This window comes from Cellulomonas phragmiteti, assembly GCF_016862775.1.
Lineage (GTDB): Bacteria > Actinomycetota > Actinomycetes > Actinomycetales > Cellulomonadaceae > Cellulomonas > Cellulomonas phragmiteti.
Genome location: NZ_BONP01000007.1, coordinates 1 through 56,519 on the forward strand (window position 1 = coordinate 1; position 56,519 = coordinate 56,519).

General features: G+C 75.6%; 51 protein-coding genes and 3 tRNA genes (1 of these 54 running past the window's edge). 21 read left to right on the forward strand and 33 right to left on the reverse strand.

Features of this window, described 5'->3' with window-relative positions:
- Positions 1-144: 144 nt before the first annotated feature.
- From Cph01nite_RS07460 to Cph01nite_RS07485, 6 genes are all read right to left on the reverse strand, one after another.
- Positions 145-1,065, reverse strand: a complete 921-nt coding sequence (locus tag Cph01nite_RS07460) for a type IV toxin-antitoxin system AbiEi family antitoxin (RefSeq protein WP_203672825.1) — start codon at positions 1,063-1,065, stop codon at positions 145-147.
- 383 nt (positions 1,066-1,448) lie between these two features.
- Positions 1,449-3,566: a 3-hydroxyacyl-CoA dehydrogenase NAD-binding domain-containing protein gene (locus tag Cph01nite_RS07465; RefSeq protein WP_203672833.1), complete on the reverse strand. Its 2,118-nt coding sequence runs from the start codon at positions 3,564-3,566 to the stop codon at positions 1,449-1,451.
- Entirely contained in the window at positions 3,563-4,801 is a 1,239-nt protein-coding gene (locus tag Cph01nite_RS07470) for a thiolase family protein (RefSeq protein WP_203672835.1), read from the reverse strand. The genes Cph01nite_RS07465 and Cph01nite_RS07470 overlap by 4 nt, the downstream gene beginning before the upstream one ends.
- Before the next feature lie 141 nt (positions 4,802-4,942).
- A complete protein-coding gene (locus tag Cph01nite_RS07475; protein WP_203672837.1) occupies positions 4,943-6,202 on the reverse strand; it encodes an HRDC domain-containing protein in 1,260 nt (419 codons plus the stop codon).
- Positions 6,203-6,326: 124 nt separating this feature from the next.
- The gene (locus Cph01nite_RS07480; protein ID WP_239069118.1) at positions 6,327-6,857 is read right to left on the reverse strand and encodes a response regulator transcription factor; all 531 of its coding nucleotides are present in this window, start codon (positions 6,855-6,857) and stop codon (positions 6,327-6,329) included.
- Between the two features lie 54 nt (positions 6,858-6,911).
- Positions 6,912-7,493, reverse strand: coding sequence for a DUF3000 domain-containing protein (locus Cph01nite_RS07485; protein ID WP_203672839.1), 582 nt, complete (start codon positions 7,491-7,493; stop codon positions 6,912-6,914).
- A 180-nt stretch (positions 7,494-7,673) separates the two neighbouring features.
- On the opposite strand from Cph01nite_RS07485, the gene gnd reads away from it, so the two are divergent.
- The 3 genes from gnd to cuyB are packed head-to-tail and all read left to right on the forward strand — an operon-like array spanning position 7,674 to position 11,100.
- On the forward strand, positions 7,674-9,128 hold the full coding sequence (gene gnd, locus Cph01nite_RS07490) for an NADP-dependent phosphogluconate dehydrogenase (RefSeq protein ID WP_203672841.1): 1,455 nt from the start codon (positions 7,674-7,676) through the stop codon (positions 9,126-9,128).
- On the forward strand, positions 9,125-10,381 hold the full coding sequence (locus Cph01nite_RS07495; RefSeq protein WP_203672843.1) for a carboxylate--amine ligase: 1,257 nt from the start codon (positions 9,125-9,127) through the stop codon (positions 10,379-10,381). The genes gnd and Cph01nite_RS07495 overlap by 4 nt, the downstream gene beginning before the upstream one ends.
- The gene (gene cuyB / locus Cph01nite_RS07500; protein ID WP_203672845.1) at positions 10,378-11,100 is read left to right on the forward strand and encodes a cysteate racemase; all 723 of its coding nucleotides are present in this window, start codon (positions 10,378-10,380) and stop codon (positions 11,098-11,100) included. The genes Cph01nite_RS07495 and cuyB overlap by 4 nt, the downstream gene beginning before the upstream one ends.
- 19 nt (positions 11,101-11,119) lie before the next feature.
- On the opposite strand, the gene Cph01nite_RS07505 is transcribed toward cuyB, so the two are convergent.
- From Cph01nite_RS07505 to Cph01nite_RS07540, 8 genes are read right to left on the reverse strand one after another with little or no spacing between them, the layout of a single operon-like run.
- The gene (locus tag Cph01nite_RS07505) at positions 11,120-11,605 is read right to left on the reverse strand and encodes a hypothetical protein (protein WP_203672847.1); all 486 of its coding nucleotides are present in this window, start codon (positions 11,603-11,605) and stop codon (positions 11,120-11,122) included.
- A complete protein-coding gene (locus tag Cph01nite_RS07510; RefSeq protein WP_239069119.1) occupies positions 11,602-12,399 on the reverse strand; it encodes a dihydrofolate reductase family protein in 798 nt (265 codons plus the stop codon). Before Cph01nite_RS07510 ends, Cph01nite_RS07505 begins: the two co-directional genes overlap by 4 nt.
- 58 nt (positions 12,400-12,457) lie before the next feature.
- Positions 12,458-13,672 (reverse strand): uroporphyrinogen-III C-methyltransferase, encoded by a 1,215-nt coding sequence (gene cobA, locus Cph01nite_RS07515; protein WP_203672855.1) that lies wholly within the window; start codon positions 13,670-13,672, stop codon positions 12,458-12,460.
- Positions 13,669-15,132, reverse strand: coding sequence for a sulfate adenylyltransferase subunit 1 (locus tag Cph01nite_RS07520; protein ID WP_239069120.1), 1,464 nt, complete (start codon positions 15,130-15,132; stop codon positions 13,669-13,671). Before Cph01nite_RS07520 ends, cobA (Cph01nite_RS07515) begins: the two co-directional genes overlap by 4 nt.
- Positions 15,132-16,073: a sulfate adenylyltransferase subunit CysD gene (gene cysD / locus Cph01nite_RS07525; RefSeq protein WP_203672862.1), complete on the reverse strand. Its 942-nt coding sequence runs from the start codon at positions 16,071-16,073 to the stop codon at positions 15,132-15,134. Before cysD ends, Cph01nite_RS07520 begins: the two co-directional genes overlap by 1 nt.
- Positions 16,070-16,789, reverse strand: a complete 720-nt coding sequence (locus tag Cph01nite_RS07530; RefSeq protein WP_203672865.1) for a phosphoadenylyl-sulfate reductase — start codon at positions 16,787-16,789, stop codon at positions 16,070-16,072. The genes cysD and Cph01nite_RS07530 overlap by 4 nt, the downstream gene beginning before the upstream one ends.
- Positions 16,786-16,944, reverse strand: a complete 159-nt coding sequence (locus tag Cph01nite_RS07535) for a hypothetical protein (RefSeq protein ID WP_203672866.1) — start codon at positions 16,942-16,944, stop codon at positions 16,786-16,788. The genes Cph01nite_RS07530 and Cph01nite_RS07535 overlap by 4 nt, the downstream gene beginning before the upstream one ends.
- Positions 16,941-18,611: a nitrite/sulfite reductase gene (locus Cph01nite_RS07540; protein ID WP_203672867.1), complete on the reverse strand. Its 1,671-nt coding sequence runs from the start codon at positions 18,609-18,611 to the stop codon at positions 16,941-16,943. The genes Cph01nite_RS07535 and Cph01nite_RS07540 overlap by 4 nt, the downstream gene beginning before the upstream one ends.
- Before the next feature lie 351 nt (positions 18,612-18,962).
- Here Cph01nite_RS07540 and zapE point away from each other — a divergent pair, with 351 nt between their 5' ends.
- Entirely contained in the window at positions 18,963-20,048 is a 1,086-nt protein-coding gene (gene zapE / locus Cph01nite_RS07545) for a cell division protein ZapE (protein ID WP_203672870.1), read from the forward strand.
- Between the two features lie 13 nt (positions 20,049-20,061).
- Here the strand turns inward: zapE and treZ are convergent, their stop codons facing one another.
- The 4 genes from treZ to Cph01nite_RS07565 all read right to left on the reverse strand — a co-directional run bounded on the left by treZ (position 20,062) and on the right by Cph01nite_RS07565 (position 27,448).
- Positions 20,062-21,858 (reverse strand): malto-oligosyltrehalose trehalohydrolase, encoded by a 1,797-nt coding sequence (gene treZ, locus Cph01nite_RS07550; RefSeq protein WP_203672874.1) that lies wholly within the window; start codon positions 21,856-21,858, stop codon positions 20,062-20,064.
- A gap of 1 nt (position 21,859) precedes the next feature.
- Positions 21,860-24,379: a malto-oligosyltrehalose synthase gene (gene treY / locus Cph01nite_RS07555; RefSeq protein WP_203672885.1), complete on the reverse strand. Its 2,520-nt coding sequence runs from the start codon at positions 24,377-24,379 to the stop codon at positions 21,860-21,862.
- Complete coding sequence (glgX, locus tag Cph01nite_RS07560) at positions 24,376-26,568, reverse strand: glycogen debranching protein GlgX (protein ID WP_203672889.1); 2,193 nt, start codon at positions 26,566-26,568, stop codon at positions 24,376-24,378. The genes treY and glgX overlap by 4 nt, the downstream gene beginning before the upstream one ends.
- An 88-nt stretch (positions 26,569-26,656) precedes the next feature.
- A complete protein-coding gene (locus tag Cph01nite_RS07565) occupies positions 26,657-27,448 on the reverse strand; it encodes a transglutaminase-like domain-containing protein (protein ID WP_203672890.1) in 792 nt (263 codons plus the stop codon).
- A 173-nt stretch (positions 27,449-27,621) separates the two neighbouring features.
- Here Cph01nite_RS07565 and Cph01nite_RS07570 point away from each other — a divergent pair, with 173 nt between their 5' ends.
- The 3 genes from Cph01nite_RS07570 to Cph01nite_RS07580 all read left to right on the forward strand — a co-directional run bounded on the left by Cph01nite_RS07570 (position 27,622) and on the right by Cph01nite_RS07580 (position 29,708).
- Positions 27,622-28,797, forward strand: coding sequence for a glycosyltransferase (locus Cph01nite_RS07570; protein WP_203672892.1), 1,176 nt, complete (start codon positions 27,622-27,624; stop codon positions 28,795-28,797).
- 71 nt (positions 28,798-28,868) lie between these two features.
- Positions 28,869-29,417: a hypothetical protein gene (locus Cph01nite_RS07575; RefSeq protein ID WP_203672894.1), complete on the forward strand. Its 549-nt coding sequence runs from the start codon at positions 28,869-28,871 to the stop codon at positions 29,415-29,417.
- A 30-nt stretch (positions 29,418-29,447) separates the two neighbouring features.
- Positions 29,448-29,708 (forward strand): DUF6457 domain-containing protein, encoded by a 261-nt coding sequence (locus Cph01nite_RS07580; protein ID WP_308439428.1) that lies wholly within the window; start codon positions 29,448-29,450, stop codon positions 29,706-29,708.
- Here Cph01nite_RS07580 and mobA read toward each other — a convergent pair.
- From mobA to Cph01nite_RS07605, 5 genes are read right to left on the reverse strand one after another with little or no spacing between them, the layout of a single operon-like run.
- Positions 29,680-30,291: a molybdenum cofactor guanylyltransferase gene (gene mobA / locus Cph01nite_RS07585; protein ID WP_203672898.1), complete on the reverse strand. Its 612-nt coding sequence runs from the start codon at positions 30,289-30,291 to the stop codon at positions 29,680-29,682. The two genes, Cph01nite_RS07580 and mobA, sit on opposite strands and share 29 nt — an antisense overlap.
- Positions 30,292-30,340: 49 nt before the next feature.
- Complete coding sequence (locus Cph01nite_RS07590; protein WP_203672901.1) at positions 30,341-31,060, reverse strand: ATP-binding cassette domain-containing protein; 720 nt, start codon at positions 31,058-31,060, stop codon at positions 30,341-30,343.
- Complete coding sequence (modB, locus tag Cph01nite_RS07595) at positions 31,057-31,857, reverse strand: molybdate ABC transporter permease subunit (protein WP_239069121.1); 801 nt, start codon at positions 31,855-31,857, stop codon at positions 31,057-31,059. Before modB ends, Cph01nite_RS07590 begins: the two co-directional genes overlap by 4 nt.
- 35 nt (positions 31,858-31,892) lie before the next feature.
- Complete coding sequence (gene modA, locus Cph01nite_RS07600; protein ID WP_239069122.1) at positions 31,893-32,660, reverse strand: molybdate ABC transporter substrate-binding protein; 768 nt, start codon at positions 32,658-32,660, stop codon at positions 31,893-31,895.
- A 17-nt stretch (positions 32,661-32,677) separates the two neighbouring features.
- Positions 32,678-33,076, reverse strand: coding sequence for a TOBE domain-containing protein (locus Cph01nite_RS07605; RefSeq protein ID WP_203672905.1), 399 nt, complete (start codon positions 33,074-33,076; stop codon positions 32,678-32,680).
- A gap of 133 nt (positions 33,077-33,209) precedes the next feature.
- Between Cph01nite_RS07605 and Cph01nite_RS07610 the strand changes: the two genes are divergently transcribed.
- Positions 33,210-33,665 (forward strand): molybdenum cofactor biosynthesis protein MoaE, encoded by a 456-nt coding sequence (locus tag Cph01nite_RS07610; RefSeq protein ID WP_203672907.1) that lies wholly within the window; start codon positions 33,210-33,212, stop codon positions 33,663-33,665.
- 2 nt (positions 33,666-33,667) lie between these two features.
- On the opposite strand, the gene Cph01nite_RS07615 is transcribed toward Cph01nite_RS07610, so the two are convergent.
- Positions 33,668-33,925: a MoaD/ThiS family protein gene (locus tag Cph01nite_RS07615; RefSeq protein WP_308439425.1), complete on the reverse strand. Its 258-nt coding sequence runs from the start codon at positions 33,923-33,925 to the stop codon at positions 33,668-33,670.
- Between the two features lie 5 nt (positions 33,926-33,930).
- Positions 33,931-34,980 carry a GTP 3',8-cyclase MoaA gene (gene moaA, locus Cph01nite_RS07620; protein WP_203672910.1) on the reverse strand — a complete coding sequence of 350 codons (1,050 nt, stop codon included), beginning with the start codon at positions 34,978-34,980 and terminating at the stop codon, positions 33,931-33,933.
- A gap of 87 nt (positions 34,981-35,067) precedes the next feature.
- On the opposite strand from moaA, the gene Cph01nite_RS07625 reads away from it, so the two are divergent.
- From Cph01nite_RS07625 to Cph01nite_RS07635, 3 genes are read left to right on the forward strand one after another with little or no spacing between them, the layout of a single operon-like run.
- Positions 35,068-36,315 (forward strand): molybdopterin molybdotransferase MoeA, encoded by a 1,248-nt coding sequence (locus Cph01nite_RS07625; protein ID WP_203672911.1) that lies wholly within the window; start codon positions 35,068-35,070, stop codon positions 36,313-36,315.
- Positions 36,312-36,791 carry a cyclic pyranopterin monophosphate synthase MoaC gene (gene moaC, locus Cph01nite_RS07630; RefSeq protein WP_203672913.1) on the forward strand — a complete coding sequence of 160 codons (480 nt, stop codon included), beginning with the start codon at positions 36,312-36,314 and terminating at the stop codon, positions 36,789-36,791. Before Cph01nite_RS07625 ends, moaC begins: the two co-directional genes overlap by 4 nt.
- Positions 36,784-37,281 (forward strand): MogA/MoaB family molybdenum cofactor biosynthesis protein, encoded by a 498-nt coding sequence (locus tag Cph01nite_RS07635; RefSeq protein WP_203672915.1) that lies wholly within the window; start codon positions 36,784-36,786, stop codon positions 37,279-37,281. Before moaC ends, Cph01nite_RS07635 begins: the two co-directional genes overlap by 8 nt.
- 10 nt (positions 37,282-37,291) lie before the next feature.
- On the opposite strand, the gene Cph01nite_RS07640 is transcribed toward Cph01nite_RS07635, so the two are convergent.
- Complete coding sequence (locus Cph01nite_RS07640) at positions 37,292-38,479, reverse strand: ThiF family adenylyltransferase (protein ID WP_203672919.1); 1,188 nt, start codon at positions 38,477-38,479, stop codon at positions 37,292-37,294.
- Positions 38,476-38,817: a cupin domain-containing protein gene (locus Cph01nite_RS07645; RefSeq protein WP_203672920.1), complete on the reverse strand. Its 342-nt coding sequence runs from the start codon at positions 38,815-38,817 to the stop codon at positions 38,476-38,478. Before Cph01nite_RS07645 ends, Cph01nite_RS07640 begins: the two co-directional genes overlap by 4 nt.
- Positions 38,818-39,088: 271 nt before the next feature.
- Here Cph01nite_RS07645 and Cph01nite_RS07650 point away from each other — a divergent pair, with 271 nt between their 5' ends.
- Positions 39,089-40,510, forward strand: coding sequence for an MFS transporter (locus tag Cph01nite_RS07650; RefSeq protein WP_203672921.1), 1,422 nt, complete (start codon positions 39,089-39,091; stop codon positions 40,508-40,510).
- Positions 40,510-44,664: a bifunctional nitrate reductase/sulfite reductase flavoprotein subunit alpha gene (locus Cph01nite_RS07655; RefSeq protein WP_203672923.1), complete on the forward strand. Its 4,155-nt coding sequence runs from the start codon at positions 40,510-40,512 to the stop codon at positions 44,662-44,664. The genes Cph01nite_RS07650 and Cph01nite_RS07655 overlap by 1 nt, the downstream gene beginning before the upstream one ends.
- A gap of 36 nt (positions 44,665-44,700) precedes the next feature.
- On the opposite strand, the gene Cph01nite_RS07660 is transcribed toward Cph01nite_RS07655, so the two are convergent.
- Positions 44,701-46,305, reverse strand: a complete 1,605-nt coding sequence (locus Cph01nite_RS07660; protein WP_203672924.1) for a molybdopterin-dependent oxidoreductase — start codon at positions 46,303-46,305, stop codon at positions 44,701-44,703.
- A 207-nt stretch (positions 46,306-46,512) separates the two neighbouring features.
- On the opposite strand from Cph01nite_RS07660, the gene nirB reads away from it, so the two are divergent.
- The 5 genes from nirB to Cph01nite_RS07685 are packed head-to-tail and all read left to right on the forward strand — an operon-like array spanning position 46,513 to position 52,586.
- On the forward strand, positions 46,513-49,071 hold the full coding sequence (gene nirB, locus Cph01nite_RS07665; protein ID WP_203672925.1) for a nitrite reductase large subunit NirB: 2,559 nt from the start codon (positions 46,513-46,515) through the stop codon (positions 49,069-49,071).
- Positions 49,068-49,487 carry a nitrite reductase small subunit NirD gene (gene nirD / locus Cph01nite_RS07670; protein ID WP_203672927.1) on the forward strand — a complete coding sequence of 140 codons (420 nt, stop codon included), beginning with the start codon at positions 49,068-49,070 and terminating at the stop codon, positions 49,485-49,487. The genes nirB and nirD overlap by 4 nt, the downstream gene beginning before the upstream one ends.
- The gene (cobA, locus tag Cph01nite_RS07675; RefSeq protein ID WP_203672928.1) at positions 49,484-50,740 is read left to right on the forward strand and encodes a uroporphyrinogen-III C-methyltransferase; all 1,257 of its coding nucleotides are present in this window, start codon (positions 49,484-49,486) and stop codon (positions 50,738-50,740) included. Before nirD ends, cobA (Cph01nite_RS07675) begins: the two co-directional genes overlap by 4 nt.
- Before the next feature lie 8 nt (positions 50,741-50,748).
- Positions 50,749-51,858, forward strand: a complete 1,110-nt coding sequence (locus Cph01nite_RS07680) for a uroporphyrinogen-III synthase (RefSeq protein ID WP_203673140.1) — start codon at positions 50,749-50,751, stop codon at positions 51,856-51,858.
- The gene (locus tag Cph01nite_RS07685; RefSeq protein ID WP_203672929.1) at positions 51,855-52,586 is read left to right on the forward strand and encodes a sirohydrochlorin chelatase; all 732 of its coding nucleotides are present in this window, start codon (positions 51,855-51,857) and stop codon (positions 52,584-52,586) included. Before Cph01nite_RS07680 ends, Cph01nite_RS07685 begins: the two co-directional genes overlap by 4 nt.
- Here Cph01nite_RS07685 and Cph01nite_RS07690 read toward each other — a convergent pair.
- Together Cph01nite_RS07690 and Cph01nite_RS07695 are read right to left on the reverse strand one after the other, a co-directional pair.
- Positions 52,537-52,944, reverse strand: a complete 408-nt coding sequence (locus Cph01nite_RS07690) for a GntR family transcriptional regulator (protein WP_203672930.1) — start codon at positions 52,942-52,944, stop codon at positions 52,537-52,539. The two genes, Cph01nite_RS07685 and Cph01nite_RS07690, sit on opposite strands and share 50 nt — an antisense overlap.
- Positions 52,941-53,861 (reverse strand): hypothetical protein, encoded by a 921-nt coding sequence (locus Cph01nite_RS07695; protein ID WP_203672931.1) that lies wholly within the window; start codon positions 53,859-53,861, stop codon positions 52,941-52,943. The genes Cph01nite_RS07690 and Cph01nite_RS07695 overlap by 4 nt, the downstream gene beginning before the upstream one ends.
- A gap of 195 nt (positions 53,862-54,056) precedes the next feature.
- Here Cph01nite_RS07695 and Cph01nite_RS07700 point away from each other — a divergent pair, with 195 nt between their 5' ends.
- Positions 54,057-54,845, forward strand: a complete 789-nt coding sequence (locus tag Cph01nite_RS07700) for a glycosyltransferase family 2 protein (RefSeq protein ID WP_203672932.1) — start codon at positions 54,057-54,059, stop codon at positions 54,843-54,845.
- Positions 54,846-54,917: 72 nt separating this feature from the next.
- On the opposite strand, the gene Cph01nite_RS07705 is transcribed toward Cph01nite_RS07700, so the two are convergent.
- The 3 genes from Cph01nite_RS07705 to Cph01nite_RS07715 form a co-directional block, all read right to left on the reverse strand.
- Positions 54,918-54,992 (reverse strand) — tRNA-Val (locus Cph01nite_RS07705).
- A gap of 15 nt (positions 54,993-55,007) precedes the next feature.
- A tRNA-Cys gene (locus Cph01nite_RS07710) sits at positions 55,008-55,078 on the reverse strand.
- A gap of 49 nt (positions 55,079-55,127) precedes the next feature.
- Positions 55,128-55,199 (reverse strand) — tRNA-Gly (locus tag Cph01nite_RS07715).
- A gap of 136 nt (positions 55,200-55,335) precedes the next feature.
- Here Cph01nite_RS07715 and Cph01nite_RS07720 point away from each other — a divergent pair.
- Positions 55,336-56,418 (forward strand): chorismate-binding protein, encoded by a 1,083-nt coding sequence (locus Cph01nite_RS07720; protein WP_203672933.1) that lies wholly within the window; start codon positions 55,336-55,338, stop codon positions 56,416-56,418.
- Positions 56,419-56,456: 38 nt separating this feature from the next.
- Positions 56,457-56,519 carry the beginning of an aminotransferase class IV gene (locus Cph01nite_RS07725; RefSeq protein WP_203672936.1) on the forward strand. Its footprint extends 801 nt past the window's final position, so only the first 63 of its 864 coding nucleotides appear in the window; it begins with the start codon at positions 56,457-56,459; its stop codon lies off the right edge, out of view.

Sequence of the window (56,519 nt, forward strand, 5' to 3'; positions counted from 1 at the left end):
TCCTGGGCGCGAGAGTGCGATCCAGCCCGTTCAGCACGTGAGATCGCGATCGGGCTCCCCGCATCAGGGTGAGAGAGCGATCCAGTCGCCGCGTCTCACGTCAGGCGGCGATCCGTGGGGTGCGGGGCGTCGGCCGTGGTCGTCTCACCAGGTCTGACGTGCCATCACGGAGCCATCGAAGCCGATGAGCCCGGCCACCGTCCGTTCCAGGTCGTTGCGACGTCCCAGGACGTCGCCGCGGTGCACGCCGATCACGGTCCACCCGAACCGCTGCGCGAGGTCCCGTCGTCGCTCGTCGTCGGCGACCTCCTGGGCGTGCCGGGCGTGATGGAACTCCTCGCCGTCGTACTCGACCCCGACGCGTACCGACGGGTACCCCAGGTCGAGCCGGTAGACCTCTCGCCCGGCCGCGTCACGGATGCGGATCTGTGCCTCGGGCCGGGGCAGGTCCGCCTCGACGAGCCGTAGGCGCAACCACGACTCGCCGGCCGACTCCGTGGCAGGCTCGCACTGCTCGATGACGAACCTCGCGCGTGCGATGTTCCGCGCGCCCGCGCACTGCTGCGAGCGTCGTCGCAGCTCCGACGGGGTCACGAGTCCCTGGTGCGCGTACGCGTCGACGGCCGCCAGGGCGAGGAAGCGGGGGGAGTAGCGGGCCAGGTCGAGCGCGGTGCGCGCCGGGGTGGTGGTCGGGATGCCGCGGACCACCTGGACGTCGTCGTCCGGCAGGTCGCTGATCCAGCATCGCAGCCCTGATCGTCGGACACGGGAGACACCGGGGGGCACCACGCACTGGAGCGATGGCGGCCGCAGGTGCAGCCCCGGCGCCCTCGTGTCGAGGCCGTGGAGCCACGCTGCCGTCTCCCGGCACACCGCGCCGCCTGCCGGCAGCACGGTGCTGACAGCGCGGGCGCGGACCTCGGGGTCGTCGAGCGCCGAGCGGTGCACCAGCACGCTGCGGAACAGCTGCACGTACCCGCCCGCGGCCTCCAGGCGCCGGACGGCCGACCAGGTGGCGCCGGCGGCGCGCAGCTCTCTCATGTCCAGCACAGGAGCGAACGACATGACGTGAATCTGCCGCGCGGTCCCGCGGCGCCGGCTCCGGCGGCCGGGATCTGTGGACCTGGCCTCGTGGCGCAGGGGCTGGGGTCGGCTGAGGGGCTGTCCGGTGCCTCGCTCAGCGCGCCGCGTCTCCCAGCGGCCTCGAGGAGCTGGATCGCGCCGTCACAGGTCGAGGGACGCTCCCTTCGCTCGGGAAGTGCGGCTGGATCGCTCTCTCGCGGTTGGGGGGGTGGGCGGGATTGCTCTCTCGCGGTTGGGGGGGTGGGCGGGATTGCTCTCTGGCGGCTGGGGGGTGGGCGGGATTGCTCTCTGGCGGCTGGGGGGTGGGCGGGTTTGCTCTCTCGCGGCTGGGGTGGGGGGTGGGAGAGAGCAAACCCGGCCGTCCGTCAGGTGAGCGGGACGTTCGCCCGGTCGTCGGGGAGCAGGCGGCGGCCCAGGACGCGCTCGCTGTAGCCCGTGCGGTCGAGGTACGGCGTGATCCCGCCGAGGTGGAAGCCCCAGCCGGCGCCCAGGATCATGCACAGGTCGATCTGCTCGGGGGTGGTCACCACACCCTCGTCGAGCATGTGGCCGACCTCCACCGTCAGGGCCGTCAGCACCGCGTCGAGCACGCCGGCCTCGTCGGCCGGCGCTGCCACCGCGGTGTCCCGGGCGGCGTCGAAGACCTCCTGCACGGCCGGGTCCACGCGCTTCGGGAGCCCCTTGCCCGGCGCCGGCCCGACGACGCGCGTCCCGTCGGCCACCAGCCTCTCCAGGCCGGGGGAGCGCGGGAACCGCTCGCCCAGGTTCTCGCGCAGCGACGTGAGCACGTGCAGCCCGACCGCCGGGCCGACGAGGTCGAAGAGCTCGAAGGGCGGCATCGGCAGGCCCAGCGGGTCCAGCGCGCGGTCGGCGACCTCGACGGGGGTGCCCTTCTCGACGGCGTCGACGATGACGCCCAGCAGCAGCACCAGCAGCCGGTTGACGACGAAGCCGGGGCGGTCCGCGACGAGCACCGCGGTCTTGCGCAGCCTGCCGACGACCGCGAACGCCGTCGCCAGGGCCTCGTCGGACGTGTGCTCGGCCTGGACGACCTCGACCAGCGGCATCGCGGCCACCGGGTTGAAGAAGTGCAGGCCGACGACGCGCCCGGGGTGCTCGAGGTCGGCGGCCATGCGCGTCACGGACAGCGCCGACGTGTTGGTCGCCAGGATCGCGTCGGGGGCGATGACGCCCTCGAGCTCCGCGAACACCTTCTTCTTCAGCTCGAGCACCTCGGTGACCGCCTCGATCACCAGGTCGCACCCGGCGAACACCGCGATGTCGGTGGACCCGGTGACCTGGGCGACGATCCGCGCACCCGCGTCGGACGACATGCGCCCGGACGTGACGAGCCGCTCGACCGTCGACCGCACGGTGCCCAGGCCCTGCTCGACGCGTGCCTTGTCGAGGTCCCGCATGACGACGGGCACGCCCAGCCGCTGGGCGAACAGCAGGGCGATCTGCGCGGCCATGAGGCCGGCGCCGACGACGCCGACGCGCGTCACCGGCCGTGCCAGCGCGGCGTCGGGCGCACCGGTGGGCCGCTTGCCCGACTGGACGAGCCCGAACGCGTAGACGCTCGCGCGCATCTCGTCGCTCATGATGAGGTCCGCCAGCGCCTCGTCCTCGGCGGCGAACGCGGCGTCCCTGTCGGTGTCGCGGGCGGCGGCCATGAGGTCCAGCGCCCGGCCCGGTGCCGGCCGCGAACCGTGGACGACGGCGTCGAGCCGTGCGCGGGCGGCCGCCACGGTGGCGTCCCAGGTCGCGGCGTCGTCGAGGGGGCGGCGTGCGACCGTCACGTCGCCCGCCAGCACGCCGGCCGCCCAGCGCACCGACTCCTCGAGGAAGTCGGCGGGCGCCAGCACCTCGTCGACGAGTCCGATCGCAGCCGCCTGCTGCGCCGTGAACGGCTTGTTGGCGGCCGGGCGCGTGAGGACGACGTCGAGCGCCGCCTCGATGCCCACCAGCCGCGGCACGAGGTATGCGCCGCCCCAGCCGGGCACCAGGCCGAGCCCGGTCTCGGGCAGCGCGAGCGCGCGGACGTCGGACGCCACGGTGCGGTAGTCGCAGTTCAGCGCGACCTCGAGCCCGCCCCCGAGCGCGACACCGTTGACGAACGCGAACGTCGGGACGCCGAGCTCGCCGAGCAGCCGGTACGCGTCGTGCCCGCCGCGGCCCAGCGCGAGGGCCTCCTCGCGCGACCTGACGGTGGCGACCTGCGTGAGGTCCGCGCCGGCGGCGAGGAAGTACGGCTTGCCGGTGACGGCCAGGGCGGCGATCTCTCCCGCGGCCGCGCGCGCCTGCTGCGCCCGCAGCACCGCGGTCAGCTCGGCGATGCCCTGCGGACCGAGCGTCGTGGGCTTGGTGTGGTCCAGCCCGTTGTCGAGCGTGACGAGGGCCAGCGTGCCGAGGTCGCCGGGCAGCCGCACGTCGCGGACCAGGGCGTGGGTGACGCGCTCGGGGCGCGGGGCGGACGTGCTCATCGGGCATCCTCCTGGCCGGTGAATCCGGGGTTCTCCCAGACGACGGTGCCGCCCTGGCCCAGGCCGACGCACATCGTCGTGATGCCGTACCGCACCTCGGGGTGCTCGGCGAACTGGCGCGCGAGCTGCGTCATGAGCCGGACGCCGGACGACGCGAGCGGGTGCCCCACCGCGATCGCCCCGCCGTACGGGTTCACGCGCGGGTCGTCGTCCGCGATGCCGAACGCGTCGAGGAACGACAGGACCTGCACGGCGAAGGCCTCGTTGATCTCGATCAGCCCGATGTCGTCGATCGTCAGGCCGGCGCGTTCGAGCGCCTTGTGCGTGGCGGGCACGGGGCCCAGCCCCATCACCTCGGGCTCGACGCCCGCGTAGGCGAACGCGACCAGCCGCATCCGCACGGGGAGCCCGAGCTCGACCGCGACGTCCTCCGCGGCCAGCAGGCACGACGCCGCGCCGTCCGTCAGGGGAGCGGACGTGCCCGCGGTGACGCGCCCACCGGGTCGGAACGGCGTGGGCAGTCCGGCGATCGCCCCGACGGTCGTGCCCGGGCGCGGCGGCTCGTCCGCCGTCGCAAGGCCCCAGCCGTGCTCCGGGTCGCGCAGCGCGACGGGCACGAGGTCCGGGTCGATGCGTCCCGAGGCCAGGGCCGCCGCGTACTTCTCCTGGCTGGACACCGCGTACGCGTCGGCGCGCTCCCGCGTCAGGGCGGGGAACCGGTCGTGCAGGTTCTCGGCCGTGACCCCCATGTTCAGGGCGTCCGCGGCCACGATCCGCTCGGCGAGGAACCGCGGGTTGGGGTCGGCGTCGAAGCCCATGGGGTGGTGGCCCATGTGCTCGACGCCCCCGGCGATCGTGACGTCCTGCGCGCCGAACCCGATGGCGGCGGCCGTCGTCGTGACGGCCGTCATCGCGCCCGCGCACATGCGGTCGACGGCGAACCCGGGCACCGTCGGCGGCAGACCCGCGAGCATCGCGACGGTGCGCCCGAGCGTCAGTCCCTGGTCGCCCTGCTGCGTGGTGGCGGCCAGCGCGACGTCGTCGACGCGCTCGGGCGGGAGCCCGGGGTGGCGGCGCAGGATCTCACGGACGGTCTTGACGGCGAGGTCGTCGGCGCGGGTGTGCGCGTACAGGCCGTCGGTGCGGGCGCGACCGAACGGGGTGCGCACCCCGTCGACGAAGACGACACGGCGTGCGGCGGGCACGCGGGCGTCGGGGTGGGACGTGCTCGGCATCAGTCCTCCTGGGGGACGGCGGTGTCCGGGAGTGCGCGTACGACGCGATCGCGTGCCCCCGGGGACCATCGTCCCTGGACACGCGAAGTTACTCAAGAGTAACAGTGGAGCGCCCTGCACCCGGCGGCGACCGCCGGGGGCTCAGGACGCCGCGAGCGACGCCGCCAGACGCTCCGCGAGCAGCTCCACCTGCCAGGCCCGGGCACCACCGGCCGCCAGGGCCGCAGCGATCCCGGCCGCGTCCGCGGGGTCCGGCGGCGACCAGCACAGCCGTCGCAGCAGGTCCGGCTGCAGCAGGTTCTCCACGGGGACCGCGTGCTGCTCGGACAGCCCGGTCACCACCGAGCGTGCCGCCGCGAGCCGGCGGGCCGCCGCCGGGTCGCGGTCCGCCCACACGCGCGCGGGCGGAGGGCCGTCGGACGCGGGACCCCGGGTCGGCGGCAGCTCGGACTCGGGCAGGGCGACGGCGCGGTCGATCGCCGCCTGCCACAGCGCCGCGCGGCGACGCGTCCCCTTGCCGGCGAACGCCGGCAGGGCGACGAGCTGGCCGGCCGTGCGGGGCAGCGCCTGGGCCGCTGCGACGATCGCCGCGTCGGGCAGCACCCGGCCGGGGGAGATGTCGCGCTCGCGCGCGTTGCGGTCGCGCGTCGCGTACAGCTCGCGGACCACGGCGAGCCGACGCGCGTCGCGCACGCCGTGCAGCCCCGAGACCCGGCGCCACGGCTCGGTGCGCGGCGCCGGCGGCGGCGCCGTGCGGACCGCCTCGAACTCCTGGCGCGCCCACTCGGCCTTGCCGGCCACGGCGAGCCGCTCGGCGAGCACCTGACGGACCTCGACCAGGACCTCGACGTCCAGGGCCGCGTACCGCAGCCACTCGGCGGGCAGGGGGCGTGTGGACCAGTCGACCGCCGAGTGCTCCTTGGCCAGGCCCAGGCCCAGGGTGTCCGCGACGACCGCCGCGAGGCCGACCCGTTCCATCCCGAGCAGGCGCGCCGCGAGCTCGGTGTCGAAGATGCGCGACGGCCGCAGGCCCTGCTCGGCGAGCCCGGGGAGGTCCTGCGACGCGGCGTGCAGCACCCACTCGACGCCCACGAGCGCCTCGGACAGCGCGGAGAGGTCCGGCAGCGCGATCGGGTCGACGAGGGCCGTGCCGGCGTCCTCGCGCCGCAGCTGCACCAGGTAGGTGCGCTGCCCGTACCGGTAGCCCGACGCGCGCTCGGCGTCGACCGCGACGGGCCCGGTCCCTGCCGCGAACGCGGCGATCGTCGCCGCCAGCGCCGCGGGCGTGGCGACCACCGGGGGCACGCCGTCGGCGGGCTCCAGCAGGGGGACGACGACGGGCGCCGTCACCTCGGGGCGCTCGTCCGCACCCGCGGTGTCCTGTGACGCCTCGACCTCCATGACGACCACCGTAGGCGACGCGGGCGGTGCGTCCGTGCAGGCGGGGGGTGCGTCGCGCGTCGCGCGGCCGACGCCGGCAGGTGGGCGGGCGGTCATCGCGGCGCCACGGACGGACGTGCCGTGGTCAGTCGATCATCCGGTGACGGATCGCGATCGCGACGAGCTCGGCGCGGTCGCCCGTGCCCAGCTTGCGCGAGATGCGCGCGAGGTGGCTCTTGACCGTCAGCGCCGACAGGCCCAGCTCCTCGCCGATGAGGCGGTTGGTGCGACCCTCGGCGACGCGCGCGAGCACGCTGAGCTCGCGTGCGCTCAGCTCGGCGGTCGGCGCCACGGGGGCCGGGGCGACCCGCGCCGGGGCGGACGTGGCCTCGGTGGTGCTGGCGACCCCGCCCCGCAGCCCGCCGGCGAGCAGCGTGCGCAGCTCCTCACGGCCGGCGCGGCGCGCGAGCACCACCACCCGGTGGGCGCCCCGCCGGTGCAGCGCACGGACCAGGGTCTCGCCCTCGCCGTCCGAGATCTGCGTGACGACGACGCACATGGGGTGCCGGGCGGGGGTGGCCGAGGGCACCCGCCGCGACGTGGGCAGGCCCGTGACGCCCGGCGCACGACGGGCCGGGAGGTCGCGGACGTCACGTCGAAGAGGCTCGATGGTCACGTCCGGTGCATCGGCAGTGGCGACGACGGACTTGAGCCGGGGCACGGCGGACCGTCAGCGGCGGGGCAGGGGCACGACGCCCTCGGGCAGCGGCGGCAGCCCGGCGGCCGTGCACAGCAGCGTGGACCAGGCCGTCAGGTGCGGTCCGAGCTGCTCGTCCCAGGCGGTCCACGACGCCCGGATCTCCAGCTCGGTCTGCTCCTCGCGGCGGTCCAGGGCTCCGAAGCTCTGGGACAGCACGCGCGTCACGGTGCCGCCGGCGGCGTGGGGGTCGACGCCCACGGAGGCCAGGGCGTCGTGGAACCACGACCAGGCGACCTCCGCGAGCAGGGGGTCGGCGCCCACCTCCGCCTCGAGGCTCGCCCGCACGAGGGTGACCAGACGGAACGACCCGTCCCACGCCTCCTGGCCCTCGGGGTCGTACAGCACGACGAACCGGCCCGAGGCGAGGTCCTGCGCCGCGACGGAGCGGCGCGCCGTCCGGACCTCGGCGGTGAGCGCCGCCGAGTAGGGCGCGATCCGCGCGGGACCGGGCACCTCGTCGAGCACGACCTCCGGTCGCACGGGCACGCCGCGCAAGGAGCGCAGGGCGCGGACGAACTCGGCGGGGACGTCCTCGGGTCCGGCAGGGGTCACGCGGCGAGCGTACGGGCGCCCTGCGCGTCTCGGTCCCCGGCACGCCGACGGTGTCGGCCCCCGTGCGCACTAGGCTCGGCGACGCATCCGCACGTGCCCCCACGCACGGCGCCGGCCGCAGCGCGGCACGGCACCTGCCGGTGGTGGTACGTGCCCACCGGCATGAAGGAGCGCTCTGTGATGTCTGTCCCGTCGTCGGCCGTCGGTACCGCGCAGATCGGCGTCACCGGGTTGGCCGTCATGGGCCGCAACCTGGCGCGGAACTTCGCGCGGCACGGTTACACGGTCGCCGTCCACAACCGCACGTTCGCCCGCACGCAGTCGCTGGTCGCCGACCACGCGGCCGACGGCACGTTCGTGCCGTCGGAGTCGATGGCCGACTTCGTCGCGTCGCTCGAGCGGCCCCGCAAGGTCGTGATCATGGTGCAGGCCGGCGCGCCGACCGACGCCGTGATCGCCGAGCTCGTGCCGCTGCTCGAGCCCGGCGACATCGTGGTCGACGCGGGCAACGCGCACTTCCCCGACACGGTCCGCCGGGAGGCCGCGCTGCGCGAGGCCGGGCTGCACTTCGTCGGCACCGGGGTCTCCGGGGGCGAGGAGGGTGCGCTCAACGGCCCGTCGATCATGCCCGGCGGGACCGCGGAGTCCTACGCGTCGCTGGGCCCGATCCTCGAGGCGATCTCGGCGAAGGTCGACGGCGTGCCGTGCTGCACGCACGTCGGTCCCGACGGCGCCGGGCACTTCGTCAAGATGGTCCACAACGGCATCGAGTACGCCGACATGCAGCTCATCGCCGAGGCCTACGACCTGCTGCGGGCCGGCCTGGGCGCCACGGCACCGGAGATCGGCGAGGTCTTCGCCGCCTGGAACACCGGCGACCTGGAGTCCTACCTCATCGAGGTGACGGCGGAGGTCCTGTCGCACACCGACGCGGCCACGGGTCGTCCGTTCGTCGACGTCGTCGCCGACGCCGCCGAGCAGAAGGGCACCGGGCGCTGGACCGTGCAGAACGGCCTCGACCTCGGGGTGCCGATCACCGGCATCGCCGAGGCGACGTTCGCCCGGGCGCTGTCGGGCTCGGCGCCGCAGCGCGCGGCCGCGCGCGGCGTCCTGCCGGCGGACACGCTCGAGTGGAACGTGCCCGACCCGGGCGCGTTCATCGAGGACGTGCGCCTGGCGCTCTACGCGTCGAAGGTCGTGGCGTACTCGCAGGGCTTCGACCAGATCGCCGCGGCCAGCGCGCAGCACGGCTGGGACATCGACCGCGGCGCGATGGCGCGGATCTGGCGGGGGGGCTGCATCATCCGCGCCCGGTTCCTCGACCGCATCACGCAGGCGTACGAGCGTGACGCGCACCTGCCGCTGCTGCTCGCCGACCCGTACTTCACCGCCGCCGTCGCCAACGGCGTCGCCGCCTGGCGCCGGGTCGTCGCGGCCGCTGCGGTGCACGGGGTCCCGACGCCGGCGTTCTCGTCGTCGCTCGCGTACTACGACGGGGTGCGTGCCGAGCGTCTGCCCGCCAACCTCATCCAGGCGCAGCGCGACTTCTTCGGGGCGCACACGTACCGGCGCACCGACCGTGACGGGACCTTCCACACCGACTGGTCCGGCGACCGCGCCGAGCAGACCTGGTGACCCGGCGCACCGGGGCGCAGGTCCCCGCGCCGCGGCTGCAGCCCGTGGTGCTCGGGGGGGACGTCGGCGCGTACTCGCTGGCGCGCACGTTCCACGAGGCGTACGGGGTGCGCTCGGTCGTGGTCTCGTCGGTCTCGACGGGTCTGGTGCGCCGCTCGCGGATCCTCGAGAACGTCGTCGAGCCGGGCATCGACGACGGCCCGACGGTCGTGCGCCGGCTGCGGGCTGTCGCCGAGCAGCACCCGGGCACCCACCGGGTGCTGCTCGGCAGCGCCGACTGGCTCGTGCGCACGATCGTCGAGAACCGCGCACAGCTCGAGGACCTCTACACGATCCCGTACGTCGACGTGGCGACCCTCGACCGGGTCACGGACAAGGTGCTGTTCGGTGAGCTGTGCGCCGAGCTGGGCATCGACCACCCGGCGACGGTCGTGCACGACGTCCAGGCCGGTGGCACGCCCGACACGTCCCACCTGCGCTTCCCCGTGATCGCCAAGGCGGCCGACACCGCGGCGTACCATCTCGTGGAGTTCCCGGGCAAGAAGAAGGTCTTCACCGTCGACACCCCTGCCGAGCTCGCCGACCTGCTGGCGCGCGTGCAGGCGTCGGGGTACCGCGGGAGCTTCGTCGTGCAGGACCTCATCCCGGGGGACGACTCGGGCATGCGGATCCTCACGTGCTACAGCGACGCGAGCGGCAGGGTGCGGTTCTCCGCGTTCGGGCACGTGCTGCTCGAGGAGCACACACCCGGTGCCCTGGGCAACCCCGCGGGGATCATCACGGGGCACGACGACGAGATCGTGGCGCAGGCGGTCCGGCTGCTGGAGCACCTCGGCTGGACCGGGTACGCCAACTTCGACCTCAAGTTCGACCCGCGGGACGGGCGCACCGTGTTCTTCGAGCTGAACCCGCGTCTCGGCCGGTCCAACTTCTACATCACCGCAGGCGGGCGCAACACCGCCGAGCTGTACGTCCGCGAGCACGTCCAGGGCCTGGACCCGCTGCCCGAGGGCGCCGCCGGGCACCTCACCGAGCCGCACCTGTACACGGTGCTGCCCCGGTGGCTCCTGCGCCGCTACGTCGCCGACCCCGCCCTGCGTGCGCGCACCCGTGCGCTGGGCCGTGCCCGACGGGCGACCAACCCGCTGTGGTACCGCGCCGAGTGGGACCCGCGCCGCCTGGCGTACCTCGCCGTCGCCCAGGCGAACCAGGTGCGCAAGTACCGGCGGCACTACCCGCGGGGGGACGCGTGAGCGACGCGGCGGGAGCGCGGACCGAGGTCGGCGTCATCGGCGGCGTCGGCCCCGCCGCCACGGTGTGCTTCCTCGACCTCGTCGTGCGGCACACGGCCGCCGAGCGCGACCAGGACCACGTCGACCTCGTGGTGCTCCAGCACTCGACCATCCCGGACCGGACCGCCTACATCCTCGGTCGCTCGGACGAGGACCCCGGGCCGGTCATGGCGGCCGACGCGCGCCGACTCGAGCGGCTCGGCGTCGGCTTCGTCGTCGTCCCCTGCAACACCGCGCACCACTTCACCGACGAGGTCGCCGCGGCGGTCCACGTCCCCGTGCTCAGCATCGTCGACGAGACGGTGTCGGAGGTGGCCGCGCGGCCGGGGGTGGCCCGCGTCGGCGTCCTCGCGACGAGCGGGACGCTCGCGGCGCAGGTCTACCAGCGCGCGCTCGAGGCCCGTGGCCTGGCACCCGTGGTGCCGCAGGACGCCGACCAGGACGTGGTCATGGGGATCATCTACGACCAGGTCAAGGCGGGACGCCCCGCCGACGTCGCGGCGCTGCACGCCGTCGCCGACGGGCTGCGCGGGCGGGGGGCCGACGTCGTCGTCCTGGGGTGCACGGAGCTGTCCGTCGTGGCGGCGGCGCACGACCTGCTCGCCGACGACCGGTACGTCGACTCCCTCGACGTGCTGGCGCGGCGCACGGTCGAGCGCGCGGGGTACCCACTGCGCTGACCGCGCGCCGCGCCGGCGGTCAGCCGAGCTCGCTGGTCCCGGAGTACAGGTGCAGCACCGGCACGTGCAGCTCGTCGCGCGCCCGCGACGCCCAGTCGGTGTGGAACGTGTCCTCGACCATGTGCGGGTACGTCACGACGACGACCTCGCGCACGTCCCCACCGGCCACCGCGCTGCGCAGCGCGGGCAGCGGGTCGTCGTCGGTGACGTCGCCGGTCGCGGTGCGGCCCGCGGCCGCGAACGCCGCGACGCTGCCGGCGATCTGCTCCGCGGCCGTCTGGCGCGCCTGGGAGCGGCTGGGCTCGTGGCCGGTCGCGCGGTCCCACGCCTCGCGCAGCTCGCCCATGCTCAGCGCGTCGATGATCCACGGGACCAGCGGACGCTCGGTGTCGGCGGGCACCAGGACACGGTAGGTGGGCGTCTCGTCGGGGTGCAGACCCACGATGTGGCGGACGTCGGACTCGGCGAGGGTGTCCTCGGTGAGGACGAGGATGGTGGCGGTCACGCCCCCGAGCCTACGGGTGCGCGCAGGTCCCAGCAGGCCAGGAGCGTGCCGTCCGTCGCGTGCAGCAGGTGCCGCAGGTGCGCCCGGCGCGCCGGGTCCAGCGGTGCCGGCCCCACCGCGAGGCGCGGGGCGTCGCCCGCGACGACCAGCGGGCCGGTCGTCAGGCAGAGCTCGTCGACGACGTCGGCCGCGAGGAGGTCGCCCAGCAGGTGCGGCCCGCCCTCGGCCAGGACGTGGCGCAGGCCGCGCTCCGCGAGCGTGGCGACGGCCGCGCGCAGGTCCGGTGCGTCCGGGTCGTCCACCCCCGGCACGACCAGCGTGCGCTCCGGGCCGACCGCGTCGCGGGTCGGCCCGGCGCCCGCGGTCCCGGTGACCACGTACGGCGGGTGCGGTCCGTCACGGAGCCCCGGGGGGACCTCGCCCCGGCGCGTGACGACGGCGAGCTCGATCCGGGCCGGCAGGCCGGCGGCGGCGCGGGCGGCGCGCAGGTGCTCGGGGACGGGCAGCTCGCGGTAGCCCTCCGCCCGGACCGTGCCGGCCCCGACGAGGACCACGTCGGCCAGCGCCCGCAGCACCGCGAAGACGCGCCGGTCGGCCGGTGTCCCCAGGGTGCCGGAGCGCCCGTCACCACCGGTCGCGGCACCGTCGACGCTCGTCACCATGTTCGCGCGCACGTGGGGGCGCGACCGCTCGCGCGCGAACAGCCGTCGCAGCTCGCGCTCGTCGGGGGTGTCCGCGAGGCGGCGGTCGTCGCGGGCGGGGACGAGCAGGTCGAGGTGGACGTCGCTGGGCACCCGCCCAGGCTAGGGGGCCGCCGACCGCGGTGCGGGCCGAGGGCGGGGGCGCCGGGGGTCAGGCCGTCGGCAGCGGCCGCGGCCCGAGCGACGCGGCGAGGGAGGCGACCTGGCCGACGACGATGACCGCGGGGTTGCGGACGCCGACGTCGCGGGCACGCTCCGCGACGTCCGCGACGGTCCCGACCGTCGTGCGCTGCGACGGCAGGGTGCCGTCCTCGACGACCGCGACGGGTGTCGCCGGGTCGAGCCCGTGCGCGGCGAGCAGCGCCATGTGCTCACCGATCCGGCCGACGCCCATGAGCAGCACCAGCGTGCCCCGCAGCCGGGCGAGCGTCGCCCAGTCGGTGTCGGCGTCGTGGGCCGAGACGACCGTCACCTGGCGGGCGAGGTCGCGGTGCGTGACCGGCACGCCGGCGGCACCCGGCACGGCGATCGCGCTCGTGACGCCCGGCACCACCTCGACGTCGACACCCGCGTCCCGGCACGCGGCCAGCTCCTCGCCGCCGCGCCCCAGCACGAAGGGGTCGCCGCCCTTGAGGCGGACGACGCGCTGCCCGGCGCGGGCGCGCTCGACGAGCAGGAGGTTGATCTCGGCCTGCGTGAGCGTGTGCGCGTGCGGTGCCTTGCCCGCCTCGACGACCTCGACGTCCGGCTCGAGCTCGTCGAGCAGCGCGCGCGGCGCGAGGCGGTCGACGACGACGACGTCCGCCTCGGCCAGGGCGCGGCGTCCCCGCGTCGTGATGAGGCCCGGGTCGCCCGGCCCGCCGCCGACGAGGGTGACGCGACCAGGGCCGGGCCGGCGGCGACGCAGCGGCAGGGCGCCGGTGTCGAGCTGCACCTGCAGCGCCGAGCGCAGGGCGACCGCGCGTCGCGGGTCGCCGCCCGCGCTGACCGCGACCGTCACGTCGCCCGCGCGGGCGACGGCCGGCGTCCACGCGGTGGAGGCCGCGGCGTCGTCGGCCCGCACGCACCACGTGCGGTTCGCGTCGGCCTCGGCCGCCACCGCGTCGTCCGTGCGACGCTCACCCGTCGCTGTGTGGACCAGCCACGCGCCGGCGAGGTCACCGTGCACGTACTCGCGGGCGTCCCACGTCAGCGCACCGGCCGCGGCGAGGTCCGCGAGGTCCTCGCACAGCGCCGGCGCGACGACGTGCACGGCCGCGCCGTCCGCCAGCAGGCCGTGGGCGCGGCGGGCGGCGACGGGTCCGCCCCCGACGACCACGGCGCGACGACCCGCCAGGTCCAGCAGCAGCGGGTGGCGCGGGCTCATATCCCCGCCCCGGCCAGCCAGTCGTCGTCGCGCTCGTCCGCGCGCACCGGCGCGAGCCGGTCCAGCAGGGTCGGTCCGACCAGACCGGCGGCGAGCGTGCTGCCGTCGGCCGGGTCGACGACCAGGAAGCCCCCGGTCCGGCGGTGCGTCGCGTAGTCGTCGAGCACCACGGGCTCGGCCAGCCGCAGGCGCACCCGTCCGATCGCGTTGAGACCGAGCGAGCGCGGCGCCGCCTCGGTCGACGTGTCGGTGGCGTCGATGGTGTGCAGGGTGTCGACCGCGTCCCACTGCTCGACCGTCAGCGTGTCGACGTCGAGGCGGGCGTCGACCTCGCGCAGCAGGCCCCGCACGGTGCGCGTGCCCAGCCGCACGAGCACCCGGGCCCCGGGCACCGAGCGCCGCTCCGTGAGCCAGCACACCGTCCCGACGAGGTCCTGGCCCGTCGGCACGTCCTCGGCCGCCGGCACGAGCACGTCACCGCGCGCGACGTCCAGGTCGTCCGCGAGACGCACCGTGACCGACCGCGGTGCGTCCGCGGCGTCGAGCGGGCCGTCGAACGTGTCGAGGCCGACGACGCGGCTCGTCCGGCCCGACGGCAGCACGCGCAGCTCGTCGCCGACCCGCACGACGCCCGAGGCGACCTTGCCCGCGTACCCGCGGTAGTCGGGGTGCTCGGGCGTGCGGGGACGGATCACGTACTGCACCGGCAGCCGCAGGGGCTCGGTGGCGGCGTCCCGGGCGACCGGCACGCTCTCGAGCAGCTCCAGGAGCGTCGGACCGTCGTACCAGGGCGAGCGTGCCGACCTGTCGACGACGTTGTCCCCGTCGAGGGCCGACAGGGGCACCGCGTGCACCGCCGGCAGCCCCAGCACGTGCGCGTAGTCGGCGAACTCGCGCGCGATGGTCCGGAACGTGGCCTCGTCGAAGCCGACCAGGTCCATCTTGTTGACCGCGAGCACGACGTTCGGCACCCCGAGCAGCGCCGTGAGCGCCGCGTGCCGCCGCGTCTGCTCGAGCACGCCCTTGCGGGCGTCGACGAGCACGATCGCGAGCTCGGCGGTCGACGCGCCGGTCACCATGTTGCGCGTGTACTGGACGTGCCCCGGGGTGTCCGCCAGCACGAAGGCACGCCGCGCGGTCGAGAAGTAGCGGTAGGCGACGTCGATCGTGATGCCCTGCTCGCGCTCGGCACGCAGCCCGTCGGTGAGCAGCGCGAGGTCGACCCCGCCGGCCTCGCCGCCCCGGGCCGCGGTGGCACGCTCGACGGCCGAGAGCTGGTCGGCCAGCACCGACTTCGTGTCGTACAGCAGGCGCCCGATGAGGGTGCTCTTGCCGTCGTCGACCGAGCCCGCCGTGGCCAGCCGCAGGAGGTCGCGGTGCGCGTGGTCGCCGGGGTCGGCGACGGCGCCCGGGTGGGACGGCGCGGGCTGTGCGAGCCCGGCCGGTGCGTGCGTGCCCATCAGAAGTACCCCTCGCGCTTGCGGTCCTCCATGGCGGCCTCGGAGGCCCGGTCGTCCGCGCGGGTCGCGCCGCGCTCGGTGAGCCGGCTCGCGGCCACCTCGGCGATGACGTCCGCGACGTCGGCGGCCGTCGAGTCGACGGCGCCGGTGCAGCTCATGTCGCCGACCGTCCGGTACCGCACGTGCCGTCGCTCGACGGTCTCGTCGGGACGCGGACCGCCCCAGCTGCCCGCGGTCAGCCACATCCCGTCGCGCGCGAACACCTCGCGCTCGTGCGTGAAGTAGATGCCCGGGAGCTCGATGCCCTCGCGCTCGATGTAGCGCCACACGTCCAGCTCGGTCCAGTTCGACAGCGGGAAGACGCGCACGTGCTCACCCGGCTTGTGGCGGCCGTTGTAGAGGTCCCACAGCTCCGGACGCTGCCGGCGAGGGTCCCACTGCCCGAACTCGTCGCGCAGCGAGAACATCCGCTCCTTGGCCCGCGCCTTCTCCTCGTCGCGTCGTCCGCCGCCGAAGACCGCGTCGAACCGGTGCGCCGTGATGGCGTCGAGCAGCGGCACCGTCTGCAGCGGGTTGCGCGAGCCGCCGGGCCGCTCGACGACGCGGCCGTCGTCGATCGCGTCCTGCACGCTGGCGACGACGAGCCGCAGGCCGAGCGCGGCCACCGTCCGGTCCCGGTACTCGATGACCTCGGGGAAGTTGTGCCCGGTGTCCACGTGCATGACGGGGAACGGCACCGGGGCGGGCCAGAAGGCCTTGCGCGCCAGGTGCAGCATGACGATCGAGTCCTTGCCGCCGGAGAACAGCAGGACCGGGCGCTCGAACTCGCCGGCGACCTCGCGCATCACGTGGATGCCCTCGGACTCCAGCGCGTCGAGCTGGGTGAGCCGCGGGGGAGCGGGGGACCCGGTCGTCGTGGTCGGGGTGGTCGTCGTCGTCATGTGTGCAGCCCGCATTCCGTCTTGTTCGTCCCTGCCCAGCGCCCCGCGCGCGGGTCCTCGCCCGGCGCGACCGCGCGCGTGCAGGGGGCGCAGCCGATCGAGGCGTACCCCGCCTCGCGCAAGGGGTTGAGCACCACGTGGTGCTCGGTGACGTAGGCGTCCACGTCGTCCTGGGTCCACGCCGCCAGGGGGTTGAGCTTGACCTTGGCCCGCTTGGCGTCCCAGCCGACGACCGTGATGTCGGTGCGCGTGGGGGCGTCCTCCCGGCGCATGCCGGTCACCCACGCCGTGTAGGGCGCGAGCGCCCGCTCGAGCGGCTCGACCTTGCGCAGCGCGCAGCACAGGTTCGGGTCACGGTCGTGCAGGCGCGGCCCGTGCTCGGCGTCCTGCTCCGCGACCGTGCGCAGCGGCAGGACCGTGCGCAGGTTCACGGCCGTGAAGTCGGCGTAGTAGTCGCGGGTGCCGATGGTCTCGGCGAAGTGGTACCCGGTGTCGAGGAACACGACGTCGATCCCGGGAACAGCCTTCGCGGCGAGGTCCACGAGCACCTCGTCGCCCATCGACGACGCGAGCACCAGGTCGTGCCCGAACACGTCACGGGCCCAGCGCAGGACGTCGGACGGGTGCGCGCCCTCGAGGTCACGCCCGGCCTGCTCGGCCAGGGCGCGCAGCTCGTCGGGCGTCAGGTCGGTCACGGGGCGGGTCGTCGTGCTCACCGCGCACCGACCAGTCCGACGAACCGCAGCGCGAACGCCCGCGCGCACGCACGGCACTCCCACTGGCCGTGGGTCTCGCCCGCCGGCCACAGGTCCTCGCTCGCGCAGAACGGGCAGTAGTAGGGCACGGCCCGCTGCCCGGACGTCTCGCTCATCGCAGGTCCTCCTCGTCGGCCCGGTGCGCCCACTGGGCGAAGACCTCGCCCGGCGTGCGCTGCTCGTCGAACCGCCGCGTGACGCGCTCGACGTAGTCCGGCAGCTCGGACGCCGGCACGCGCAGGCCGCGCAGCGTCTTGCCCAGGCCGCTCGTCAGGCCCAGGCCGCCACCGAGGTGCACCTGGTAGCCCTCCTCGCCGCCGGCCAGCGCGCCCTTGAGGCCGATGTCGGCCGTCTGGATGCGCGCGCAGGAGTTCGGGCAGCCGTTGACGTTGATCGTGATCGGCTGGTCGAACGTCGGCAGCCGCTCCTCGAGCTCCCCGATCAGCGCCGTGGCGCGGCCCTTGGTCTCGACGATGGCGAGCTTGCAGAACTCGATGCCGGTGCACGCCAGGGTGCCGCGCCGGAAGCTCGAGGCCGTGCGCACCCGCAGGCCGAGGGACTCCAGGCCGTCGACCAGGGTGTCGACCCGCTGCGGCTCCACGTCCAGCACGACGAGCTTCTGCTCGGTGGTCAGCTGCACGCGGTCGGAGCCGGACTCCTCGACGAGGTCGGCCAGCGCGGTGAGCACCGGCCCGGAGACCCGCCCGACCGTCGGCGCGGCCCCCACGTAGAAGAGGCCGTCCTTCTGCGGGTGCACCCCGACGTGGTCGCGGTTGCCCGTGGGCGGGGGCGGGGGCGCCGGCCCGTCGGGCAGGGCGTGGCCCAGGTACTCGGTCTCGAGCACCTGCCGGAAGACCTCGGGGCCCCAGTCGGCGACGAGGAACTTCAGGCGGGCGCGCGTGCGCAGCCGGCGGTACCCGTAGTCGCGGAAGATCCCCACCACGCCGCACCACACCTCGGGGACCTGCTCGAGGGTGACGAACGCGCCGAGGCGCTTGCCGAGCATGGGGTTGGTCGACAGCGCACCGCCGACCCACAGGTCGAACCCCGGGCCGAGCTCGGGGTGCACGACCCCGACGAACGCCACGTCGTTGATCTCGTGCGCGACGTCCTGGTGGGGTGAGCCGCTGATGGCGGTCTTGAACTTGCGCGGCAGGTTCGAGTAGGCGGGGTCGCCGATGTAGCGGTCGCGGATCGCCTGGATCGCCGGGGTGCCGTCGACGATCTCGTCCGCGGCGACGCCGGCGACCGGTGAGCCGAGGATGACGCGCGGTACGTCGCCGCAGGCCTCCTGCGTGGTCAGCCCCACGGACTCCAGGCGGCGCCAGATCTCCGGCACGTCCTCGATGCGGATCCAGTGCAGCTGGATGTTCTGCCGGTCGGTGATGTCGGCCGTGCCGCGGCCGAACTCCTGCGAGATGCCCGCGACCGTGCGCAGCTGCTGCAGCGTGAGGGTGCCGCCGTCGCAGCGCACGCGCAGCATGAAGTACTCGTCGTCGAGCTCGTGCGGCTCGAGCGTCGCCGTCTTGCCGCCGTCGATGCCGGGACGGCGCTGCGTGTACAGCCCCCACCACCGCATCCGCCCGCGCAGGTCCTCACCCGGGATGGAGGCGAAGCCCTCGTGGGCGTAGACCGTCTCGATCCGGTGGCGGACGTTGAGGCCGTCGTCCTCCTGCTTGAGCTTCTCGTTGGCGTTCAGCGGCTCGCGCTGGCCGAAGGCCCACTGGCCCTCGGGCCGCTTGGCCGGTTCGACGATCGGTGTGCGGGACGTGGTCTGCGCCATGGGCGCCACCTCCGGGGTGCTGGGGGTGCGTGCTCACGCGTCCGCGCACGACGACGAGGTCGTGGGTACCGGGCGCGGACCACGCGCCCGTGGGGGGACGGGGCGGGTCAGCGGTTCCGCGGACAGCAGGCACACGGGACCGCAGCGGCGCGACAGCACCGACACATGTCGCGGTTCCCGGGGAGGCTCACGCGACGAGGGTGGCACGCCGGCGGGCGATGCGGGAGGAGTCGTCCGGATCGCGAGACATGTGTTCGAGGGGTGGACAGTCGTCCAGGACCCGGTCGGGCGCGTCACCCGGGACCTGCGACCCCGGCCCGCGCCTCGGGTCGTGGGACGTATCGTCGGTCCGTGACCTCTGCCGACCCCGCCACCGCGGGCGTGACCGCCACCCTGCCCTCGCTGACGGCGCGCCACCCCCGGGTCCCGGCGGCCCGCCTGCTGGCCGAGCTCGTCCCCCCGCGGCACTTCGCCCACGAGTCGTTCGACACCTACCAGCCCGACCCGGAGCACCCCGCGCAGCAGCGCGCCCTCGACCGCCTCCGCGAGGTCGCCGAGGAGCTCGCCCGGCCCGCGCGCGGCGGCGGTGCGTGGTGGCGGCGGCGCGCCGCCGCGAGCGTGCCCGCGGTCTACCTCGACGGGGGGTTCGGGGTGGGCAAGACCCACCTCCTGGCGTCGCTGGCGCACGCGGTCGGTCTGCAGCGCACGACCTACGGGACGTTCGTCGAGCTCACGCACCTCGTGGGCGCGCTCGGCTTCGCCGCCACGGTGGACGCGCTGGGGGAGCGGCGGCTGCTGTGCATCGACGAGTTCGAGCTCGACGACCCCGGCGACACGGTGATGATGTCCCGCCTGCTGCGCGAGCTGACCGACCGCGGGGTCGCGATCGCCGCCACGTCCAACACGCTGCCCGGCTCCCTGGGTGAGGGACGCTTCGCCGCCGAGGACTTCCTGCGGGAGATCCAGGCGCTGGCCGACCGGTTCGAGGTGCTGCGGATCGACGGGGAGGACCACCGGCACCGCACGGTGACGACCCACGCGGCCACGCTCGACGCCGACGACGTGCGCGCGGTCGTGGCGGCGCGCGACGACGCCACGCTCGACGACTTCGACACGCTGCTGGGGCACCTCGCCGACGTGCACCCCAGCCGCTACGGCGCCCTGCTGGACGGGATCGACCTCGTCGGGCTCACCGGTGTGCACCGGGTCGCGCGGCAGGACGTCGCGCTGCGCCTCGTCGTGCTGGTCGACCGCCTCTACGACCGTGACGTGCCGGTCGCGCTCGCGGGCGAGGCAACCTCGGACGCGGCCGCCGGGGCGGACCTGTTCACCGACGAGATGCTCGCCGGCGGCTACCGCAAGAAGTACTACCGGGCGCTGTCCCGCCTCGGCGCCCTCGCCGCCGAGGGCGCCGAGCTCGCTGCGGCGTCGCGCTGAACCGAACGGCGCCTCAGGCGAGCACCACGACGGCACGCGCCGGCACGTCGACCACGAGCGGGTCGTCGGGCGTGGTCGAGGGGTGGACGGCGCCGCCGTCCCACGCCGCGACGACCCGCAGCGGGCGTGCGGCCCGGACGGGCACCGCGGCGGGGGCGTGCGCGAGGTTGACCACCACGCGCGCGTCGCCGCGGTGCAGGACGAGGACGCCCTGCCACCCGGGCGCGTCCGTCCTCGGGGCGTCCAGCACCTCGAGCTCCGTCCGGTGCCGGTCGCCCGAGGCGAGGTCCGGCACCGCGCGGCGGAGCGCGACGAGCACCCGGTGCCACTCCAGCAGCCGCGCGTGCTCCGGGGCAGCCGGCTCGGACCAGTCCAGCACGCTGGCGCGGAACGTGGCGGGGTCCTGCGGGTCGGGGACGTCGACGGGGCCGCCGTACAGGTCGACCCAGCCGTGCCCCCCGAACTCCCGCGTGCGCCCCTCCCGCACGGACTGCGCCAGGTCGGGCTCCGGGTGGTCGGTGAAGTACCGCCACGGCGTGCTCGCCCCCCACTCCTCACCCATGAAGAGCATGGGGGTGAAGGGGGACAGCAGCACGAGGGCGGCCTGGGCTGCCAGACCGCCGGCGTCCACGCGTGCGGACGGCCGGTCCCCGAGCGCGCGGTTGCCCACCTGGTCGTGGTTGGCGCCGAACACGACGAAGCGGTGACCGTCGACGTCGTCCGGCACGGGCGCGCCCCACGGCTCGCCCCGGAACGTGGACATCCCGCCGTCGTGGACGAAGACCCGCGTCAGCGCGGTGCGCAGGACCTCCGGGGACCCGAAGTCCACGTAGTAGCCGTGCTGCTCGCCCGTGACCAGCGCGTGGATCGCGTGGTGGACGTCGTCCGCCCACTGCGCGGTCATGCCCCAGCCGCCGTCCTGCGTCGTCGCCAGGCTGGCGACGTCGTTGAGGTCCGACTCGGCCACGAGGCCGACCGGTCGCCCGAGGGCGGTGGCGAGCTCGCCCACCTCGTCCGAGAGCTGGGCGAGCAGGTGGCGCGGCGAGTCGTCGGCCAGGGCGTGGACCGCGTCGAGGCGGAAGGCGTCGACGTGGAAGTCGCGCGCCCAGCGCAGCACCGAGTCGCAGATCCACCGTCGCACGTGCTCGGAGCCCGCGCCGTCGAGGTTGATCGCGTCCCCCCACGGCGTGCTGTGCGCGCTGGTGAAGTAGGGGCCGAGCTCGTGCAGGTAGTTGCCGGAGGGACCCAGGTGGTTGTGGACGACGTCCAGGCACACGGCGAGCCCGACCGCGTGCGCGGCGTCGACGAACGCCTGCAGGGCCTGCGGGCCGCCGTACGGCTCGTGCACCGCGTAGAGCGCCACCCCGTCGTAGCCCCACCCGTGGCGTCCGTTGAAGGGCGCGACCGGGAGCAGCTCGACCACGTCGACACCGAGCTGCACGAGGTGCTCGAGCCGGTCGGCCGCGGCCGCGAGGGTGCCCTGCGGCGTGAAGGTCCCGACGTGCAGCTCGTACGTCACGGCGCCGCGCACGTCGACGCCGCTCCACCCCGCGTCCGTCCAGGCGAACCGGTCGGCGTCGAACACCCGCGCCGGTCCGTGCACGCCGGCGGGCAGCCAGGCGGCGCGCGGGTCGGGTCGGGGGTCGCCGCCGTCGAGCGAGAACGCGTAGTCCGTCCCGTGCTCGAGGGTCACGTCGGCCACCCACCACCCGTCCGCCTCGGCCCGCAGGTCGGACCGTGCGTCGTCGCCCGGCAGGACGAGGGCGACGTGCTCGGCGTACGGCGCCCACAGGCGCGGCGTCAGCGCCATCTCAGGCCTCCTCGCGGACCAGGAGCGCGACCGGCAGGCGCTCCAGCACGTCGGCCACGCGCTGCACACCACCTGCGACGGCCCGGTCGGTCAGGACGTCGTGCCACGTGCCGTCGGGCAGCGCCAGCGTGTGGTCCGCCCACCCGCCCAGGCGGTCGACCGCCGCGGCCAGGCGGGTCGCGACGACCACGACCCGTGGCTCGCCCGCGACCGTCCGGGCGTAGGCCATGGAGTGACCCGACGAGTGCGGCAGCGCCACGAACCCGGCGTCCGGGCCGATGAACGCCTCCGCGAGGTCGCGACGCACGCGCAGCGCGCGGGAGGTCACCAGCATCTTCTCGTCGGCTGCACCGCGGGGACCTGCACCCTCGTCGAGCCGGGCCAGCCGCGCCACCAGGTCGGCGGCGTCCACCGGGCGGCGGTTGTCCGGGTCGACCAGCGCCGGGTCGGGCACCTCGGTGCCCTGGTAGACGTCGGCGACCCCCGGCAGGGTGAGCTGCACCAGCTTGGTGCCCAGGGTCGCGGCCCGCACCGCCGAGCGCGTGCGCACCTCCCAGTCGGCCAGCAGCCCGAGCACGGCCGGGTCGGTGCGCGCCCGCCGGGCGGCCGACAGCACCGCGTCCTCGTACGCGGTGTCGGGCGCCGTCCACGAGGTGTGCGACTTGGCCTCCCGCACGGCCTTGGTGAGGTACTCCACGAGGCGGTCCTCGGTGATCGGCCCGTCGTCCGTCCACGTCCCCGCCAGCGTCTGCCACAGGAGGTACTCGGTGCGTCCGTCCAGGAGCGTCCCGCGGTACGGCGCCGAGACGCGGCGCAGCTCCTCGACCAGGGCCGACCACTCGTGCGGCACCTCGGACAGCACGCCCAGGCGCGCACGCGTGTCCTCGCTGCGCTTGGTGTCGTGCGTCGACAGCGTCGTCATGCCCAGCGGCGCGGCCGCCTGCGTGCGCGCGGCCCAGGCCGTCAGGTCCGTGGGCGTCGTCGCGAAGCGCACCGGCTCGCCGCCGACCTCGCACAGCGCCACCAGGTGCGTCCAGCGGTAGAACGCGGTGTCCTCGACGCCCTTGGCCATGACCGCGCCGCAGGTCTGCTGGAACCGGACGACGAGCTCGTCACGGCGCGGGTCGCGGGTGCGTCCCGCCGAGCCGGCCTCGCGCCCCAGCAGCAGGTCGAGCAGCACGTCCATCGTCGCCTCGCGCTCGGCGCCCAGGTGCCGCCGCGCACGCCGTGCGGCCGACGTGAGCACCGACACCGAGGTCGACGGCGGGGTCTCGCCCGGCACCACGTAGGCGCGGTAGCGGTCGAACGCCACGAGCAGCTCGACGAGGCACTCCTCGAGCGCCCGCCACGTGTGGTCCCGCAGCCGCAGGTCCTCGTGGCAGATCTCGGCCGCGAGGTTGGTCAGGCGGTGGACCTCGGCGTACAGGGGGCCGTCGACGATCTCGCGCTTGGCGCCCTGCTCGACGTCCTCGAACGCGTCCGACACGTCACCGGTGAGCCGGTGCATGACCGAGCCGAGCGCACCCGCACCCCCCGGGTCCACGAACGTCTGCTGGACGCGCCACAGCGCCTCGTACCCCGTGGTGCCGGCGGTCGCCCAGTCGTCGGGCAGCTCCTCGGTCCCGGCGAGGATCTTCTCGACGACCACCCACGCGCCGTCGGTGGCCTCGCGCAGCCGGGCCAGGTACCCGGCAGGGTCGGCCAGGCCGTCGGGGTGGTCGATGCGCAGGCCGTCGATCACGCCGTCGCGCAGCAGCCGCAGGACCAGGGCGTGCGTCGCGTCGAAGACCTCGGGGTCCTCCACCCGCACCGCGACCAGCGTGCCGACGTCGAAGAACCGGCGGTAGTTGAGCTCCTCGTCGGCCACCTTCCAGTACGCCAGCCGGTAGTGCTGGCGCTCCACGAGCTCGGCCAGCGGGAGCTGCTCGGTGCCCGGGCGGACGGGGAACACGTGGTCGTGGTAGCGCAGGACCGTGCGCGGGCCGACGCCCGGCACGTCCTCCTCGACCAGGCGCAGCTCGTCCCGTGCGAGGACGGCGCCGATCCGGTCACCGAGGACGGGCATGAGCACGGCGCCGTCGCCGGCGGACCAGTCGACGTCGAACCACGCCGCGAACGGGGAGTCCGGGCCCGCGTCGAGCACGGACCACAGCGCGCGGTTGTGCCACACGGGCGTCGGCACCGCCATGTGGTTGGGCACGATGTCGAGCACGAGACCCAGCCCGGCGCCGTGGGCGACCTCGGCCAGGCGCCGCAGGCCCGCCTCCCCGCCCAGGGTGGCCGCGACCTCGTCGTGGTCCACGACGTCGTACCCGTGCGTCGAGCCGGGAGCGGCGGCGAGGACCGGCGACAGGTACACGTGCGTGACCCCGAGGGTCGAGTAGTACGGCACCCGCGCGGCGACGTCGTCGAACGTGAGGTCGCTGCCGAGCTGCACGCGGTACGTCGAGACGGGCACCCGGTGCGGCGCCCGGACCGACCTGCGCTCGGGGACCGCGCGCTCGGCGCCCGGCTCGCTCATGCGCCGGCCCGGGAGGCCTTGGTGGCCTCGCGGGCCGCGGTCGCGGCCGCGCCGCTGCCGGACGCCGAGGGCGCCTCGCCCTCGGGCGGGCGGGTCAGCAGCACCATGGAGCGCGGCGCGAGCGTCACCTTGCCGCGCGAGCGGATCTCGCGCCCCGGTCGCACCTGCGAGTCCGTGTCGAGCACCGCGGTCCAGGCCGCGCCGTACTCCGCGCCGGGCATCTGGAACTGCTTCTTCTCCCAGTGCCCGTTGAACAGGAGCAGGAACGAGTCGTCGACGACGTCCTGGCCGCGCATGTCCGGCTCGTCGATCGCGTCGCCGTTGAGGAACACCATGACCGCGAACGCGTGGTCCGACGACCACGCCTCGTCGGACATGTGGCCACCGGTCGGGGTCATCCAGGCGATGTCGCGCAGGTCGGACTCGCCGCCGTGCTCCGCGGCGCCGGCGAAGAACCGGCGCTGGCGGAACACCGGGTGGTCGCGGCGCAGGTGGATCACGCGGCGGGTGAACTCCAGCAGCGACTGCCGGTCCTCGTCGAGGTCCCAGTCGACCCAGGTGATCTCGTCGTCCTGGCAGTAGCCGTTGTTGTTCCCGCCCTGCGTGCGGCCGAGCTCGTCACCGTGCGCGAGCATCGGCACGCCCTGGGACAGCAGCAGGGTCGCGAGGAAGTTGCGCTGCTGGCGGGCGCGCAGCTGCAGGATCTCGGGGTCGTCGGTCGGACCCTCCACGCCGCAGTTCCACGAGCGGTTGTGGCTCTCGCCGTCGCGGTTGTCCTCGCCGTTGGCCTCGTTGTGCTTGTCGTTGTACGACACCAGGTCGCGCAGGGTGAACCCGTCGTGCGCGGTGACGAAGTTGATGCTGGCGATCGGCCGGCGGCCGGTGTGCTCGTAGAGGTCGGACGATCCCGTCAGGCGGCTCGCGAACTCCCCGAGGGTCGAGGGCTCGCCGCGCCAGAAGTCGCGCACCGTGTCGCGGTACTTGCCGTTCCACTCGGTCCACAGGGGAGGGAAGCCGCCGACCTGGTAGCCGCCCTCGCCGAGGTCCCACGGCTCCGCGATGAGCTTGACCTGGGAGATCACCGGGTCCTGGTGCACGAGGTCGAAGAAGGCCGACAGCCGGTCGACCTCGTGGAACTGCCGGGCGAGGGTGGCGGCCAGGTCGAAGCGGAACCCGTCGACGTGCATCTCGGTCACCCAGTAGCGCAGCGAGTCCATGATCAGCTGCAGGACCGCCGGCGAGCGCATGAGCAGGGAGTTGCCCGTGCCGGTGGTGTCGAAGTAGTGCGACGGGTCGTCGTCGACCAGTCGGTAGTAGCTGGCGTTGTCGATGCCCCGGAAGCTCAGGGTCGGGCCCATGTGGTTGCCCTCGGCGGTGTGGTTGTAGACCACGTCGAGGATGACCTCGATGTTCGCGGCGTGCAGCGCCTTGACCATCGACTTGAACTCCTGCACCTGCTGACCGGTGCCCGCCATGGAGGCGTAGCCGTTGTGCGGCGCGAAGAACCCGATCGTGTTGTAGCCCCAGTAGTTCGACAGACCGCGCTCCTGCAGCGACGGGTCGTTGACGAACTGGTGCACGGGCATGAGCTCGATCGCGGTGACGCCCAGGGTCGACAGGTGCTCGACGACCGCGGGGTGCCCGAGGGCGGCGTAGGAGCCGCGCAGCTCCTCCGGCACGGCTGGGTGCAGCCGCGTCAGGCCCTTGACGTGGGCCTCGTAGATGACCGACTCGTGGTACTCGTGCTCCGGCGGGCGGTCGTGGCCCCAGTCGAAGAAGGGGTTGATGACGACCGACGTCATCGTGTGCCCGGCGGAGTCCGACTCGTTGCGGGTGTCGGTGTCCCCGAACGTGTAGGAGTAGAGGGACGCGTCGCCGTCGATCTGCCCGTCGATCGCCTTCGCGTACGGGTCGAGCAGCAGCTTCGAGGGGTCGCACCGGTGACCCGACGCGGGGTCGTACGGCCCGTGCACCCGGTAGCCGTACCGCTGGCCGGGGGCGATCGCGGGCAGGTAGCCGTGCCACACGAAGGCGTCGACCTCGGGCAGGTCGACGCGGGTCTCCGTCCCGTCGTCGTCGATGAGGCACAGCTCGACGCGCTCGGCGACGCCGGAGAACAACGCGAAGTTGGTCCCCGTGCCGTCGTAGGTGGCGCCGAGGGGGTAGGGGCGTCCGGGCCAGATGTGCATGGGCTCAGCGTGCCAGCCAGCCGGGATCTCGGCGCCTCGAGCGGGTGTGCCCGGCGTCACGTCCGGCCCCGCGGGTGCCTCGACGGGGTCAGCCGATCGACACCAGGTCGCGGACGTCGTCGTCGGGCAGGACGTCGGCGACGGCCGAGACGACGATCTCGCGCAGGTCCGCGGTGCCGCGGTGGACCGACAGGAACGCGGTGTCGGACGCGTCGCGGCCGGTGGCGATCCGCACGAGGGTCGACCGCGGCGCGAGCGTCGTCGCGTCCACCACCCGCCACCGCCCGTCCACCCAGGCCTCGGCGACCGCGTGGAAGTCCATGGGGTCCAGCCCGGGGGCGTAGACGGCGACCACGCGTGCGGGGACGTCGAGCGCGCGCAGCAGCGCGACGACGAGGTGCGCGTAGTCGCGGCACACGCCCTGGCGCGCCAGCAGCGTGCGGACGGCGCCGTCGGTGGGCAGGCTCGCGCCGGGGACGTACGCCAGTCGCGTGCCGACCCACGAGCTGACCGCCGCGAGCAGGTCGACGCCCGCCAGCCCGCGGAACTCCGCGCGGGCGGTCGGCGCCAGCACGTCGGACTCGCAGTAGCGGCTCGGCCGCAGGTACACCAGCTCGTCCGACGCGGCGCCCGGCTCCTGCTCGACGCGGCCGGACACGGTGGCGCGGTAGTCGACGGTCAGCGGCCCGGGGTCCACGTCGAGCACGTGCAGCCGGGTCCCGTGCGGGTCGACCACCTCGCGCGCCTGCACGGGGCGCCCGGCCGAGGTCACGGTCAGCAGCTCGCTCGGGTCGTGCACGGCCGCGACCGCGACCTCGAGCACGAGGCGGGCGGGCGAGGTGACCTCGAGGGACAGGTGGGCGGTCATGTCGCGCTTCACGTGCGTCATGCTGGCAGAGCGCGCCCGCGCCCGCGCGGGCGCGGAGTCGCGCACCCGGGTGCTCGAAGCGTTTAGGGCCCGGCGTCCCTTCGGACTCCCGGGCCGGGTCGGCTACCGTGTCAGCACCTTCGCCAGTGTGGGCGAGGACGTCGGAGAGCAGAGCGAGGCCCGTCATGACCGCAACGCCCGAGCAGGGGGACACGCTCGTCACCGTCATCGTGCCGACGTTCAACGAGGCCCCGAACGTCGCCGAGCTGGTGCGGCGCGTCGGCGAGGCGACCCGTGGCCTGCGGGCGGCCCTGCTGTTCGTCGACGACTCGTCGGACGACACCGCCGACGTCGTGCGGGCGGTCGCCCCCACCGCCGAGCTCCCCGTCCGGGTGATCCACCGGGACGCCCCGGTGGGCGGCCTCGGTGGTGCGGTGCTCGAGGGCGTGCGCGCGACCACGTCGCCCTACTTCCTCGTCATGGACGGCGACCTGCAGCACCCGCCGGAGCTGATCGGCAGCCTCGTCGCGCGGGTGCAGGAGCCCGACGTCGACGTCGCGGTCGCGTCGCGCTACATCGGGGACGGGTCGAGCGCCGGGCTGTCGGGCGTGGTCCGTCAGGCGGTCTCGTCGACCTCGACCGCCGTGACGCGCGCGATGTTCCCCGTGCGGCTGCGGGACTGCTCCGACCCGATGACGGGGTTCTTCGCGGTCCGCCGGTCCGCCGTGGACCTCGAGGCGCTGCGCCCGCGCGGCTTCAAGATCCTCCTCGAGATCCTCGCCCGGCACCCGATGAGGGTCGTCGAGGTGCCGTTCGTGTTCGGCTCGCGCTTCGCCGGGGAGTCGAAGGCGAACCTCGCCCAGGGCGTCCACTTCATGTGGCAGCTCGCGGGTCTGCGCTTCGGTCGCATGTCCCGGTTCGCGATCATCGGCGGGATGGGTGCCGTCGCCAACGTCGCGATCGTCGCGCTGCTGACCTGGCTGGGCGCGCCGTGGCTGCTCGCGGCGCTCGTCGCCGCGGAGCTGACGATCGTCGGCAACTTCCTCCTCCAGGAGCGCTTCGTCTTCCGGGACCTGCGCCACGAGGGCAAGGGGGTCTGGGCCAGGTTCGGGCAGTCGTTCACGTTCAACAACGTCGAGACGCTGATCCGGATGCCCGTCATGGCGCTGCTCGTGGAGACCATGCACGTGGCCGCCGTGCTCGCCACCGCCATCACCCTGGTCGTCGCGTTCGTCGTGCGGTTCACGTTCCACTCGCGCGTGGTGTACCGGCCGCGCGAGTCGAGCCGGCGTGAGCGCATGGTCGAGCGCGAGGCCGCGCAGGCCGGTCCGCCGCCGGCCCCGCGTACCGAGAGCGTCTGACGGCGGCGTCCCGGCGTGCGCGGCGCACCCGCGCACCGCAGGATCGAGGGACGCCGACCCAGGAGGACGCCATGGCGCAGCAGCCCGACCCCCGCGTCGACCTCACGCTCGTCCGCACGTACATCAACGACCACATCACCGGTGCCAGCGCGGTCGCCGCGCGCGTCGAGCGCATGAGCCGCAACCTCGACGAGGGCGAGGACGCGGCCGCGCTCGCGCTGCTCGCGCGCCAGCTCCGCGAGGAGCGCGGGATCCACGAGGCCACGGCACGCGACCTGGGGTTCTCCCTGTCGCGGTGGAAGCACGTCGCCGCGGCGCTGGCCGAGCGGGTGGCCCGGCTCAAGCCCAACGGCCGGGCCTGGAGCAGGTCCCCGCTGTCCGTCGTGCTCGAGCTGGAGATCCTGCGGTCCGGGCTGGAGGGCAAGCGGCTCGGCTGGATGACGTTGCGCGAGCACGCCGACGCGCTCGGGCTGGACGGGGACCGCCTGGACGCGCTGGTGGAACGGTCACGCGAGCAGGCCGACGTGGTCGAGGAGATCTCGGCGCGGCGACGGGCCGGTGCCTTCGACGCCCCGCGGGCGCACGACGCCTCCGCCACGCCGCCGCCCGGCGACGTCTAGGCTGCGGGCACGGAGGTGGCGGTGGACGCGATGCAGGACTGGACCGGGCAGGTCGCCCCGGCACTGGGGGTCGACCCGGCGCTGGTCACGGCCACCCAGGACGCCGTCCTGGACATGGTGCGCGACGTGGCGCACGGTGTCGTGCGGCCGGCCGCACCGCTGACCGCGTACGTCGTGGGTCTGGCGGCGGGCCGCGCGGGCGCGCACGGCGAGGACGTCGCGGCTGCGGTCGCCGCCGCGCTCGCCGAGGTCGACGCGCTGCTCAGCGCCCGGCGTCCGGCGACCGGCTGACGCCCTCGACGACCCGGCGCGCGGCGGCGAGGTCGTCGGCGTCGTCGACGTCGAGCGCGGTCGCGGCGCCCACGTCCACGAGGACCGTGCGCAGGCCGTCGGCCAGGAGCCGCGCCGGGCGGTCGCGGACCTCGCCCGTCAGCCGGTGGCCCAGCGCGGTGAGCCGGTAGGCGGCCAGGAGCGGTTGCGCGCGCCCGTCGGGACCGCGCGCGAGCGCGGCGTCGGCCGCCGGCGCCTCCTCGAGCGCGGAGAGCAGCGGGGCGACGGCCGCCGCGGCGAACGGCTGGTCCCCGGCCAGCACGACGACGACCTCGGTGCCGGGGTGCGCGCGCGTCCCGGCCGCCACGCCCGCGGCCGCGCCCGCGAACGGACCCGAGCCGGCAGGCTCCTCGCGGGTCCACAGCACGGCGGGCACCACGTCCTGCCGTGGCCCCACCACGACGACCGGCCAGGGCCGCAACCCGTCCACGAGCCGCTGGAGCACGGACCGGCCCCCGACGTCGATCGCGGTCTTGTCCACGCCGCCGAGGCGGCGGGCCGTGCCACCGGTCAGGACGACGACGAGCGCGGGGACGGGAGCCACGACGGCCACGCTACGACCTGCGTGACGACCTGCGAGCCGCCCGGCGTGCTCAGGCGAGTCCCGCGACGACCTGCTCGACGTAGGGGGTCGACGGTGCGGCGACCACGCCCGCGGGGGTGCCGCGCTGCACCTCGGCCCCGTCCTGCAGGACCAGGAGCACGTCCGCGAGGTCGAGGGCGTCGCGCAGGTCGTGCGTGACGACGACCGCGGGGATCCCGCGCGCGACGGCGCGGCGCACGACGGCGCGCACCGGGGGGCGGGTGGCGGCGTCGAGCGCCCCGAACGGCTCGTCCAGCAGCAACGCGCGCGGCCGGGCGGCCACGGCGCGCGCGACGACCACGCGCTGCGCCTGGCCGCCGGAGAGGCGGTCGGCCCGCGTCCGGGCGTGGCCCGCCAGGCCGACGTCCGTGAGGAGCGCGTCCGCGGCGGACCGCGCGGCGGCGGCCGCGACCCCCTGCGCCCGTGGCCCGAACGCCACGTTCTCCCGTGCCGAGAGGTGACCGAACAGCAGCCCGTCCTGCAGCGCGACCCCGAGGCCGCGCTCGTGGGGCGGCAGGTGCCGCCCCGTGGCCGCGTCGGCCAGGTCCTCGCCGCCGAGGCGGACGTGGCCGGCCGTCAGGGGGACCAGGCCCGCGATCACCTCGAGGAGTGTGGACTTGCCGCTGCCGTTGGGCCCCATGACGGCGAGGACGGACCCGGGCGGCACCCGGAGCGCGACGTCCAGCCGGAACCCGCCGCGCGCCACGCGGACGTGCGCCTCGAGCGTCATGCGCGCACCCGCGTGGTGCGTGCCGCGTGCGCCGCCGGCAGGCCGCCGAGCCACCGGCCGCGCAGCGCGACGAGCACGGCGACCGAGAGCAGGAGCAGCAGCACGGACATCGCGACGGCCTGCTCGGGGGCCGTGTCCAGGGCGAGGTAGACGGCCAGCGGCATCGTGCGCGTCGTGCCGGGGAAGCTGCCGGCGAACGTCACCGTGGCGCCGAACTCCCCGAGCGCGCGCGTGAAGCACAGGGCGGCACCGGCCGCCACGCCGGGGGCGACGCTCGGCAGCGTCACGCGGCGCAGCACGTAGGCGGGCGAGGCGCCGAGGGTCTGCGCGGCCAGCGCCCGGCGCCGGTCGGCACCCCGGAGCGCACCCTCGACCGCGAGGACGAGGAACGGCAGCGACACGAAGAGCTGCGCGAGCACCACCGCGGCCGACGTGAAGGGCACGGTCACGCCGAACCAGGTGTCGAGGGAGCGACCCAGCAGGCCGCGGCGGCCCAGCAGGAGCAGCAGGGCGACGCCGCCGACCACCGGCGGCAGGACGAGTGGGACCGTGACGAGCGACCGCAGCAGCCACGCGCCGCGCAGGTCGTCGTGCGCGAGGACCCAGGCGAGCGGCACACCGAGGACGAGCGCGACGAGGGTGGTGCAGGCGGCGGTGAGCAGCGACAGGCGCAGCGCCTGCAGCACCGCGGGGTCGGCGACGAGCGCGGGCAGGTCCGACCACGGGGTCGCGAGCAGCAGGGCGACGAGCGGCAGGACCAGCACGCCGGTCCCGACGACCGCCAGGACGACGAGCACGCCGCCACCCGGCGACCTCAGGAGCCGTGGCGGGCTCACGGCAGCCCGAACCCGGCGTCGGCCAGCACCCGGCGCCCGGCGGGCCCGAGCAGTGCCGCCACGACGACGGCAGCCGCCTCGGGTCGGGGTGCCGTGGGCGAGGCGAGCGCGAGGTGCTCCGTCACCACCTGCACGGCCTCCGGCAGCTCGATGCCCTCGACGGCGTCCGCCCCGGCGACCACGTCGGTGCGGTACACCAGCCCGGCGTCCGCCTCGTCGAGCCGCAGGCGCGCCAGGACGCCGCGCACGTCCCGCTCGTAGGTGTCGGGGGCCGGGGTGACCCCCGCCCGGGCCAGGACCTGGACCGCGAGGTCCCCGCACGGCACCTCGGGCGCGCACAGCGCGACGGTCAGTCCCGGGTCCGCGAGGTCGGCCAGCGACGTCACGCCCCCCGGGTTGCCCGCGGGGACGGCGAGCTGCAGACCGTTGGTGGCTACGACGACCGGTGAGCCCCCGACGGCGTCCGTCGCCAGCCCCATCGTCTCGGCGCTCGACGTGACGAGCACGTCGGCCGGGGCGCCGGCGGCGACCTGGGCGGCCAGGGTGGAGCTGGCGCCGAAGGCCGTCCGGACGGTCAGGCCCGGGTGCGCGCGCTCGACCTGCCCGGCGATCTCACCGACCACGTCGGTCAGGGAGGCGGCCGCCAGGACCACGACGGTGCCGTCGAGCCCGGCGCCCACCTCGCCCCCCGGGTGCGGGGCGGGCGACGGTGCCGCCGCGCACCCGGCCAGCGCGGTGACCAGGACGAGCCCGAGAGCCGCCACGCGGCGTCCTGGTCGGCTCATCGGTCCGCGGTGTGCTCGACGGCGACGTCGGTCGCCTTGACGGACGCGACCGCCACCACGCCGGGCTCGAGGCCCAGCTCGTCGGCGGACTCGCGGCTGATGAGGGAGACCACCCGGTACGGCCCGGCCTGGATCTCCACCTGGGCCATGACCGTGTCGCGGACCACCCGCGTGACGATGCCCCGCAGCCGGTTGCGGGTGGACCGGTGGCTGCTGCCGGGCTCGGGCTCCGTGCCCAGCGACTGCGCGAGCGCGGCGAGGGCCACGCCGTCCACCTCGTGGGGGCCGCCGGCGGGGCGCGTCGAGGCCAGGCGGCCGGAGTCGATCCAGCGGCGCACGGTGTCGTCGCTGACCCCGAGGAGCGTCGCGGCCTCGGTCACGCGGTAGGTGGGCACGGGGCGAGCCTAGACCTCGCGCCGCGGATGCGGCGGCGCGCGCCCTATCGCGCCGCAGGTGCGGTCCGCGGGCGGTCTCGCTCGAGAGGGAGCCCGCACCCGGCGGCACCCGCGGGCGCCCTAGGCTGGCCGCGTGACCGCCGACGACTCGCGCCTGCGCCCGCCCGCCCGTCGCGTCGTGCTCGCACGGGTCACGGCCGACGCGCTCGACGTGGACGAGCTCGCGCGCGCGGTCGGGGACGCCGCCGCCGGGGCGGTCGTGACCTTCGCCGGCGTGGTCCGCGACCACGACCGGGGGCGCGGCGTCACCGCGCTGGAGTACGTCGCGCACCCGGACGCCGAGGACGTCGTGCGGCGCGTCGTGGCCGACGTCGCCGCCCGCAGCGACGTGGACGCCGTCGCGTGCGCGCACCGGGTGGGTGTGCTCGCCGTGGGGGAGTGCGCCCTCGCCGTCGCCGTGTCGGCGGCCCACCGCCGGGAGGCGTTCGCGGCCGCGGCGATGCTCGTCGACGAGATCAAGACGCACCTGCCGGTGTGGAAGCGTCAGGACCTGGCGGCCGGCGGGCACGAGTGGGTCGGCAGCGCCTGAGCTCAGCCGCCGGCGAAGGGCGGGAGCACGTCCACCCGCGTCGGCGCTCCCACGGGGGCGTCGCGGTCCCGGTGCAGCACCCCGTCGACGAGCAGCGCGCACCGCGCCGCGACGTCGCGCAGCGCCGGCCCGTGCCGCTCGGCCAGCAGGTCCAGCAGGCCACCGACGGTCGTGCCCGCCGGCAGCAGCACCTGCTCGGCCCCGCGGCCGGCCGCCTCGGCGGCCGCGGCGAAGTACCGCACCTCCACCGGTGTCGTCATCGCCGTCATCCCCCGATCGCGCTCATCGTCCGGGCCGGCTGCAGGAAGGTCGGGTCGTCGATGCCGTGCCCGGCCGCCTTGCCCCGCATCGCGGCACGCCACGCGTCGGCGATCGCCGCGTCGTCCGCCCCCGCGCGCAGCAGGCCGCGCAGGTCGTCCTCGTGGCGCGCGAACAGGCAGCTGCGGACCTGACCGTCGGCCGTGAGCCGCGTCCGGTCGCAGGCGCCGCAGAACGGTCGCGTCACCGAGCCGATCACGCCGACGGTCGCACCGGGGTGCCCGCGCACGTGCCACGTCTCGGCCGGGGCCCCGCCGCGCGCGCCGTCCGGCTCGGCCTCCAGGTCGAAGGCGGCCGCCAGTGCGTCGAGGATCTCCCGGGCCGTGACCAGGTCGTCGCGCTGCCACGACCCGTGCGGGCCCAGCGGCATCTGCTCGATGAAGCGCAGGTGGTACCCGTGCTCGAGCGCCCACGTGAGCAGGGGCACGGCCTCGTCCTCGTTGACGCCCCGGACCAGCACGGCGTTGACCTTCACCGGCCCCAGCCCGGCGGCCGCGGCCGCCGCGAGCCCCGCGAGCACGTCCCCGTGGCGGTCCCGGCGCGTGATCCGGGCGAACCGCACCGGGTCCAGGGAGTCGAGGGACACGTTGACACGGTCGAGCCCGGCGTCCGCCAGCGACCGCGCACGCTTGTCGAGCCCCAGCCCGTTGGTCGTCAGGGCCGTCCGCACGGGGACGCCGTCGGCCGTGCGCAGCGCCGCCGCGGCAGCCACGATGCCCTCCAGCCCCCGCCGCAGCAGCGGCTCGCCGCCCGTGAACCTGACCTCCCGGATGCCGAGCAGCTCCACGCCGACGCGCACCAGCCGCACGACCTCCGCGTCGGTGAGCACCGTCTCGTCCGGGGCCCACGGCAGACCCTCGGCCGGCATGCAGTACGTGCAGCGCAGGTTGCAGCGGTCGGTCAGGGACACCCGCAGGTCGGTCGCCACCCGGCCGTACCGGTCGACCAGACCCCCCTCGCGCGGCGCCGCGGCGCCGGCGGCGCTCACGGCTCGCATCCCGCGATGATACGGACACCCGTCGACGCGGCGGCGGACGTCCCGCGGCCGGACGGTCCGCCGCGACGGCGGCAGTAGGTTGGGCGCATGGTCGACGCACCCGCCGGAGCCGCCCTGCCGGCGCGCAGCGTCCGCTCGCTCGACGAGCACGCCGCCGCGGTGCTCGCGCTCGCGGGCCCGCTGCCGGCCGTGACGCTCCCGCTCGCGGCGGCCCGGGGGAGCGTGCTGGCCGCCGACGTGGCCGGCGCGGTGGACCTGCCCCCGTGGGACAGCTCGGCGATGGACGGGTACGCCGTGCGGGCGGCCGACCTGCGCCCGGGCGCGGTGCTCGACGTGGTCGACGACGTTCCCGCCGGTGACACCCGCAGCGTGCGGCTGCCGCCCGGTGCCGCGGCCCGCCTCATGACCGGTGCACCGGTGCCGGACGGGGCCGACGCCGTGCTCCCCGTCGAGCTCACCGACGGCGGCACCGCGCGGGTCCGCGTCGAGGACGTCGTTGCCGCGGGTGCGCACGTGCGGCGCCGCGGCGAGGACGTGCGCGCCGGGCAGGTCGTGCTGCGGGCGGGCGACGTGCTCGGTGCGGGGGCAATCGGCCTGCTGGCCGCGACCGGGCACGCCCGCGTCGAGGTGCACCGCCGACCCCGCGTCGCCGTGCTGTCCACGGGCTCCGAGCTCGTCGCCCCGGGCGAGCCGTTGCAGCACGGGCAGATCCACGAGTCCAACGGACCGCAGCTGGCGGCCGCCGCAGCCGCCGCCGGCGCCGAGGTCGTGGCCGTCGCGGTGGTGCACGACGACGTGGCCGTCGTCCGGGAGGCGCTGGCCGGCCTGGCTGCGCGTGCCGACGTCGTCGTCACGACCGGGGGCGTGTCCGTCGGCGCGTACGACGTGGTCCGGGACGCGCTGCTCGCCGGCGGCGACGCGCAGCTCGTGCACGTGCGCATGCAGCCCGGCAAGCCGCAGGCGGTCGGGATCCTCCCGGACGGCACACCGGTGCTGGCCCTGCCGGGCAACCCCGTGAGCTCGTTCGTGTCGTTCGAGGTCTTCGTCCGACCGCTGCTGCGGCGCATGCTCGGCGCGCGCCAGGTGCACCGGCGCACCCTCACCGCGTCGCTCGCCACGGAGGTGCGCTCGCCGGCGGGCCGGCGCCAGCTGCTGCGCGCGTCCCTCGGCTGGACCACCGGGACGCCCGTCGCGACGCCCGTCGGCGGGCCCGGCTCGCACCTGCTCGGCGCGCTCGCGCGCGCCGACGCCCTCGTCGACGTCCCGGAGGACGTCACGCACCTGGCGGCGGGAGCACCCGTGGCCGTCATCGACCTCAGGGAGCACGACGCGTGACCGAGCACGACCGACTGACCCACGTCGACGCCCACGGCGCCGCCCGCATGGTCGACGTCGCCGAGAAGGACGTCACGGTCCGCAGCGCGCGCGCCACGGGACGCCTCGTCACCACGGCGCAGGTCGTCGCGCTGCTGCGCGGCGAGGGCGTCCCGAAGGGCGACGCGCTCGCGGTCGCGCGCATCGCGGGGATCCAGGCCGCCAAGCGCACCCCGGACCTCGTGCCGCTGTGCCACCCCATCGCGATCCACGGGGTGAGCGTCGACCTCGAGGTCGTCGACGACGGCGTCACGATCGACGCACGCGTGCGCACCGCCGACCGCACGGGCGTCGAGATGGAGGCACTGACCTGCGTCGCGGCCGCCGGCCTGACGCTCGTCGACATGGTCAAGGCCGTCGACCGGGGTGCGCACCTCACCGACCTGCGGGTCGAGGAGAAGACCGGCGGGCGCAGCGGGACGTGGACGCGTGACTGACGCGGCCACCGCACCGCTCGCGGTCGTCGTGACCGCGTCGGACCGCGCCGCGACCGGGACGTACGACGACCGCTCGGGACCGCTGCTCGTGGAGGGCCTGCGGGCGCTCGGCCTGCGGGTCGACGACGCGGTCGTCGTCCCCGACGGGGCGCCGGTGGAACGCGAGCTGCGCCGCGCGGTGGACGCCGGCGCGGCGCTCGTCGTCACGACCGGTGGCACGGGGCTCGGGCCGCGCGACCTCACGCCCGAGGCGACGCTCGCGGTGGTGGACCGCCCGGTCCCGGGGATCGCCGAGGCGCTGCGTGCCGACGCGGTGCGTCGTGGCGTGCCGGCGGGTGTGCTGTCACGCGGCGTGGCCGGCGTGGCCGGTCGCACGCTCGTCGTCAACGTCGCGGGCTCGACCGGCGCCGCGCGTGACGCGATCGAGGTGCTGAGCGCGGTGCTGCCGCACGCGTTGTCCCAGCTGGCGGGCGGCGACCACCCGGGCTGAGCCGGGCCGGTCACGCGCCCCGCACCGCGGCGTCGGGGGTGGCGGTGGCGCGGTCCTGCGCCGCGAGCCGCCACGCGGCGACGCCGCCGGGCAGGTGACGGACGTCGCGGACGCCCGCCGCGCGGGCCAGCGCCGCGGCGTGCGCGGCCCGCGCTCCGAGGCGGCAGACCAGCACGAGCGGGCGGTCCGGGTCGAGGGACGCGAGCATCTGCTCGGTGACGAACTGCGCGAGCGGCACCGCGCGCACGCCCGGCAGCGGGTGGGCGCTCGCCTCCGGCGCGTCGCGCAGGTCGACGACGTCGACGGCACCGGCCGCATGGGCCGCGACCAGCGTCGCGAGGTCGTCCGCACCTGCCGCGCTCCCGGGCCCCGCGCCGCGGTCGGGGGCGGTGCCGGCACGGGGTACCGCCCGGTCGGTCCGTCCCTGCGCACGCCGGACCGGCACCTCCTGCCACGTCCCGGCGAACGCGTCGTGCACCGCGACCCGACCCAGCAGCGTGCGCCCGGAGCCGCAGAGCAGCTTGACGACCTCGATCGCCATCGCCGCGCCCGCCGCGGCGCAGACCGCCCCCAGGACGCCGTCCACCGCGCACGAGGGCACCGTCCCCTCGGACGGTGGGCCGCCGAAGACGTCGCGCAGCCCCACGCCCTCACCCACGGGCGGGCGGGACCAGAACGTGCTCACCTGCGCGTGCCCCCGCTGCAGGGAGCCCCAGACCCAGGGGCGCCCCAGCTCCGCGCAGACGTCGTCGACGAGGTAGCGGGTCGGGAAGTTGTCGGTGCCGTCGACCACCACGTCGTACGCGCCCAGGAGCCCGCCCGCGTTTCCCGGACCCAGGCGCACCGCGTGCGGCACGACCTCGAGGTGCGGGTCGAGCCCGCGCACCGCGTCCGCGGCGGAGTCGACCTTGCGGCGCCCGACGTCCGCGGTGCCGTGCACGACCTGGCGCTGCAGGTTGGAGACCTCCACGACGTCGTCGTCGACAATCCCCAGGGTGCCGACGCCGGCCGCCGCCAGGTACAGCAGGACCGGTGACCCCAGCCCGCCCGCGCCGAGCACGAGCACGCGGGACGCGAGCAGCCGACGCTGGCCGACCTCGCCGATCTCGTCGAGGGCGAGGTGCCGCGCGTACCGGGCCACCTGGTCCGGCGTGAGCGGCGGCCCGGGTGCGACCAGCGGCGGCAGCGCGCTGCTCATCCGTGCGGCCGCGTCGCGACGCCCGTCACCGTGGTGAGCAGCACGACGCTGTCCTCGAGCGCCACCACCGCGTGCCGCTCGTGCGTCAGCGTCCACAGCTCGCCGCCGCGCACCTCCTGCTGCACGTCCTCGCCGGCCTCCACCCGCACGTGGCCGCTCAGGGCCTGCAGGCTCGCGGCGGGCGGTGAGGAGTGCTCACCCAGGCGGGCACCCGCGACGAGCGCGAGCACGGTCTGGCGCAGCTCGCCGTCGTGCACGACCAGCTGCGCGCTGCGCCCGTGCGGGTCGGTACGGGCGGCGTCGAGGAGCTCGGTGGCCAGGGCGTGGAGGTCGGGCATGGGTCGATCCTCGCAGGCGCCGGTGTCGGCCGGGTTGCGGGCGCCTCACGGGTCCGCGGCCGCGAACCCGTGTCCGCAGTTCTCACACGTGCGGCCCGGTGCGTGTGCGCGGAACGTTCGCGCCCGGTCACGTCCGCGTGCGACCGGGCGAAACACGGCGCACCTAGCGTCACATCCCGACGCCGGCACCACGCCGCCTCGACCACCGGGCCGCTGCCCGGCCCCGACGCCCCACCCGCGCCGCGCGCGGCCCGACGCCCGGAGGCTCCACGTGACCCAGACACCGACGACTCCCGCACCCCCCGAGGACGCACCGGCCCTGCCCACCGCGACCACCGCGCACGGACCCGGGACGGTCGTCCTGACCTCGCCCGGCGTGACGCCCGAGCTCGTCCGGCACCGCGGACGCTGGCTCCACGGCTGGAACCCCGAGGCCGCCGACCAGTGGCAGGACGTCGGTCGCGCGGTCGCCCGCCGCAACCTGGTGCTGTCGATCTTCGCCGAGTTCCTCGGGTTCGCCGTGTGGGCGCTGTGGAGCATCGTCGTCCCGCAGCTGCCCGACGCGGGCTTCGCGCTCACCCCCGACCAGATGTTCTGGCTGATCGCCGTCCCCTCGCTCGTCGGCGCGACCCTGCGGATCCCGTACACGTTCGCCGTGCCGATCTTCGGCGGCCGCAACTGGACCATCGTGTCCGCGCTGCTGCTGCTCGTGCCCGCCGGTGCGCTCGCCTGGGCGGTCCAGCGGCCGGACCTGTCGTTCACGGTCCTGCTGGTCGTGGCCGCGCTCGCGGGCGTCGGTGGCGGCAACTTCGCCTCCTCCATGGCCAACATCTCGTTCTTCTACCCCGAGCGGGAGAAGGGCCGGGCCCTGGGGCTCAACGCCGCGGGCGGCAACATCGGCACGGCCGCCGTCCAGCTGGCCGTCCCGCTGGTGATCGTCATCGGCGCCGGCGTGCACCTCGAGCGGGCGGGCCTGATGTTCGTGCCGCTCGCGGTGGTCGCCGCGGTGCTCGCCTGGCGCTACATGGACAACGTCAAGGACGCCGCGACCGACCCGCGGGCGTACGGCTCCGCGGCGCGGCAGAAGCACACGTGGATCATCTCGTTCATCTACATCGGCACGTTCGGCTCGTTCATCGGCTTCTCCGGGGCGTTCCCCACGCTGCTGCGCAACGAGTTCCCGGCCATGACGCTGTCGATCGCGTTCCTCGGTGCGCTCGTCGGCTCGATCGCTCGGCCCGCCGGCGGGATCCTCGCCGACAGGTTCGGCGGAGCACGCGTCACGGTGGCGGCGTTCGCGGTCATGGCCGCCGGGACGGTCTCGGCGATCCTCTCGCTGCGGTCCGGGTCGTTCGGACTGTTCTTCGGCTCGTTCCTCCTGCTGTTCCTGGCGACGGGCGCCGGCAACGGCTCGGTGTACCGCATGATCCCGGCGGTGTTCCGCCACGGTGCCGGGGACGCGACGGACCGGGCACGGCGCGCCAAGGTCGCGGCCGGGTGCATCGGCATCGCCGGTGCCGTCGGCGCGATCGGCGGGTTCCTCATCCCGCGCGGCTTCGCGATCTCGACCACGCAGACCGGAGGGATCGAGGCCGCGCTGTGGGTCATCGTCGGGATGTACGCCGTCATGGCCGCGACCACGTGGCTCGTGTACGGCCGGCGCACCTCGGCGTTCGGCGACGCCCTCATCTGATGACGCTCACGACGACCGCGCAGCACGAGCGCACGGCCGCGACCCAGGTCGCGACCGTGTGCTCGTACTGCGGCGTGGGCTGCGGCATCGTCCTCGACGTCGGCGACGACGGCACCGTGCAGCGCGCCAGCGGCGACCGGTCGCACCCGGCGAACGCGGGCCGCCTGTGCACCAAGGGCGCCACGAGCGCGACCATGCTCGCGGCGGGCGGGCGCCTGACCACGGCGCTCGTGCGCACCGAGCGCGGCGCGGCCCCCGTCCCCGCCGACGTGGACGCCGCGATCGCGACGGTCGCGCACCGGCTGCGCGAGATCCTCGACCGTCACGGCCCCGACGCGCTCGCCCTGTACGTCTCCGGGCAGATGAGCATCGAGGCGCAGTACCTGGCCAACAAGCTCGCCAAGGGCTTCTGGCGGACCAACCAGATCGAGTCCAACTCGCGGCTGTGCATGGCCAGCGCCGGCACCGGGTACAAGCTGTCGCTGGGCTCCGACGGTCCGCCCGGGTCGTACGAGGACGTCGACCACGCCGACGTCTTCCTCGTCGTCGGTGCGAACATGGCGGACTGCCACCCGGTGCTGTTCCTGCGGCTCCTCGACCGCGTCAAGGCCGGCGCCAGGCTCATCGTCGTGGACCCGCGCCGCACGGCCACCGCCGACAAGGCGGACCTGTTCCTGCAGGTGCGACCCGGCTCCGACCTCGCGCTGCTCAACGGGCTGCTGCACCTGCTGGTCGAGGCCGGTGCGGTCGACGAGGAGTTCGTCGCCGAGCACACGCAGGGCTGGGACGCCATGCCCGCGTTCCTCGCCGACTACCCGCCCGACGTCGTCGAGCGGCTGACGGGCGTCCCCGCGGCGGACCTGCGCGCCGCGGCCGCGCTGATCGCCGGCGCCGGCAGCTGGGTGTCGTGCTGGACGATGGGCCTCAACCAGTCGACGCACGGCACGTGGAACACCAACGCCCTGATCAACCTGCACCTCGCGACCGGCGCGATCGGGCGGCGGGGGAGCGGACCGTTCTCCCTCACGGGCCAGCCCAACGCCATGGGCGGGCGCGAGATGGGGTACATGGGCCCGGGCCTGCCAGGCCAGCGCAGCGTTCTCGACGCCGACGACCGGGCGTTCTGCGAGGACCTGTGGGGCGTCCCGCGCGGCACGATCCGCGCCGACGGCGTCGGCACCGGCACGGTCGACATGTTCCGTCGGATGGCCGACGGCGACATCCGCGCGTGCTGGGTGGTCTGCACCAACCCGGTCGCGTCGGTCGGCAACCGCCGCACCGTGATCGAGGGGCTCGAGCGCGCCGAGCTCGTCGTCACGCAGGACGTCTTCGCCGAGACGGAGACCAACGCGTACGCGGACGTCGTGCTGCCCGCGGCGATGTGGTCGGAGGCCGACGGCGTCATGGTGAACTCCGAGCGGACCATGACCCTCGCGCGGCGGGCGCTGGCCGCACCGGGGCAGGCGCTGCCGGACTGGGAGCTGATCGCCCGCGTCGCGACGGCCATGGGCTACGAGGGCTTCGCGTACGCCTCCGCGCAGGAGGTCTTCGACGAGCTGCGCCAGGCGTCCAACCCGCGCACCGGGTACGACCTGCGCGGCGTCACGTACGACCGGCTGCGGCGCGAGCCCGTCCAGTGGCCCTGCGCGTCGAGCGAGGCCCCCGCCCGCAACCCGCTGCGCTACCTCAACGACGGCGAGCACCAGCCGGTCCTGGTCCACCCCGACGGGGCACGCCCGCGCCTCGCCTTCGCCACACCCACGGGCCGCGCCGTCTTCCACGCCCGCCCGCACGCCGACCCCGCCGAGATGCCCGACGACGACCACCCGTTCTGGTTCACCACGGGGCGCGTGCAGCACCAGTGGCACACCATGACCAAGACGGGCAAGGTGCCGGCCCTCACCAGGCTCGAGCCCGGCCCGTACGTCGAGGTCAACCCTGCCGACGCCGCCCGGCTCGGGCTGGCCGACCGGGCTCCCGTCGAGGTCGCCTCGCGCCGCGGGCGGGCCGTGCTGCCCGTCGTCGTCACCGACCGCGTCCCGGCCGGCACCTGCTTCGCCCCCTTCCACTGGAACGACGTCTTCGGCGAGTACCTCGCCGTCAACGCGGTCACCAACGACGCCGTCGACCCGCTGTCCTTCCAGCCCGAGCTCAAGGCGTGCGCGGTCGCCCTGACGCCCGTGGCCGTCGTGGCACCCGACCCCGACCCCGAGGTCACCCGCCCGGCGGACGGCGGCGTCCCGCTCGACGGTCCGGCGACCATGCGCGCGCTCGCGGCGGCCCTCGGGGTCGACGACGTCGCACCGCCGGCGCTCGGCGACGACGAACGGCGCTACCTCGCGGGTTTCCTCGCCGGCCTCGGCGGCGGCGCGGCCGGGACACCCGTCCTGCCGCCGACCGCGCCGCTGCGCGGCGACCACGCGCTGTGGGTCGACGGCGTCTTGGCCGGGATGTTCTCGCGCGCCCCCGTCGCGCCGGCGTCCGCGACGCCCACCCGCACGGTCACCGTCCTGTGGGCCTCGCAGACGGGCACGGCCGAGGAGCTCGCCGCCACCGTCGCGCGCCGCCTCGCCGACGCGGGCCGCACCCCCCGCGTCACGGCGATGGACGACGTGCTCGACGACCTCCCGCGCCACGGCGACGTCGTCCTGGTGACCAGCACGTTCGGTGACGGCGACGCACCCGACAACGGCACCGCGCTGTGGGAGCTGCTCGCCGACCCGCAGGCGCCCTCGTTCAGCGGCGCACGGTTCGCCGTGCTCGCGCTGGGCGACGCGACGTACGACCGGTTCTGCGGGCACGGCCGCCGTCTCGACCACCGGCTCGCCGAGCTGGGCGGTCACCGGCTGGTCGAGCGGCTCGACCGCGAACCGGGGGACGACGCCGCCGTCGAGCGGTGGGTGACCGGTCTCCTCGAGGCGCTGGCCGGCGGGCCGGGCGCCGACGAGGCCGCGGGCACGACCGCACCGCGCCGCCCGACGACCACCGCACCCGTCGACGCGGCGCCCGCGGCGCCGACCCGGGCGACCCGCGCCACGCCCGGCAGCGCGCGGGTCGTGGGTCGGCGCCGCCTGGGCGGGACGGGGTCGGCCAAGGAGGTGCGCGAGATCCTCCTCGACACCTCGGCGAGCGCGCTGCCGGTGACCTACGCAGCGGGCGACGCGCTCGCGGTCCGCCCGGTGACGCCGCTCGCCCTCGTCGAGGAGTGGCTCGCGGTGACGGGCCTCGACGCGGACGCACCCGTCGTCCTCGACGGCGGGACGCGTCCGCTGCACGACGCCCTGCGGACCGCGCTCGACCTCGGCCGGCCGGCGCCGATGCTGCTGCGGTTCGTCGCGGAGCGCGCCACGGGCACGGCGGGTGCCGACCTGCGGCGCCTGCTGCGCAGCGAGGACCGCCAGGACCTCGCGGCCTGGACGTGGGACCGCGGCGTCGTCGACGTGATCGCCGAGCACCCGCTCGAGGCGAGCGCACAGGAGTGGGTCGACGTGCTGCGCGCGATGCAGCCGCGTGCGTACTCCATCTCCTCGAGCGCGCTGGTCGACCCGCAGCGCGTGCGGCTCACGGTGTCGGTCGTGCGGTACGCGAGCGCCGCCGGCCGGGCACGCGGGGGGACGTGCTCGACGTTCCTCGCCGACGCGGAGGACGGCACCGAGGTGAGCGTGCACGTGCAGCCCAGTGCGCACTTCCACCCGCCCGCCGACGCGGGTGCTCCCACCGTGATGATCGGTCCGGGCACCGGGGTCGCGCCGTTCGTGGGCTTCCTGGCCGAGCGTGAGGCGCGGGGGGACACCGGCGACAACTGGCTCGTGTTCGGCGAGCAGCACGCAGCGACCGACTTCTGGTACCGCGACGAGCTCGAGGGGTGGCGTGCGCGCGGCGTGCTGACGCGCCTGGACACCGCGTTCTCCCGCGACCAGCGCCAGAAGGTCTACGTGCAGGACCGGCTGCGCGAGCACGGACCGGCCCTGTGGTCGTGGCTCGAGCGTGGTGCGCACGTGTACGTGTGCGGCGACGCCGCGCGGATGGCGCCCGACGTGGACGCCGCCCTGCGCGAGGTCGTGGCCCGGCACGGCGCCCTGGACGCGGGCGAGGCCGACGCCTACGTCAAGCGGCTCGTGGCGGAGCGGCGCTACGCGCGCGACGTCTACTGACGCGGTCGCGCGTCCCCGTCGCCCGGGGACGCCCCGTCAGGCGACGACCACGCGCACCGTGTCGTACCCGGCGGCGCCGTCGGGCACGGCCCCGGCCGGCACACCGGTCTGCGGGCCGTCGGGGTCCCACGCGCGCACGGCCAGCAGGTGCTCGCCGGGGGCGGCGCCCCGCCAGGTCCACCGCCACTGCCGCCACGTGTCGATGCCGGCGTCGGCCGCGAGGTCGGCCTCCTGCCAGGGTCCGTCGTCCACGCGGACCTGGACGCGCTCGACGCCCCGGTGCTGCGCCCACGCGGTCCCCGCGACCACGACGTCCCCTGCCCCGACCGTGTCGCCGGGTCGGGGCACCTCGAGGCGGGACTGCGTCTTGACCGGGCCGCGCTCCGACCAGCCCCGGACCGTCCAGTACGCCTCGGCGCGGTCGAACCGGGTCACCTCCAGCTCCGTCACCCACTTGGTCGCCGAGACGTAGCCGTACAGCCCGGGGACGACCATCCGGACGGGGAAGCCGTGCTCGGGCGGCAGGGGCTCGCCGTCCATCGCGATCGCGAGGAGGGCGTCGCGGTCGTCGGTCAGGGCCTCGAGCGGTGTCGAGGCGGTGAACCCGTCGACGCTGCGGGACAGGACCATGTCGGCGTCGGACGTCGGGACGGCGCGGGCCAGGACCTCGCGCACGGGCAGCCCGAGCCACCGCTGGTTGCCGACGAGGTCCCCGCCCACGGGGTTGGACACGCACGCGAGCGTGACCCACGCCTCGACGAGGTCGCTCGCCAGCAGCTCGTCCCAGCCGATCTCGACCTCACGCTCGACGAGACCGTGCACGCGCAGCCGCCAGCCGGCCGGGTCGACCTGCGGCACGACCAGTGCGGTGTCGATGCGGTAGAACTCCGCCACGGGTGTCGCCCACGGCTCGACGCCCGCCACGCCGACCTCGACGTCGGTCGGCGGCGCGGGTGCCGGCCGGGCGGGTGCGGGCAGCCGGAGAGCCGCCCGCACGTTCTGCACGCCGCGCTGACCGGTCGCGACGACGCGCCCGGCGACGGTGGCGACGACACCTGCGCTCGCCACCAGGGCGCTGAGGCGCAGGAACGCGCGGCGGTCGGGACGCCGTCCGGTCGGTGCGGCGTCGTGCTCGGCGTCGACAGGTGCGGCGTCGGGCACGCCGGGGCGTCCCGGGGGCAGCCGCCGCAGCAGCGCCTGCAGCGCCCACAGCCCTGCGGCCGCCCCGACCAGGGACGGCGCCGCAGCCCACGTGCCGGCGTCGGGACGGGTCGTGGCCGCCAGGGCCGCCACGCCGCCGAGCGCCACGACCAGGACCGCGCCGGCGGACCAGCGTCGCCGCGCGAGCACACCCCCGGTGGCGGCCAGGGCCGCCAGGACGAGCGCCTGGCCGACGCCCAGCGCCAGCTTGTCCGCCGTGCCGAACGCCGCGACCGCCAGGTCCTTGAGCCACCCCGGCGTCGCGTCGACGAAGGCGGCACCGACGGCGACCAGGGGATCGCTCGACGGGCCGGTGACGACGGCCACGAGCGCACCGGCGCCGACCGTGAGGGCGCCCGCGGCGACCCCCGCGCACGCGGCGCGCACGTCGTCAGCCCGGGCCGACGGGCGGACCGGGACGTCCGCCACCGCGCGCGTCATGCGCGCCACGGTAGGTCGTGCGACCGCACCCCGCCAGGGGCGGGCTCACACGGGCCCTCGGTCCCGTGAGAGGAGAACGTTCCGGCACCGAAACGGGCGGGCGCCCCTGCCCGAAACCCCCGGTTCGTAGCGTCGTCGACACGTCACACCCCGCGCTCGCCCGCTCGGCGCCCGCACGGACCGCACCGGATCGCACCAGGAGGCCCCATGGACCCCCGTCACCTCGTCGTCGTCGGCGGCGGCATGGTGGCGCAACGCCTCGTCGAGGCGCTGCGCGACCGTGACACCGACGGCACCTGGCGCGTCACGGTCCTCGCCGAGGAGCCGCGCCGTCCCTACGACCGCGTCGCGCTCACGAGCTTCTTCGCCGGGCGCTCGCCCGAGGACCTGGCGCTCGGCGACCCGGCGCTGTGGGACGACCCGCTGGTCACCCTCGTGCGCGGCGACAAGGCCGTGGCGGTCGACCGCGCAGCGCGTGTCGTGCGCGCCGAGTCCGGCCGCACGTTCGCGTACGACCACCTCGTCCTGGCCACGGGGTCGTACGCGTGGGTGCCGCCGATGGAGGGCGCCGACCTCGACGGCGTGTTCGTCTACCGCACGCTCGACGACGTCGCGGCGCTGCGCGGGTACGTCACCACCCTCGCCGAGGAGCGGACCGTGCGCGGTGTCGTCCTCGGCGGCGGTCTGCTCGGGCTCGAGGCCGCCGGGGCGCTCGACGCCCTCGGCGCGCGCCCCACGGTGCTGCAGGTCGACACGCACCTGATGTCGGCGCAGGTCGACCTCGGTGGCGGCGAGGCGCTGCGCCGTCTCGTCAACCGCCTCGGCATCGGGGTCCGGACGCAGTCGATGACCACGCGTGTGCTGCCGCACCGACGCGGCGGCGTCGGACGCGTCGAGCTGGCCGACGGCACCAAGCTGGACGCGGACGTGGTCGTCGTGGCCGCCGGCGTGCGGCCGCGCGACGAGCTCGGGCGCGAGTCCGGCCTGGCCGTCGGGCCGCGCGGCGGGGTCGTCGTCGACGACACGTGCCTGACGGACGACCCGCACGTCTCGGCCGTCGGCGAGGTCGCGTGCATCCAGGGCGCGTGCCTCGGCCTGGTCGCCCCGGGCTACACGATGGCCGAGGTGACGGTCGACCGGCTGCTCGGCGGGGCCGCGGTGTTCGGCGGTGCCGACACCGCGACCAAGCTCAAGCTCGCCGGCGTCGACGTCGCGAGCTTCGGTGACGCGTTCGCGCGCACCCCCGGGGCGCTCGAGGTCGTCTGGGCCGACCCCGTGGGCGGGGTCTACAAGAAGCTCGTCATGTCCGACGACGCCCGCACGCTGCTCGGCGGCGTGCTCGTGGGCGACGCCTCGGCGTACGCCAGCCTGCGCCCCATGGTCGGCCGCGAGCTGCCCGGCGACCCCGCGGCGTTCCTGCTCCCCGAGGGCGGGGCGGGCGCGCCCGACCTGGAGCTGCCCGACGACGCGAGCGTGTGCTCCTGCAACAACGTCTCCGCCGGCGCCATCCGGCACGCCGTCGCCGAGGACGGCTGCCACGACCTCGGCGCCGTCAAGTCCTGCACGCGCGCCGGCACCAGCTGCGGGTCGTGCCTGCCGCTGGTGAAGAAGCTCATGGCGACCGAGCTCGGCAAGCTCGGCGTCACCGTGAGCAGCGCCCTGTGCGAGCACTTCACGCTGTCGCGCGCCCAGCTCTACGACGCGGTGCGGGTCGCGGGGCTGCGCACCTTCACCGAGGTCGTCGAGCGGTTCGGCACCCACGGCCGCGGCTGCGACATCTGCCGCCCCGCCGTCGCGTCGATCCTCGCGACCACCGCACCCGCCCACGTGCTGGACGGCGAGCGTGCCACGCTGCAGGACACCAACGACCACGTCATGGCGAACCTGCAGAAGGACGGCTCGTACTCCGTCGTCCCGCGCATGGCGGGCGGCGAGGTGACCCCCGAGGGGCTCATCGCCGTCGGCGAGGTCGCCCGGGACTTCGGCCTCTACACCAAGATCACCGGCGGCCAGCGCGTCGACATGTTCGGCGCGCGCATCGACCAGCTGCCGCTGATCTGGCGTCGCCTGGTCGACGCCGGGTTCGAGTCCGGGCACGCCTACGGCAAGTCGCTGCGCACCGTGAAGTCCTGCGTCGGGTCGACCTGGTGCCGCTTCGGCGTGCAGGACTCCGTGGCGCTGGCCGTGATGCTCGAGCTGCGCTACCGCGGTCTGCGCTCGCCGCACAAGATCAAGCTCGGGGTCTCCGGCTGCGCGCGCGAGTGCGCCGAGGCGCGCGGGAAGGACGTCGGGATCATCGCGACCGACAAGGGCTGGAACGTGTACGTCGGCGGCAACGGCGGGTTCACCCCGCGCCACGCGAAGCTGCTGGCCGAGGACCTCGACACCGAGACCCTCGTCCGCACCATCGACAGGTTCCTGCTCTACTACGTGCGCACCGCGGACCGGCTGCAGCGCACCGCCCCCTGGATCGAGGACGTCGAGGGCGGCCTGGAGGGGGTCCGCGCCGTGGTCATGGACGACTCGCTGGGCATCTGCGAGGACCTCGACGAGCAGATGGCGCGGCACGTCGCCGACTACGAGGACGAGTGGCGCGCGACCCTCGACGACCCCGAGAAGCTCAAGCGGTTCGCCTCCTTCGTCAATGCCCCCGACGTGCCCGACCCGTCCCTGGCGTACGTCCCCGAGCGCGGTCAGGTACGGCCCGCGACCGCCGACGAGCGCGCCGTGCTCGTCGCCGGCACCACCCTGGAGGTCCGGTCATGACGACGCTCGACGAACGCGCCACGACGTGGCTGACGGTGTGCCGGCTCGAGGACCTCCCGCGCGAGCGCGGCGTCGCGGCCCTCGTCCCCGACGAGGTCGACGCGGCGCCCGTCCTCACGCAGGTTGCCCTGTTCCGGCTGCTCGACGACACCGTGCTCGCGGTCCAGCACCACGACCCGTTCAGCGACGCCCACGTGCTGGCCCGCGGGATCGTCGGGACGCGCCGCGTCGACGACCAGGACGTGCCGACCGTCGCGTCCCCCATGCACAAGCAGGTGTTCGACCTGCGCACCGGCACGTGCCTGGACCCGGCGGGCAAGCAGCCCGTCGCCGGCCGCTCGCCGGACCTGCGCACGTGGCCGGTGCAGGTCGTTGACGGCGACGTCCGCCTCGCCGTCGCCGGGGGTGCCGCGTGACCGCGCTGCTGGGCGTCGAGCTGACCGACCGGCCCGTGCTCGTCGTCGGCGGGGGACCGGTCGCCGCCCGGCGAGCCCAGGCCCTGGCCGACGAGGGCGCCCGCGTGCACGTGGTGGCCCCCCACGTGTGCGAGCCGATCGCCGACCTGGTGGTCGCCGGTCGCGCCCGGTGGTCCGACCGCGAGGTCCTCGAGGCCGACCTCGACGGCGTCTGGCTCGTGCACACCGCGACGGGGGAGCGGGCCACCGACACGGCGGTCGTCGGGTGGGCCACCGCGCGTCGGGTCTTCTGCGTCGACGCCGGCGGGCCGCGACGCCCCGCCGCCGGCACCGCCCGCACACCCGCCACGACGCTCGCCGGCGACGTCTTGGTGGGCGTCGTGTCGACGACGGGCGCCGACCCGCGACGCAGCGTGCGCGTGCGGGACCGGCTCGCCGCGCACCTGCGCGCCGGCGACGTCGACCTGCGTCGCCGCCGCCCCGCACCGGACCGCGGCCGCGTCGTGCTCGTCGGCGGCGGCCCGGGCGACCTCGGCCTGCTGACCGTCGCCGGGCGGCGCGCCCTCGCGGAGGCCGACGTCGTCGTCGCCGACCGCCTCGGCCCCACGGACGTCCTGGACGAGCTGCCCGCCGACGTCGAGGTCATCGACGTCGGCAAGTCACCCGGCCACCACCCGGTGCCGCAGGACGAGATCAACCGGATCCTCGTCGAGCAGGCCCAGCGCGGGCGCGTCGTCGTGCGCCTCAAGGGGGGCGACCCCTTCGTGTACGGCCGCGGCGGGGAGGAGGTGCTGGCCTGCCGCGCCGCCGCCGTCCCGGTGACCGTCGTGCCGGGCGTCAGCAGCGCGTTCGCCGCCGCTGCCGCCGCGGGGATCCCCCTGACGCACCGCGGGGTCGTCGGTGCCGTCCACGTCATGAACGGCACCGACGGCTGGTCCGGGGCTGCGCTCACGGGGCTGCGGGACCGGTCCTGCACCGTCGTGGTCCTCATGGGCGTCGCCGCCCTGCCCGGGCTGGTGCGTGACGCGCTGACCGGTGGGGTCGACCCCGACGTGCCCGTCGCGGTCGTCGAGCGGGCGACCCTGCCCGACCAGCGCGTGACATGGGCGCCGCTGCACGAGATCGCCGCGGTCGCGGCCGCCCGCGGCGTGCGCGCGCCGGCCGTCGTGGTCCTCGGCGACGTCGCGGCACCGGACCTGCTCGACGCACCGGTGGACGACACCGACCCCGGCACCGCGACAATGGACGCGTGACGGCGGAGATGATCGACCAGACGCTGGCGGGGTGCGTCGTGCTCGTCACGGCCGACCGCCGCTCCTCCGAGCTGCGCGCCGCCCTCGAGCGCCGCGGCGCGACCGTGCGGCACGCGCCCGCCCTCGGGATGGTGCCGCACACCGACGACGCGCTGCTGCTCGAACGCACCCGCGACCTGCTCGTCGACCCACCCGACACGGTCGTCGTCACCACGGGCATCGGCTTCCGCGGCTGGATCGAGGCCGCCGACGCCGCCGGGGTCGCCGACCGCCTGCTCGAGGTCCTCGCCGCCACCCGCATCGTGGCGCGGGGGCCCAAGGCACGTGGCGCGATCCAGGCCGCCGGGCTCAGCGCCGACTGGGTCGCCGAGTCCGAGACGAGCGCCGAGATCGCCGAGACGCTCCTCGACGAGGGGGTCTCCGGCCGCGACATCGTCATCCAGCACCACGGCGCGGGCGCCGACGGCCTCGACGAGGCGTTCGCGCTCGCGGGCGCCCGGGTCCGCAGCCTCGTCGTCTACCGCTGGGGCCCGCCGCCCGACCCCGAGCTGGTCCGCGCGTCGGCGCACGCCGTCGCGGACGGCGAGATCGACACGGTGGTGTTCACGTCGGCACCGGGGGCGGCGGCGTGGGTGACGGCCGCGCAGGAGGCCGGTGCGCTCGACGGCGTGCTGCGCCGGCACCGGTCCGGCGGCGTGGTGTTCGCGGCCGTCGGCCCAGTCACCGCCCGGCCGCTGCTCGAGGTCGGCATCGAGCCGCTCGTGCCGGACCGTGGTCGTCTCGGCTCGTTGGTGCGGGCCATCGTCACGCACTACGGCGGGATCGATGCCCTCGACACGGTCGCGGGCCCGCTGCGGGTGCGACGGGGCGCGGCCGTGCTCGACGGGCGGGTGCTGCCGCTGTCCCGGACCGGTCTGGAGGTGCTGCGACTGCTGGCGCACGCCCGCGGCTCGGTCGTGCCGCGGGACCGTGTGCTCGCGGCGCTGCCCGGGGTATCGTCCGACCCGCACGCGGCCGAGGTCGCGATCGCACGCCTGCGGGACGCCACCGGCAGCCGTGCGCTCATCCGCACGGTGGTCAAGCGCGGCTACCGGCTCGAGCTCCAGGAGCAACCATGACGTCCACCCCGGCGCCCGTCCTGGTGGGCTGCTCGCACGGCACCGACAGCGTCCCCGGTCGTGAGGCCATCGCCTCGATCCTGGTGGACCTGGCGACCCTGCGTCCCGACCTCGACGTGCGGGAGGCGTTCGTCGACGTCCAGCAGCCCGAGCTGCCCGACGTCGTGGCCGGTGCTGTCCCCGAGGCTCCCGCCGTGGTAGTGCCGCTGCTGCTCTCGACCGGGTTCCACGTCAAGACGGACGTCGCCGAGGCCGTCGACCGGCCCGGTGCGGCGGCTGCACGGCCGATGGGCCCGGACGCGCGGCTCGTGGAGATCCTCGCCGACCGGCTGGCCGCGGCCGGTCTGCGGTCCGGTGACGCGGTCGTCGTCGCGGCGGCGGGGTCGAGCGACCCTGAGGCGGCCGACGCCGTCCGCGAGGTGGTCGCGGGGCTCGCCGCACGCCTCGGGTGCCCGGTGGGTGTCGGGTTCGGCTCCGGGGCCCACCCCCGCGTGCCGGTGGCGGTCGCGGACGCCCGGGCGGGCCTGGCCCCGGGCGGGCGGGTCGTGGTCGCCTCCTACCTGCTGGCGCCCGGCTTCTTCCTGGACCGCGTGCACGAGTCCGGTGCCGACGTGGTCGCGGCGCCGCTGGCCCCGGACCCGCGTCTCGCGCAGATCGCGCTGGACCGGTACGAGGAGGTCAGCGCGCAGGCGTCGGCGACGTGGTCGCGGGTCGCCGCGGGAGCGTGAGCAGCGCCGACGCCACGAGGTCCTGGACCTCCTCGTCGGACACCCCTGCGGCGCGCGCGACGTCGACGAGCCGGACCGCGGCCTCGGCGACGTCCTGACGTCCACCGCCGACGGCCGGCGCGGTGACGACGGTCCCGAGGCGGCGCCGGGTGGTGGCGAGCCCGCTGGCCTCGAGCTCACGGTAGGCGCGGGCGACGGTGCCGGCGGCGATGCCCAGGTCGTTGGCCAGGGCACGCACGGTCGGCAGCCGCTCGCCGTCGACGAGGCGGCCCGCGACGACCAGCGCCGCGACCTGGGCGCGGATCTGCTCGTAGTGCGGTGTCGAGGACGTCAGGTCGACGTGGACGCGCAGGCTCATGCGACGGCCGCGACGTCGGCCGTGACGGTGCGGGGGTGCGCTGCGCCGCGGCGCAGCGCGACGGCGGTCCCCGCGACGCCCACGGACACGGCGACCACCAGGACGAGCTGCGCCAGCACCGCGACCTCGGGCACCGCGGTGGCGGGGGTCAAGGTGGGGATCGGCTCGGCGACGCGGTGCAGGGTCCACGAGGTCATGAGCAGGGCCCCGGCGAGGGTCAGCGCGAGGGCGAGCTGGACACCGCGCAGGATCCGCGCGCCCGTGCGGCGCCGCAGAGCCAGGTCCCACCCGGGACCGACCCCGCCGACCGCCGGCCGGGTGGCGACGAGGTGCAGGACGCCGGCCGTGGCCGCCAGCAGCACGACGACGCCGACGGTGAGCGGCACGGCGTACCAGGAGCCCAGGTAGGGGGTGCCGCGCGAGATCCAGCCGTCGACGACGCGGTCGAGGTGCCGGGGTCCCGTCGCGGTGAGCGTGCCGGCCGCGAGCAGGGTGACGAGCGCACCCGCCCAGGACCAGGTCAGCACGCGCAGCGGACGGGGTGCCACGTCGGCCACGGTCCGGGTCGTGAGGTCGGCCGTGCGCACGTCGCCCGACGGGCGCGGGTAGGTGAGCTCCCCGACGGCGTGCACGAGCAGGAAGGCCAGTGCGGCGGCGATCGGGGCGCAGGCGACGGCGCGCCCGTCCGGCCGGACGGGCAGGGCGGGGACGCCCGCGGTGACCCAGGTGGCCACACCGAGGACCCCGAGCAGCAGCACGGCGGTGGCGACGGCGGCGGGCAGGGTCGCGTGGCGCAGGGCGCGCGCGGCCTCCGTCGACGGCGCGACCGTGCGGCGGTGGTCGTGCACGAGGACCGCGAGGGGTGCCAGCACGGCCAGCAGGGCCAGGACGAGGGCGGACCACGCGGCGATGCTCACGGTCGACTCCTTGGTCATTGAACACGGACAATGAACAATCGCACGGCGGGTGCCGCGGGTCAAGGAGGCTGCGGGCGAGGACCGTCCGGTCGAGGGGCGATCGGCGGCCGGCCCCGCGGTCCCCGGGGTACGGTCGGAGGTGATCGGGCAGGGCGCCGGCGGTCGGCCCCGGACCACGCGCAGCCAGGAGGACCCGTGAGCCAGACCGACGCGGGGCGGTCGACGCCCGCCCACGCCACCGACGGTGCCCCGCGCGACGTCGCCCGGCCGGTCACCGTGTCCGTCGTGATCCCGGTCCGCGACGACACCACCCACCTCGAGGTGTGCCTGACGCTCCTGGCGCAGCAGACCCGCGCACCCGACGAGGTGGTCGTGGTCGACAACGGGTCGACGGACGACAGCGCGCAGGTCGCCCGTCGGCACGGCGCCCGGGTCGTCGAGGAGCCCCACCCGGGCATCCCGGCGGCCGCAGCTGCCGGGTACGACGCGGCGCGCGGTGACCTGGTGCTGCGTCTCGACGCGGACACCCGGCCGGGGCCCGACTGGGTCGCGCACGCCGTGCGCGTCCTGGCCGACCCCCGCGTCGACGCGGTGACCGGCAGCGGGCGGTTCGACCTACCGGGCCCCGGCGGGGTCGTCGTGGCGCGGGCCTACCTCGGTGCGTACTACACGCTCGGGCACCTGGCCGCCGGCCATCCCGTGGTCTGGGGGTCGTCGGCCGCGTTCCGCGCCGACGCGTGGCGCCGTGTCCGCGACCACGTGACCCGGACCGAGGACGTGCACGACGACCTGGACCTGGCCATGGCGCTCGGCCCCGGCGCCCGCGTCGTCGTCGACCGCTCGTGGTGCGTGGGGGTCTCGGCCCGGTCGGTGCGGCCCGGTCGGCAGTGGGTGCCGCGCTTCGGACGGGCGTTCCGGACCCTGCACCGGCAGTGGCGCGTCATGCCACCGTGGGAGCGCTGGGCGGTGCGGTTCGGTCGCTGACGGATGCGGTCGCTGGTGCAGCAGCGCCGGTGCAGCAGCGAAGCCCCAGGTCACATGACCTGGGGCTTCGTCTGGTGGGCGATACTGGGATCGAACCAGTGACCTCTTCCGTGTCAGGGAAGCGCGCTACCGCTGCGCCAATCGCCCATGGGAGTGCATACGAGGTGGAGACGGGATTCGAACCCGTGTATACGGCTTTGCAGGCCGCTGCCTCGCCTCTCGGCCACTCCACCGCTGAGACCGCAGTCCACCGCGGCTGGAAGCCGAAGGGGATAGCCTCCGAGCGGACGACGGGATTCGAACCCGCGACCCTCACCTTGGCAAGGTGATGCTCTACCACTGAGCCACGTCCGCGCGTCAGTTCCGCCGTTTCACCGGCGTTCCTGGTGCGTCGAAGACTCTAGACGACAACATCCACGAGAGTCCAACCGGCCCCCGTTCGCGTGTCGCCCGGCGCGTCGCTGCAGGCCCCGGTCGGTAGGTTGAGCGCGTGCCGCCCCGCTCCGCCCCCCTCCACGCCGTCGCGCCCGGCGTCGCGTGGTTCGCCGGGCGCCGGGCCCGGGGCGTCGTGGAGCACGCGGACCTGGGCGCTCGTCCCGACGCGCTCGCGACACCGGGCTGGTGGGCGCTGGTGGGGGAGTTCGAGGGGCGGGTCGACGCCTGGCGGTTCGCGCACGTCGAGGACGACGACACCCCCGTCGCGGCCACCGCGTGGGCCGGGCCGCCCCCGGCGGCCTGGACGTCCTCCCTCGACCACCAGGACTACGTCGCGGCGGTGCACAGGGTGCGGGCCCACGTGCGCGAGGGGGTCGTCTACCAGGCCAACCTCTGCCGGGTGCTGCGCGCCCCGCTGGCGCCCCCCGGGGGCGAGCCGGACGCCCGTGCGTTGGCGGCCCGGCTGGTCGCCGGCAACCCTGCGCCCTACGCGGGCGGTGTGCACGTGCCCCGCGGTGGCGACGTGCCGGGGGCGTGGGTGGTGACGGCGTCGCCGGAGCTCTTCCTGCGCGTGCAGGACGGGACGGTCACGTCGGGACCCATCAAGGGGACGGCGGTCACCGCGGCCGGCCTGAGCGCGAAGGACCGCGCGGAGAACGTCATGATCACCGACCTGGTGCGCAACGACCTGCAGCGGGTGTGCCGGGCGGGGACGGTCCGCGTGACGCAGCTGCTGGGCGTCGAGCAGCACCCCGGCCTCGTCCACCTCGTCTCGACGGTCGCGGGCGAGCTGACGGCCGAGGTGCGCGAGGCGCCCGACGCCGTGGCGCAGGTCCTCGCGGCGACCTACCCGCCCGGCTCGGTGTCCGGCGCTCCGAAGAGCTCGGCCCTGCGGGTGATCGCCGAGCTCGAGCGCGAGGCCCGGGGCCCCTACTGCGGGCTCGTCGGCTGGGCGCACGTCGGCGCCGACGGGCGCCTGACGGCCGAGCTCGCCGTGGGCATCCGGACCTTCTGGTGGCGTGACGGCGTGCTGCGGTTCGGCACCGGCGCAGGGATCACGTGGGCCAGCGACGCGGAGCAGGAGTGGCGCGAGACCGAGCTCAAGGCCTCCCGGCTGGTCGCGCTGGCGTCGCGCTGAGCGGTCGGTCGCACGCCGGCCGGTGGCAGGATGGCCCCGTGGACCTCGCGATCTGGGCCGGTGGACGCCTGCGCGCGCCGGACGAGCCCGTGCTCACCGCC

Coding starts and splice junctions, on each gene's coding strand:
- Cph01nite_RS07460 (WP_203672825.1), bottom strand. CDS start 1,065: ATGTCGTTCGCTCCTGTGCTGGACATGAGAGAGCTGCGCGCCGCCGGC.
- Cph01nite_RS07465 (WP_203672833.1), bottom strand. CDS start 3,566: ATGAGCACGTCCGCCCCGCGCCCCGAGCGCGTCACCCACGCCCTGGTC.
- Cph01nite_RS07470 (WP_203672835.1), bottom strand. CDS start 4,801: ATGCCGAGCACGTCCCACCCCGACGCCCGCGTGCCCGCCGCACGCCGT.
- Cph01nite_RS07475 (WP_203672837.1), bottom strand. CDS start 6,202: ATGGAGGTCGAGGCGTCACAGGACACCGCGGGTGCGGACGAGCGCCCC.
- gnd (WP_203672841.1), top strand. CDS start 7,674: ATGTCTGTCCCGTCGTCGGCCGTCGGTACCGCGCAGATCGGCGTCACC.
- cobA (WP_203672855.1), bottom strand. CDS start 13,672: ATGAGCCCGCGCCACCCGCTGCTGCTGGACCTGGCGGGTCGTCGCGCC.
- Cph01nite_RS07520 (WP_239069120.1), bottom strand. CDS start 15,132: ATGGGCACGCACGCACCGGCCGGGCTCGCACAGCCCGCGCCGTCCCAC.
- cysD (WP_203672862.1), bottom strand. CDS start 16,073: ATGACGACGACGACCACCCCGACCACGACGACCGGGTCCCCCGCTCCC.
- Cph01nite_RS07535 (WP_203672866.1), bottom strand. CDS start 16,944: ATGAGCGAGACGTCCGGGCAGCGGGCCGTGCCCTACTACTGCCCGTTC.
- Cph01nite_RS07540 (WP_203672867.1), bottom strand. CDS start 18,611: ATGGCGCAGACCACGTCCCGCACACCGATCGTCGAACCGGCCAAGCGG.
- treZ (WP_203672874.1), bottom strand. CDS start 21,858: ATGGCGCTGACGCCGCGCCTGTGGGCGCCGTACGCCGAGCACGTCGCC.
- treY (WP_203672885.1), bottom strand. CDS start 24,379: ATGAGCGAGCCGGGCGCCGAGCGCGCGGTCCCCGAGCGCAGGTCGGTC.
- glgX (WP_203672889.1), bottom strand. CDS start 26,568: ATGCACATCTGGCCCGGACGCCCCTACCCCCTCGGCGCCACCTACGAC.
- Cph01nite_RS07570 (WP_203672892.1), top strand. CDS start 27,622: ATGACCGCAACGCCCGAGCAGGGGGACACGCTCGTCACCGTCATCGTG.
- Cph01nite_RS07575 (WP_203672894.1), top strand. CDS start 28,869: ATGGCGCAGCAGCCCGACCCCCGCGTCGACCTCACGCTCGTCCGCACG.
- Cph01nite_RS07580 (WP_308439428.1), top strand. CDS start 29,448: ATGCAGGACTGGACCGGGCAGGTCGCCCCGGCACTGGGGGTCGACCCG.
- Cph01nite_RS07590 (WP_203672901.1), bottom strand. CDS start 31,060: ATGACGCTCGAGGCGCACGTCCGCGTGGCGCGCGGCGGGTTCCGGCTG.
- Cph01nite_RS07615 (WP_308439425.1), bottom strand. CDS start 33,925: ATGACGACACCGGTGGAGGTGCGGTACTTCGCCGCGGCCGCCGAGGCG.
- moaA (WP_203672910.1), bottom strand. CDS start 34,980: ATGCGAGCCGTGAGCGCCGCCGGCGCCGCGGCGCCGCGCGAGGGGGGT.
- Cph01nite_RS07625 (WP_203672911.1), top strand. CDS start 35,068: ATGGTCGACGCACCCGCCGGAGCCGCCCTGCCGGCGCGCAGCGTCCGC.
- Cph01nite_RS07640 (WP_203672919.1), bottom strand. CDS start 38,479: ATGAGCAGCGCGCTGCCGCCGCTGGTCGCACCCGGGCCGCCGCTCACG.
- Cph01nite_RS07645 (WP_203672920.1), bottom strand. CDS start 38,817: ATGCCCGACCTCCACGCCCTGGCCACCGAGCTCCTCGACGCCGCCCGT.
- Cph01nite_RS07655 (WP_203672923.1), top strand. CDS start 40,510: ATGACGCTCACGACGACCGCGCAGCACGAGCGCACGGCCGCGACCCAG.
- Cph01nite_RS07660 (WP_203672924.1), bottom strand. CDS start 46,305: ATGACGCGCGCGGTGGCGGACGTCCCGGTCCGCCCGTCGGCCCGGGCT.
- nirB (WP_203672925.1), top strand. CDS start 46,513: ATGGACCCCCGTCACCTCGTCGTCGTCGGCGGCGGCATGGTGGCGCAA.
- nirD (WP_203672927.1), top strand. CDS start 49,068: ATGACGACGCTCGACGAACGCGCCACGACGTGGCTGACGGTGTGCCGG.
- Cph01nite_RS07680 (WP_203673140.1), top strand. CDS start 50,749: ATGATCGACCAGACGCTGGCGGGGTGCGTCGTGCTCGTCACGGCCGAC.
- Cph01nite_RS07685 (WP_203672929.1), top strand. CDS start 51,855: ATGACGTCCACCCCGGCGCCCGTCCTGGTGGGCTGCTCGCACGGCACC.
- Cph01nite_RS07690 (WP_203672930.1), bottom strand. CDS start 52,944: ATGAGCCTGCGCGTCCACGTCGACCTGACGTCCTCGACACCGCACTAC.